This window comes from Micromonospora salmantinae (assembly GCF_022230905.1).
Taxonomy (GTDB): Bacteria; Actinomycetota; Actinomycetes; order Mycobacteriales; family Micromonosporaceae; genus Micromonospora; species Micromonospora salmantinae.
This window is the reverse complement of sequence record NZ_JAKKFG010000022.1, coordinates 54,494-100,963: the sequence shown is the minus strand read 5'-3', so window position 1 is coordinate 100,963 and position 46,470 is coordinate 54,494. Positions and strand designations below refer to the sequence as shown.

Annotated in this window: 39 protein-coding genes and 1 pseudogene (1 of these 40 running past the window's edge); 24 read left to right on the top strand and 16 right to left on the bottom strand. The window is 70.9% G+C overall.

The genetic code is table 11. The features are described from left to right. Together PSH03_RS18330 and PSH03_RS18325 are read right to left on the bottom strand one after the other, a co-directional pair. Positions 1 to 394: hypothetical protein (locus PSH03_RS18330; RefSeq protein ID WP_238689861.1), on the bottom strand; the 394-nt coding region annotated here is incomplete at its 3' end. Between the two features lie 718 nt (positions 395 to 1,112). After that, positions 1,113 to 1,496, bottom strand: a complete 384-nt coding sequence (locus tag PSH03_RS18325; protein ID WP_091406539.1) for a WhiB family transcriptional regulator — start codon at positions 1,494 to 1,496, stop codon at positions 1,113 to 1,115. A 253-nt stretch (positions 1,497 to 1,749) separates the two neighbouring features. Between PSH03_RS18325 and PSH03_RS18320 the strand changes: the two genes are divergently transcribed. Beyond that, a complete protein-coding gene (locus PSH03_RS18320) occupies positions 1,750 to 2,565 on the top strand; it encodes a helix-turn-helix transcriptional regulator (protein ID WP_210783334.1) in 816 nt (271 codons plus the stop codon). Positions 2,566 to 2,759: 194 nt separating this feature from the next. Here the strand turns inward: PSH03_RS18320 and PSH03_RS18315 are convergent, their stop codons facing one another. After that, positions 2,760 to 3,179: a DUF5319 domain-containing protein gene (locus PSH03_RS18315; RefSeq protein ID WP_030337860.1), complete on the bottom strand. Its 420-nt coding sequence runs from the start codon at positions 3,177 to 3,179 to the stop codon at positions 2,760 to 2,762. 186 nt (positions 3,180 to 3,365) lie between these two features. On the opposite strand from PSH03_RS18315, the gene guaB reads away from it, so the two are divergent. Both guaB and PSH03_RS18305 read left to right on the top strand, forming a co-directional pair. Then, positions 3,366 to 4,928, top strand: coding sequence for an IMP dehydrogenase (guaB, locus tag PSH03_RS18310; RefSeq protein WP_210783336.1), 1,563 nt, complete (start codon positions 3,366 to 3,368; stop codon positions 4,926 to 4,928). Between the two features lie 30 nt (positions 4,929 to 4,958). Then, a complete protein-coding gene (locus tag PSH03_RS18305; RefSeq protein ID WP_112589254.1) occupies positions 4,959 to 6,077 on the top strand; it encodes a GuaB3 family IMP dehydrogenase-related protein in 1,119 nt (372 codons plus the stop codon). A 71-nt stretch (positions 6,078 to 6,148) separates the two neighbouring features. Here PSH03_RS18305 and PSH03_RS18300 read toward each other — a convergent pair whose 3' ends face one another. Continuing rightward, positions 6,149 to 7,264: a sugar phosphate isomerase/epimerase family protein gene (locus PSH03_RS18300; RefSeq protein WP_210783338.1), complete on the bottom strand. Its 1,116-nt coding sequence runs from the start codon at positions 7,262 to 7,264 to the stop codon at positions 6,149 to 6,151. 209 nt (positions 7,265 to 7,473) lie between these two features. Between PSH03_RS18300 and PSH03_RS18295 the strand changes: the two genes are divergently transcribed. Both PSH03_RS18295 and PSH03_RS18290 read left to right on the top strand, forming a co-directional pair. Continuing rightward, positions 7,474 to 8,874, top strand: coding sequence for a M1 family metallopeptidase (locus tag PSH03_RS18295; RefSeq protein ID WP_372494797.1), 1,401 nt, complete (start codon positions 7,474 to 7,476; stop codon positions 8,872 to 8,874). 110 nt (positions 8,875 to 8,984) lie between these two features. Next, positions 8,985 to 10,442: a M1 family metallopeptidase gene (locus tag PSH03_RS18290; RefSeq protein ID WP_238689860.1), complete on the top strand. Its 1,458-nt coding sequence runs from the start codon at positions 8,985 to 8,987 to the stop codon at positions 10,440 to 10,442. 7 nt (positions 10,443 to 10,449) lie between these two features. On the opposite strand, the gene PSH03_RS18285 is transcribed toward PSH03_RS18290, so the two are convergent. Continuing rightward, entirely contained in the window at positions 10,450 to 11,568 is a 1,119-nt protein-coding gene (locus tag PSH03_RS18285) for an LCP family protein (protein WP_238689859.1), read from the bottom strand. 145 nt (positions 11,569 to 11,713) lie between these two features. Here PSH03_RS18285 and PSH03_RS18280 point away from each other — a divergent pair, with 145 nt between their 5' ends. Together PSH03_RS18280 and guaA are read left to right on the top strand one after the other, a co-directional pair. After that, positions 11,714 to 13,411, top strand: coding sequence for an FAD-dependent oxidoreductase (locus tag PSH03_RS18280; protein ID WP_238689858.1), 1,698 nt, complete (start codon positions 11,714 to 11,716; stop codon positions 13,409 to 13,411). A 66-nt stretch (positions 13,412 to 13,477) separates the two neighbouring features. Next, entirely contained in the window at positions 13,478 to 15,034 is a 1,557-nt protein-coding gene (guaA, locus tag PSH03_RS18275) for a glutamine-hydrolyzing GMP synthase (RefSeq protein ID WP_238689857.1), read from the top strand. 7 nt (positions 15,035 to 15,041) lie between these two features. Here guaA and PSH03_RS18270 read toward each other — a convergent pair whose 3' ends face one another. Further along, a complete protein-coding gene (locus tag PSH03_RS18270) occupies positions 15,042 to 15,410 on the bottom strand; it encodes a PspC domain-containing protein (RefSeq protein WP_210783348.1) in 369 nt (122 codons plus the stop codon). 143 nt (positions 15,411 to 15,553) lie between these two features. Here PSH03_RS18270 and PSH03_RS18265 point away from each other — a divergent pair, with 143 nt between their 5' ends. The 3 genes from PSH03_RS18265 (at position 15,554) to PSH03_RS18255 (ending at position 19,098) form a co-directional block, all read left to right on the top strand. Then, positions 15,554 to 16,504, top strand: a complete 951-nt coding sequence (locus PSH03_RS18265) for an NUDIX hydrolase (protein WP_210783350.1) — start codon at positions 15,554 to 15,556, stop codon at positions 16,502 to 16,504. A gap of 353 nt (positions 16,505 to 16,857) precedes the next feature. Further along, positions 16,858 to 17,808 carry an NUDIX hydrolase gene (locus tag PSH03_RS18260; protein ID WP_238689856.1) on the top strand — a complete coding sequence of 317 codons (951 nt, stop codon included), beginning with the start codon at positions 16,858 to 16,860 and terminating at the stop codon, positions 17,806 to 17,808. Between the two features lie 345 nt (positions 17,809 to 18,153). Continuing rightward, a complete protein-coding gene (locus PSH03_RS18255; RefSeq protein ID WP_210783354.1) occupies positions 18,154 to 19,098 on the top strand; it encodes a CDP-alcohol phosphatidyltransferase family protein in 945 nt (314 codons plus the stop codon). Between the two features lie 61 nt (positions 19,099 to 19,159). Here the strand turns inward: PSH03_RS18255 and PSH03_RS18250 are convergent, their stop codons facing one another. The 3 genes and pseudogenes from PSH03_RS18250 to PSH03_RS18240 form a co-directional block, all read right to left on the bottom strand. Further along, positions 19,160 to 20,410: a phosphatidylserine decarboxylase gene (locus tag PSH03_RS18250; protein WP_238689855.1), complete on the bottom strand. Its 1,251-nt coding sequence runs from the start codon at positions 20,408 to 20,410 to the stop codon at positions 19,160 to 19,162. 586 nt (positions 20,411 to 20,996) lie between these two features. After that, positions 20,997 to 21,236, bottom strand: a pseudogene (locus PSH03_RS32910) (hypothetical protein); the annotation flags it as partial. Beyond that, positions 21,233 to 23,005 (bottom strand): PspC domain-containing protein, encoded by a 1,773-nt coding sequence (locus PSH03_RS18240; protein WP_238689854.1) that lies wholly within the window; start codon positions 23,003 to 23,005, stop codon positions 21,233 to 21,235. The pseudogene PSH03_RS32910 and the gene PSH03_RS18240, both read right to left, overlap by 4 nt. Before the next feature lie 155 nt (positions 23,006 to 23,160). On the opposite strand from PSH03_RS18240, the gene PSH03_RS18235 reads away from it, so the two are divergent. The 7 genes from PSH03_RS18235 (at position 23,161) to PSH03_RS18205 (ending at position 31,429) form a co-directional block, all read left to right on the top strand. Beyond that, positions 23,161 to 24,426 carry an ATP-binding protein gene (locus tag PSH03_RS18235; RefSeq protein WP_091406533.1) on the top strand — a complete coding sequence of 422 codons (1,266 nt, stop codon included), beginning with the start codon at positions 23,161 to 23,163 and terminating at the stop codon, positions 24,424 to 24,426. 2 nt (positions 24,427 to 24,428) lie between these two features. After that, positions 24,429 to 25,115 carry a response regulator gene (locus tag PSH03_RS18230; RefSeq protein ID WP_030337843.1) on the top strand — a complete coding sequence of 229 codons (687 nt, stop codon included), beginning with the start codon at positions 24,429 to 24,431 and terminating at the stop codon, positions 25,113 to 25,115. Positions 25,116 to 25,695: 580 nt separating this feature from the next. Continuing rightward, the gene (locus tag PSH03_RS18225; RefSeq protein WP_210783358.1) at positions 25,696 to 27,333 is read left to right on the top strand and encodes a peptide ABC transporter substrate-binding protein; all 1,638 of its coding nucleotides are present in this window, start codon (positions 25,696 to 25,698) and stop codon (positions 27,331 to 27,333) included. Between the two features lie 148 nt (positions 27,334 to 27,481). After that, on the top strand, positions 27,482 to 28,408 hold the full coding sequence (locus tag PSH03_RS18220) for an ABC transporter permease (RefSeq protein ID WP_210783360.1): 927 nt from the start codon (positions 27,482 to 27,484) through the stop codon (positions 28,406 to 28,408). Beyond that, positions 28,401 to 29,369 carry an ABC transporter permease gene (locus tag PSH03_RS18215; protein ID WP_238689853.1) on the top strand — a complete coding sequence of 323 codons (969 nt, stop codon included), beginning with the start codon at positions 28,401 to 28,403 and terminating at the stop codon, positions 29,367 to 29,369. Before PSH03_RS18220 ends, PSH03_RS18215 begins: the two co-directional genes overlap by 8 nt. A 25-nt stretch (positions 29,370 to 29,394) precedes the next feature. Further along, the gene (locus PSH03_RS18210) at positions 29,395 to 30,423 is read left to right on the top strand and encodes an ABC transporter ATP-binding protein (RefSeq protein WP_210783397.1); all 1,029 of its coding nucleotides are present in this window, start codon (positions 29,395 to 29,397) and stop codon (positions 30,421 to 30,423) included. Beyond that, positions 30,416 to 31,429 carry an ABC transporter ATP-binding protein gene (locus PSH03_RS18205; protein ID WP_210783364.1) on the top strand — a complete coding sequence of 338 codons (1,014 nt, stop codon included), beginning with the start codon at positions 30,416 to 30,418 and terminating at the stop codon, positions 31,427 to 31,429. The genes PSH03_RS18210 and PSH03_RS18205 overlap by 8 nt, the downstream gene beginning before the upstream one ends. Positions 31,430 to 31,599: 170 nt before the next feature. Here PSH03_RS18205 and PSH03_RS18200 read toward each other — a convergent pair whose 3' ends face one another. Beyond that, positions 31,600 to 31,989 (bottom strand): chorismate mutase, encoded by a 390-nt coding sequence (locus tag PSH03_RS18200; RefSeq protein ID WP_238689852.1) that lies wholly within the window; start codon positions 31,987 to 31,989, stop codon positions 31,600 to 31,602. Between the two features lie 325 nt (positions 31,990 to 32,314). Between PSH03_RS18200 and pcrA the strand changes: the two genes are divergently transcribed. Beyond that, positions 32,315 to 34,720, top strand: coding sequence for a DNA helicase PcrA (gene pcrA, locus PSH03_RS18195; protein WP_112622576.1), 2,406 nt, complete (start codon positions 32,315 to 32,317; stop codon positions 34,718 to 34,720). A 96-nt stretch (positions 34,721 to 34,816) separates the two neighbouring features. Here the strand turns inward: pcrA and PSH03_RS18190 are convergent, their stop codons facing one another. Beyond that, positions 34,817 to 35,587 (bottom strand): M23 family metallopeptidase, encoded by a 771-nt coding sequence (locus PSH03_RS18190; protein WP_238689851.1) that lies wholly within the window; start codon positions 35,585 to 35,587, stop codon positions 34,817 to 34,819. 273 nt (positions 35,588 to 35,860) lie between these two features. Further along, positions 35,861 to 36,568, bottom strand: a complete 708-nt coding sequence (locus PSH03_RS18185) for a M23 family metallopeptidase (RefSeq protein ID WP_210783373.1) — start codon at positions 36,566 to 36,568, stop codon at positions 35,861 to 35,863. Positions 36,569 to 37,054: 486 nt separating this feature from the next. Here PSH03_RS18185 and icmB point away from each other — a divergent pair, with 486 nt between their 5' ends. From icmB to sucD, 3 genes are all read left to right on the top strand, one after another. Beyond that, a complete protein-coding gene (gene icmB, locus PSH03_RS18180) occupies positions 37,055 to 37,459 on the top strand; it encodes a coenzyme B12-dependent isobutyryl CoA mutase small subunit (protein WP_030491849.1) in 405 nt (134 codons plus the stop codon). Positions 37,460 to 37,890: 431 nt separating this feature from the next. After that, entirely contained in the window at positions 37,891 to 39,069 is a 1,179-nt protein-coding gene (gene sucC / locus PSH03_RS18175) for an ADP-forming succinate--CoA ligase subunit beta (RefSeq protein WP_210783377.1), read from the top strand. A 2-nt stretch (positions 39,070 to 39,071) separates the two neighbouring features. After that, positions 39,072 to 39,959 (top strand): succinate--CoA ligase subunit alpha, encoded by an 888-nt coding sequence (sucD, locus tag PSH03_RS18170; RefSeq protein WP_210783379.1) that lies wholly within the window; start codon positions 39,072 to 39,074, stop codon positions 39,957 to 39,959. Positions 39,960 to 40,019: 60 nt separating this feature from the next. Here sucD and PSH03_RS18165 read toward each other — a convergent pair whose 3' ends face one another. Next, positions 40,020 to 40,286 (bottom strand): DUF4190 domain-containing protein, encoded by a 267-nt coding sequence (locus tag PSH03_RS18165; RefSeq protein WP_196919730.1) that lies wholly within the window; start codon positions 40,284 to 40,286, stop codon positions 40,020 to 40,022. Positions 40,287 to 40,486: 200 nt separating this feature from the next. Between PSH03_RS18165 and PSH03_RS18160 the strand changes: the two genes are divergently transcribed. Further along, positions 40,487 to 41,776 (top strand): cell division protein PerM, encoded by a 1,290-nt coding sequence (locus PSH03_RS18160; protein ID WP_238689850.1) that lies wholly within the window; start codon positions 40,487 to 40,489, stop codon positions 41,774 to 41,776. A 98-nt stretch (positions 41,777 to 41,874) separates the two neighbouring features. On the opposite strand, the gene PSH03_RS18155 is transcribed toward PSH03_RS18160, so the two are convergent. Next, entirely contained in the window at positions 41,875 to 42,429 is a 555-nt protein-coding gene (locus tag PSH03_RS18155; RefSeq protein WP_238689849.1) for a DUF4190 domain-containing protein, read from the bottom strand. Between the two features lie 289 nt (positions 42,430 to 42,718). Here PSH03_RS18155 and purN point away from each other — a divergent pair, with 289 nt between their 5' ends. Beyond that, positions 42,719 to 43,339: a phosphoribosylglycinamide formyltransferase gene (gene purN, locus PSH03_RS18150; protein WP_091406347.1), complete on the top strand. Its 621-nt coding sequence runs from the start codon at positions 42,719 to 42,721 to the stop codon at positions 43,337 to 43,339. Continuing rightward, positions 43,336 to 44,907, top strand: a complete 1,572-nt coding sequence (gene purH / locus PSH03_RS18145; RefSeq protein WP_238689848.1) for a bifunctional phosphoribosylaminoimidazolecarboxamide formyltransferase/IMP cyclohydrolase — start codon at positions 43,336 to 43,338, stop codon at positions 44,905 to 44,907. Before purN ends, purH begins: the two co-directional genes overlap by 4 nt. A 117-nt stretch (positions 44,908 to 45,024) precedes the next feature. Here the strand turns inward: purH and PSH03_RS18140 are convergent, their stop codons facing one another. Together PSH03_RS18140 and PSH03_RS18135 are read right to left on the bottom strand one after the other, a co-directional pair. Continuing rightward, the gene (locus PSH03_RS18140) at positions 45,025 to 46,059 is read right to left on the bottom strand and encodes an ABC transporter ATP-binding protein (protein WP_210783387.1); all 1,035 of its coding nucleotides are present in this window, start codon (positions 46,057 to 46,059) and stop codon (positions 45,025 to 45,027) included. After that, positions 46,040 to 46,470, bottom strand: the end of a protein-coding gene (locus PSH03_RS18135) for an ABC transporter ATP-binding protein (protein ID WP_210783389.1). Its footprint extends 601 nt past the window's final position; 431 of the gene's 1,032 nt are visible here — the last part of the coding sequence; the start codon falls outside the window, past its right edge; it ends in the stop codon at positions 46,040 to 46,042. The genes PSH03_RS18140 and PSH03_RS18135 overlap by 20 nt, the downstream gene beginning before the upstream one ends.

Below are 46,470 nucleotides of genomic sequence, written 5' to 3'. Positions count from 1 at the left end.
CGGTGATCTGCTCCGGAGTACCCCAACCCGAGCTCGGGCGCTGCTGGAACAGGCCCAGCGAGTCGTGGTCGTTCCTGTCGCCCAGGTGACCCAGGTTCTCCAGCTTCGACTCCTGCAGGCTCGTCGCGATCGAGATGACCGCGGCCCGCTCCGGCAGACCGGCCTTCTTCGTGGCCGCGATGATCGCCTTCACGTTCGCGGTCTGCTCATCGTTGAGGGGGATCCGGGACTGCTCGCCCTGCGGCTTCGACGCCGCCGACTGCACGGCCACCGCAACCGGCTTGGCATCCACGGCCGGGGTAGCGGCGTGGGCGGCGATCGGGCCGGCGAACACACCACCGGCGAACGCGAGACCAGCAACAGACAGCACGCTCTTACGGAAGATCGTGTTCATGGGGGTAGCTCCTTCGGGGGTAGAACACCCGCACCGCCAAAGAGGGGAACGGCGGTGATGGGTGTGAGCACCTCGTCCGGCGCTGCACGTACCAAGGGGAAAGTCTTGGGGGTGACACCCTGTCGGGCGTCGGGGTCGGCGACCTGGCGAGCGGGGGGCTCGTGGCGCCGGGTCCCTGTGTAACGACCGGGGGGCCGGGGTCATTCCGGGGTCGGCCCATCTGCCGGCACCCTCGTCGTGGCGGTGCCCGGTGGTCGTTCGTGGGGACTGTAACGACCGGGTGGAGGCTGGCATTCCGGCCTGTGCGACCAGCCGTCAGGGGTCCGGGGGCCGGTCGGTGGTGCTGCGATCGTCAGGGTGTGTAACGACCCCGGCCCGGCCATGATTCCGGCCCACAAGTGCGCCCGATCACCGGACAAAGGTCGCGTACCTCGCAGCAGCCTAAGCCCTGCACCCGCCTGAATGCCCCCAGAACGAACAAACCTCCCAGGCGTTTACTCTGCCTGCCCCTCGGACCGGCCACTTGGCATGATCCACTCGGGTTCTTTGAAGTCGGGGGGTGTCCGGGCCGACGGGATGCCCCGACATCAAGGAAGCCGTGTTGATCAAGGCATTGGCGGCGGCGGGGTTCCTTGGTGGTGGGGGAACCGCATGAACGACACGAAACCGCGCCCCCAGGGTGAGGGCGCGGTTTCGTGGATGTTGGGGACGCGTCGGGTCAGGCGACGTTGCGTTGGGCCGGGACGGTCGACTTGTGCGGGCGGCCCAGTCGGGCCTCCAGCCGTGCGACGTCGACCCGGGCGTGCCGGCGGTCTGCCAGGTCCTCCCAGCCGACGGCGAGCAGTCGCAGGCGCTCCGACTCGCTGAAGCCGCCCCATACGCCGTAAGGCTCCCGTACCGACAGGGCGTGGGCGGCGCACTCGGCGCGAACCGGGCAGGCGCGGCAGACCGACTTGGCGGCGGACTCGCGACGCAGCCGGGAAGAACCACGCTCACCGTCGGGGTGGAAGAACTGGGCGCTGTCGCGCCCTCGGCAGGCACCGAGTCGCTGCCAGTCCCAGAGATCGACGATGGGTCCGGGCAGTCTACGTACGTTCGACATCAGCACCCCTCCTCCCGCGCGGCTCCGCGAGAATCCTTATGGCCGGCATCCGGGCGGCGGGCCGCGCAGGCGCACCGTTCCCGGCCTGGATCTCCCGGTACCCGGGCTGTCGTCAACTCACACGTCTGTGATCGAAAACGTCCGGGAAATTGCGGCTTTTGCCCCATCTGTCGGAAAAGTTCGAAGGATTGCCGGGAACCCCCTCCCCAGCCGACCGCGTCATGGTCTGCTCGTTGGCGGAGAGGAGACCACAGTGCGTACCGTTCTTGTGTGCGTTCGGACACCACTCGCGGCCCAGCACCTTACTTCTGCTGCCGCGCGGCTGGGGTTGTCCGCGATCGTTCGTACCGCCGTCTCTGATCCCGAGGTGATGCTGCGGCTGGCCGAGCGACCGGCCGACGTGGTCCTGGCCGACACGGCCCTGACCCGGCCGGACAGCGCCGGCTTCGTCCGCCGGGTGTTGGCGCGTGCGCCGCAGGCGGCGGTGCTGCTGCTCGGCACCGAGGAGTCCGAGGCCGCGGCGGCCACCATCAGCGCCGGCGCCCGGGGGCTCATCCAGAATGTCGACCATGACCTGACCAGCGCGGTGGCCAAGGCGCTCCTGCTGCTCACGGCGCCTGGCCGAGCCTCCCGGCAGCGGATCACCGATCCGGCCCGCGACGCGGCGGCGGTGGGTGGTTCCGGCCGTTCCGGGCCGTCGCCGCGCGGTTCCGGTGAGCCCGGCTGGGCGGCCGCAGCCGCCGACGGGCCGGCCGGGGTGGCGTCGGTGCCGGTGCAGCGGGGCGACGACGAGGCGGAGGCGGGGACCGGCGAGTCGCCGGCGCAGACCGACCCGGGCCGTCCCGCCCCGAACGCCCGGCCCAGTCGGGCGTCGATCGGCCTCACCGAGCGTGAGCTTCAGGTGCTCCTCGGCATGGCCGAGGGCAAGAGCAACGCGGAGATCGGCCGGGAGCTGTTCGTCTCGGAGGACACCGTCAAGACGCACGCCCGCCGGTTGTTCCGCAAGCTTGGCGCCCGGGACCGGGCCCACGCGGTGGCGGCGGGCTTCCGCGCCGGTCTGGTCGCCTGACATACGCACGCCGCGTGGCTGCAGGGCACCGGGCGCGACTGCAGGGCACGCCGCGCTACTGCAAGCGCCCGGGGCGCGCCGCAGCCGGGGTACGCCGCGGGGCAGCAGGGCACCTGGGGCGCGGCAGCGGGGGCACGCCGCGCGGCAACAGGGCACGCCCGCGCGGCAGCGGGGGCACCCGCCGCCCGGTGGCGTTACTTGGTGGCGGTCGGGGCGCCCGGCTCGTCCTCGGTGCCCTCGGACAGGGTGTCGTGCACCCCGTCCGCGTACCCCCGGGCGTAGTCCCAGGTCACGTAGTGGTCCGGGTCCGGGTCGTAGGCGGGCTCGTGCACCCGGGGTCGGCCCGAGTTGAGCAGGTGCCGCAGGTTGCCGCGGAGCAGGTCCCAGTCGAAGTAGTGCGGCTCGCGACAGTCCTCGCATTCGATCACCAGCCCGCGAACCCCGATCGGGGCCAGCAGAGCCTGGTAGATCTCCAGGTCAGCGAGGTCTTCCAGCACATCCTGCCGCTCGACGTCGGTCAGCGGATCCGGCGTCGCGTCATCGCCCGGGTCATCCAGACCCGCGGTCGGATCGGCCGGGTCGCCATTGAACGGGTCGATGGGCTCGTCGTGCACCCCCTCACCGTAGACCCAACGCGGCGCGAACGTCCGCCCCCCGGCCTCCGCGCCGGCCCGGCCTGCCACGGACGGGTCGCCCAGCTCACTGGGTACGATGAGGCGACGTGCCGGCATCGTGGCGCGCTCCGGTGCCCGCCCGCGCCACCTCGCTGAAGCCCATCCGAGCAGCTCAGGGGAGCAATCGTGGAAAATTCGCCCAGCACCGATCTTCCGGCCGGCGTCGAGCACGCCGACCTGGGCGGCCACCTGCCCGAGCTGCCGGCCGGCTCCGCCCGGGTGGTTCCGCTCGGCCTCACCTTCGACGACGTGCTGCTCCAGCCGGGCGAGTCGGACGTGGTGCCCAGCCGGGTCAACACCCGGACGAAGCTCACCCGCAACATCGAGTTGTCCATTCCGCTGCTGTCCAGCGCGATGGACACGGTGACCGAGGCCCGGATGGCGATCGCCATGGCCCGCCAGGGTGGCATCGGTGTGTTGCACCGCAACCTCTCCCTGGAGGACCAGGCCCTCCAGGTCGACCTGGTGAAGCGCTCCGAGTCCGGCATGATCACCAACCCGGTGACCGCCAGCCCGGACGACACGCTGCGGGAGGTCGACGAGCTGTGCGGCCGTTACCGCATCTCCGGCGTTCCGGTGGTGGACGGCGACGGCCAGCTGGTCGGCATCGTCACCAACCGGGACATGCGTTTCGTCTCCGAGCCGAACACTCCGGTTCGGGAGATCATGACCCACACCCCGCTGGTCACCGCGCGGGTCGGGGTGAGCAAGGACGACGCCCTGGCGCTGCTGCGTCAGCACAAGGTCGAGAAGCTGCCGATCGTCGACGAGTCGGGCCGGCTGCGTGGCCTGATCACCGTCAAGGACTTCACCAAGAGCGAGCAGTACCCGGACGCCAGCAAGGACGACGCCGGCCGGCTGCGTGTCGCCGCCGCCATCGGTGTGGGCGAGGACGCGTACAAGCGGGCCCGTGCCCTGGTCGACGCGGGCGTCGACGTGCTGATCGTGGACACCGCGCACGGTCACCAGCGGGCCGTGCTGGACATGGTCCGCCGGCTCAAGGCCGACGTGGCGGTCGACATCATGGGCGGCAACGTGGCCACGTACGCCGGCGCGAAGGCGCTCGTCGACGCCGGCGCCGACGGCGTCAAGGTGGGCGTGGGGCCGGGCGCGATCTGCACCACGCGGATCGTCGCCGGGGTCGGCGTGCCGCAGGTGACCGCGATCATGGAGGCGGCCCGGGCCGCCCGCCCGGCCGGCGTGCCGGTGATCGGCGACGGTGGCATCCAATACTCCGGCGACATCGCCAAGGCCCTGGTGGCCGGCGCCGACACGGTGATGCTCGGCAGCCTGCTGGCCGGTTGCGAGGAGAGCCCCGGCGAGCTGATCTTCGTCAACGGCAAGCAGTTCAAGACGTACCGCGGGATGGGGTCGCTCGGCGCGATGCAGTCCCGGGGTCAGGCCAAGTCGTACAGCAAGGACCGTTACTTCCAGCAGGACGTGCTCAGCGACGACAAGCTGGTCCCCGAGGGCGTGGAGGGTCAGGTGCCCTACCGGGGGCCGCTGTCCCGGGTCGCCCACCAGTTGGTCGGCGGGCTGCGGCTGGCCATGGGGTACGCCGGTGCGGAGAACATCCCCGATCTGCACCGCCGGGGCCAGCTCATCCGGATCACCGCGGCTGGTCTGAAGGAGAGCCACCCGCACGACATCCAGATGACCGTCGAGGCGCCCAACTACCACACCCGCTGACCCAACACCCCCAACCACCTGGAGTCCCCCATGCGTGACGTGGTCGAGATCGGGCTGGGCAAGACCGCGCAGCGCGGCTACCACCTGGACGACATCGCCATCGTGCCGAGCCGCCGTACCCGCGACGTCGACGACGTCTCGACGTCGTGGCAGCTCGACGCGTACCCATTCGGCATCCCGTGCGTCGGCCACCCCTCCGACGCCACCATGAGCCCGGCCTCGGCGGTGCGGCTCGGTCAGCTCGGCGGCCTCGGCGTGCTCAACGTCGAGGGGCTCTGGACCCGCTACGAGAACCCGACCAAGGTGCTGGACGAGCTGGCCGGCCTCGACGAGGAGGCCCGCGCCACCAAGCGGCTCCAGGAGGTGTACGCCGAGCCGATCCGCCCGGACCTGATCGCGGAGCGGGTCCGCGAGCTGCGCGCCGGTGGCAGCACGGTGGCGGTGCGGGTCTCCCCGCAGCACACCCTCGCGCTGGCGCCGGTGATCCTGGACGCCGGGGTGGACATCCTGGTCATCCAGGGCACCATCGTCTCGGCCGAGCACGTGTCGACCACCGATGAGCCGCTGAACCTCAAGGAGTTCATCGCCGACCTCGACCTGCCGGTGATCGTCGGTGGCTGCACCGACTACAAGACGGCGCTGCACCTGATGCGTACCGGCGCGGCCGGCGTGATCGTGGGTATCGGTGGCGACGAGTGGTCGACCACCGAGTCGGTGCTGGGCATCCGGGTGCCGATGGCCACCGCGATCGCCGACGCCGCGGCGGCCCGCCGTGACTACCTGGACGAGACCGGCGGTCGGTACGTGCACCTGATCGCCGACGGTGACATCCAGACCTCGGGCGACATCGCCAAGGCGCTCGGCTGCGGCGCGGACGCGGTGATGCTCGGTGAGCCGCTGTCGCTCTGCGACGAGGCCCCCGCCGGTGGTGCCTGGTGGCACTCGGCGGCGAGCCACCCGTCGCTGCCCCGGGGTGCCTTCGAGGTCTCCGGTGAGCCGCTCGGGTCGATGGAGCAGCTGCTCTTCGGGCCGGCGGACGAGGCCGACGGCCAGCTGAACCTGTTCGGTGGGCTGCGTCGGGCGATGGCCAAGTGCGGTTACCGCGACCTGAAGGAGTTCCAGAAGGTCGGTCTGGTCCTCGACCGCTGACCGATCCGTCAGACGCCGGAAGGCCGGCCCCGCCTGGTGCGGGGCCGGCCTTCGTCGCGTTCAGCGCGGAGTCACTTCTCCACGTAGATGGTCAGGTCGGACATGTTGCGGTAGCTGGTCGCCGCGAAGTCGAGCGATTGGCCCTTGTTGTCCACGCCGCCGGGGGCGGTGTCCATCTCCCAGTTGGCGTGGTGGAAGTTGCGTTCGCCGATGGTCTGGAAGAACTGCTGGAAGTTGAGGTCGCCGTCGCCCAGCGGGGTCATCTGGTACCCGTTGGGCACGCTGGTGTCCCGGTCGCCGTCCTTGGCGTGGAAGAGCGGGAACCGGGTGGTCCGGTCGGCCACGGTGAGGATCGGGTCGAACAGGTCGGTCACCTCCTGGCCGGCCGGGTTGACGTACTTCTGGTGCTTGTAACGGGCCACGTAGGCCCAGTAGATGTCCAGCTCGAAGAAGACGTACCGCGGGTCGGTGATCTCGAAGAAGTACTCCAGCCGGCGGATGCCGGAGGACCGGGTCTGCCGGCCCTGCGCGTCGCGCGGGCCCCGGTCGATGAGGAAGTTGTACGCGGCGTCGTGGTTGTGCGTGTAGAGCCGCATGCCCCGGGCCTTGGCCTGCCGGCCCAGCTCGTTCCAGATGTCCGCGGCGGCGTCCCACTCGGCCTTGTACGCGCTGCTGGTCGGGTCGCTGCCGGTGCCGATGTTCTTCATGCCGAGTTCCTCGGCGATGTCCAGCTGTTGCTGGAAGGTGGCCGGCTGGATCGAGGCGTGGGTGCCGTTGGCCACCAGGCCGTTGTCGTCGAGGATCTTGCGGATCTCGGCGGGGGTGATCTGCCGGCCCAGGATCTCGGTGCTCTGGGTGTAGCCGGCGAACTCGATTTCCTTGTAACCGATCTCGGCGAGTCGGGCGAGGACGCGCTCGAAGCCGTACGGCACCCCGCTGTCGTCGGGTGCGGCGGTGATCCGGTCGCGGACGCTGTAGAGGATGATGCCGCGGTTCCTGGCCGGGATCAGCGGCTCCACCCGCAGCTTGCTCGCGTTGCCGGGGTTGGCGAGCGCGGGGGTGCCGGTGGCGAGGACGGGTAGCCCGGCCGCGCCGATCGCGGCGGCGGCGCCGGCGGAGGCGGCGAGCAGGGATCGGCGGCTGAGCCGGCCGGTGGGGGTGGCGTCGGGGGCGGTGTGGTCTGGCATGGTTCCACCTTTCGCGACGGTGGTCGGAGACAGACACTAACGTCGGTCTAAGTCGAAAGAAAGGTTCGATCGACGGCAGCTTTTGTTCGATTCGACGAAAGTCACTGATGATCGTCGATACCGGCCGCTCGGCCCGCGATGCTGACTACGCTCGTCCTGACCGGAACGCCGCGAAAGGCCGGAACGCCGCAGGAGGGGTGCGCGTGGTCCTGATCAGACGGAGACTGAGCGTCGCCGCCGCGCTGACCTGCGCGATCGGGCTGGCCGCCGCCGGTTGTACCGGCGATGACCGCGACGGCTTCCGGCCCGGCGCGGCCGACGTCGGCGACCCGTACGTGCCGGGGCACGGCAACGGCGGCTACGACGTCGGGCACTACGGCCTCGACGTCCGCTACGACCCGTCGACCGACCGGCTGACCGGTCGAGCCGTCATCACGGCCACCGCCACCCAGGACCTGTCCCGGTTCAACCTGGACCTGGTCGGCCTGGAGGTTCGCGCGGTCAGCGTGGGTGACGCGGCGGCCGAGCACAGACGCGGCGACGGCGAGTTGGTGGTGACCCCCAGCGACGGACTGCCGCGCGGCCGGCAGTTCACAGTGACCGTCGAGTACGCGGGCGTCCCCACGGCCGTCGACGACGGGGCGTTGGGCAGCGGCGGCTTCCTGCACACCGCCGACGGCGCGGTGGCGCTCGGCCAACCCGAGTCGGCCGCCACCTGGTTCCCGGTCAACGACCACCCGTCGGACAAGGCCACCTACGACCTGGCGGTGACCGTCCCGGACGGCCTGGCCGCGCTGAGCAACGGCGTTCCCGGGCCGAAGAGCAGCGCCGACGGCTGGACCACCTGGCGCTGGTCGGAGCGCGCCCCGATGGCCAGCTACCTGAGCACGCTCGTGATCGGTGACTACCGGGTGGTGACCGGCACGCACGCCGGCCGGCCGATGGTCACGGCGGTGGCCGCGAGCCTGCCGGCGACCGGCGGCGCGGCCACCTCGCTGGCCCGCACCGGCGCGATCGTCGACTTCCTGGCCAGCCGCTTCGGCCCGTACCCGTTCGACTCGTACGGGGGCATCGTGATCGCCGACGACCGGATCGGCTACGCGCTGGAGACCCAGTCCCGGCCGGTGTACGGGCCCGGCTTCTTCGCTGACGACCGGCCGAACCCGAGCGTCGTCGCGCACGAACTGGCGCACCAGTGGTTCGGCGACAGCGTGTCGCTGACCAGGTGGAGCGACATGTGGCTCAACGAGGGCTTCGCCAGCTACGCCGAGTGGTTGTGGGAGGAGCACGACGGCGGCCGGACCGCCCAGCGCAACTTCGAGATCCAGTACGCGGCGACCGACTGGACGCAGCCGTCGGTCGAGCCGGGCCGGGAGCAGATGTTCGGCACCGCCGTCTACAAGCGCGGGGCGCTCGCCGTGCACGCGTTGCGCCGGACCGTCGGTGACGACCTCTTCTTCCGCATCCTGCGTACCTGGACCAGCGAGCGGGCGGCGGGCAACGCGACCACCGCGGACCTCGTCGCGCTGGCCGAGCGGGTCGCCGGGCGGCAACTGCGTCCGCTCTTCGACGCCTGGTTGGTGGGTGGGTCGGCCCCCACACTGCCGTGACCCGGCCCCGCTGCCCGGTCGATATGCTGCCGCCTGCGAACGGCGGGTGGGTGCCTGTTCGCGCGGGACGGCGGAGGCCGTGACCGGCCACCGTGCGGAAAGGGTGTGGGATGCGGGGGACGCGGCACAGACTGCGAGTGGCTGCCGGCCTGCTGGTGACCGGTGCGCTCGCACTGTCCGGATGCGACTCGGCGGGGCCGGAGACGGCCCTACCCCCGAGCGCGTCCCCCACGCCGGCGCGGACGTTCACAGCGGGCGCCGACGGGGTCGGCGACGCCTACTTCCCGACCTACGGCAACGGCGGCTACGACGTCGGGCGGTACACGGTGAAGGTGCGCTACGACCCGGCCAAGGACCAGTTGACGGGTACGACCACAGTGCGGGCCACCGCGACCGCTGACCTGTCGACGTTCAACCTCGACCTGGCCGGCCTGACCGTCGGCGCGGTCACCGTGGACGGCGCACCGGCGATCCACAGCCGCAAGCGGAACGAGCTGGTGATCAAGCCGGCTTCCGGTCTGATCAACGGCAACGGGTTCGTCGCCGAGGTCACCTACGCCGGCAAGCCGAAGCCGCTGAAGAACGAGGCGCTCGGTGACGGCGGTTTCCTGCACACCGCCGACGGTGCCATCGCGCTGGGTCAGCCCGAGTCGGCCAGCACCTGGTTCCCGGTCAACGACCACCCGTCGGACAAGGCTGCCTACGACTTCGAGGTCACCGTTCCGGACGGCCTGACCGCGATCAGCAACGGCGTTCCCGGCGGGAAGACCAGCACGGGCGGTTGGACCACCTGGAAGTGGTCGGAGAAGTCGCCGATGGCCAGCTATCTGAGCACGCTGGTGATCGGCAAGTTCCGGATCACCACCGGCGAGCACGAGGGCCGTCCGGTCTACAACGCGGTCACCACCACCGAGGCCAAGGGCAACGCGGACGCGTCGATCGCGCAGACCGTCGCTGTGGCCGACTACCTGGAGAGTGTGTTCGGGCCGTACCCGTTCGACGCGTACGGCGGGGTGGTGATCTCCGACAGCCGGATCTCCTACGCCCTGGAGACGCAGAGCCGACCGGTCTACGCGGCGAGCTTCTTCCGGCAGGGCGAGAACACCGAGGTCGTCGCCCACGAGCTGGCCCACCAGTGGTTCGGCGACAGCGTCGCGTTGGCCAAGTGGGAGGACATCTGGCTCAACGAGGGCTTCGCGACGTACGCGGAGTGGCTCTGGGCCGAGCACACCGGGGCGTACACCGCCAAGGAGGCGTTCGACAGTCGGTACGCCAGCATGTCCGCGCAGGTGTGGCAGACACCGCCGGGCAAGCCGGGCGTGGAGAAGCTGTTCAGCGAGTCGGTCTACCAGCGCGGCGGGATGACCCTGCACGCCCTGCGGGTGGCCGTCGGCGACAAGGCGTTCTTCGAGATCGTCAAGACCTGGGCGGCGGAGAAGCGCGACGGCACCGCCACCACTGGCGAGTTCGTGGCAGTGGCCGAGCGGATCTCCGGCAAGCAGCTCGACGCGATCTTCGACGCCTGGCTCTACGGCACCAGGAAGCCGGCCCTGCCGAAGCGGCTCTGAGCGGCGGTCAGTTCTTGACGACCAGTTTGGGGCTGGCGGCCAGGTAGGCGTCGGCGCGTCCGGCGCGGAGTTCGGTGAGGAACTTCCGGCCCTCGCTGGTCAGCTGTTCACCCCGGTAGGCGGTGCCCTTGCCGACGCCGGAACCGGGTAGCCCGACCAGCGTGAAACGGTTCTCCGGCAGGCCACTGAGGGCGTACGCGATGTCCACGATCCGGCGCCCGCCCACGTAGACCAGCGTGTCGCCCAGCGCGGAGACCACCTGGTCGACGCGCTCCGGTTGCCGGGCCAGGCCCTCGTCCAGGATCTTGCGGGTCATCGCCCGGATCAGCTGCTGCTGGTGACGCTGCCGGGCGTAGTCACCGCCGGTGATGTAGCGCTGCCGCGCGTAGTCGATCGCCTGCCAGCCGTTGAGGTGCCGGTCGCCCTTCTCGTAGACCTGCTGCGGCCCCTTGTAGCCGCCCGGCGCGCTCTCCCGGTGCTTGCCGTCCGGTCGGCGGTGCAGCGACTCGACCCGCTGGTCGACGTAGATGTCCACCCCACCCAGGGCGTCGACCAGCCGGTCGAACCCGTTGAAGGTGAGCACCGCGCCGGCGTCGATGCGCAGCCCGGTGTAACCGCTGACAGTGCTGCGCAGCAGCTCGTACCCCTGGGCGGTGCTGGGTTGTTTGGGTTTGCCCGGCACCCGGCTGCCGAAGCTCATCGCGTGCGTGAGTTTGGTCTTGCCGCCCTTGTAGCCGGCCTTCGGGAACGCCGGGATGTCCACCAGCAGGTCGCGGGGGAGCGAGAAGAGGTACGCCCGATCCAACCCCTTGGGTACGTGCAGCACCAGCACGGCGTCCGAGTGCGGCTCCCACCCGGGCACGCTGACCCGGGTGTCCACACCGACCAGCAGCAGGTTGAGCGGGCCGGTGATGTCCGCGCCCGGCGGTGGGCCGCTGGGGCTCGGCGTCGGCGTGCCGATGGGCGTCGGGGTCGGTGAGCCGGCCACCGGAGCGCCGCCCGGCTTGTTGTCGCCGGTCAGTCGGGTGATCACCACAGTGCCGGCCGCGATCAGCGCGACGACGGCCAGGGCCGCCAACCCCAGCAGCAGCCACCGTCGGCGCGGCGCCATCGACCCGAGAACCATGTTGGATTCCTTCCACCCGTCTGGTGAACAACGCTCCGACGGGTGCTCCGGGTTGCGGCCGGAAGACGCCGGGTCGGTCGGCCGGAGCATGATCGCGCGAAAAGTGCCGCTGGCGCGAGCGCTACTCGCGAGTAATGATGCGTCCATGCGGTACGACGTGGTCGTCATCGGGTCCGGCTTCGGTGGCAGCGTCACCGCGCTCCGACTGGCCGAGAAGGGCTACTCGGTAGCGGTGCTGGAAGCCGGCCGCCGCTTCGCCGACGACGAGTTCCCGCAGACGTCCTGGCGGGTCCGCCGGTTCCTCTGGGCACCGAAGCTGGGCTGCTACGGCATCCAACGGCTCACCCTGCTCCGCCCGGCCGACAGGCGATCCGGCGGCGGGGTGCTGGTGCTCTCCGGCGCCGGGGTGGGCGGCGGTTCGCTGGTCTACGCGAACACCCTCTACGAACCGCTGCCGGCCTTCTACAGCGACCCGCAGTGGCGGGACATCACCGACTGGCGCGACGAGTTGGCCCACCACTACGACCAGGCGAAACGAATGCTCGGCGTCACCACGTACCCGGTGCACACCGGCGCGGACCGCGCCATGCGCGCGGTGGCCGAGCGGATGGGGGTGGGGCACACCTTCCACGCCACCCCGGTGGGCGTGCACATCGGCCGGCCCGGCCAGCGGGTCGCCGACCCGTACTTCGGCGGTGCCGGCCCGGAACGCACCGGCTGCCTGCACTGCGGCTCGTGCATGACCGGCTGCCGGCACGGTGCGAAGAACACTCTGGTGAAGAACTACCTCTGGCTCGCCGAACGGCTCGGGGTCACGGTCCGTCAGTTGACCACTGTGACGGCCGTCCGGCCCGCCGACGGCGGCGGGTACGAGGTGCACACCGAACGCACCGGCGCCTGGCTGCGCAAGACTCGGCAGGTCATCCACGCCGACCAGGTGGTCTTCGCCGCAGGGGCGCTCGGCACCCAGCGGTTGCTGCACGGGATGCGGGCCGACGGTGCGCTGGCCGGGCTCTCGCCCCGCCTCGGTGAGCTGACCCGGACCAACTCGGAGGCGATCCTCGGCGCCTCGGTGCCACGGCAGCGGGCCCGGTCCGAGCGGTTGGACTACACCGAGGGGGTGGCCATCACCAGCTCGTTCCACCCCGACCCGCAGACGCACATCGAGCCGGTCCGCTACGGGCGGGGCTCCAACGCGATGGGGCTGCTCCAGTCGCTGCTGGTCGACGGCGGCCCGCACCGGGTACGCCGCTGGCTGGGCAGCATCGTGCGGCAGCCCCGGTTGGCGGCGCGGATGCTGTCGGTACGCGGCTGGTCGGAACGGACGGTGATCGCCCTGGTCATGCAGTCCGTGGACAACTCGCTGACCACCCGGTGGCGGCGTGGCCCGTTCGGCAGCAGGTTGGTCACCGGCCCGGGCCACGGCACGCCCAGCCCCACCTGGATCCCGGCCGGCAACACCGCCGCCCGAATGCTCGCCGACGAGATCGGCGGCACCCCCGGCGGCTCACTCACCGAACCCTTCGACATCCCGATGACCGCGCACATCCTGGGCGGGGCGGTCATCGGCGCCACCCCGGCCGACGGGGTCATCGATCCCTGGCACCGGGTGTACGGGCACGTCGGGCTGCACGTGGTCGACGGCGCGGCGGTCTCGGCCAACCTGGGTGTGAACCCGTCCCTGACGATCACCGCGCAGGCGGAACGGGCGATGTCGTTCTGGCCCAACAAGGGCGACAAGGACCCCCGCCCGGCGCTCGGCGCCCCGTACCGCCGCCTCACACCCGTACCCCCGCGCCACCCGGCCGTCCCGGCGGACGCCCCTGGTGCGCTGCGTTCCTGAACCCTGCCGGCCGCCACGGCGAGCCGGTGCCGGCTGCGGCCGTGACTGTCGGTAGGCTTCGTGCACATGAGCCTGCCTCGCCCCGTCCTCGTGGTGGACTTCGGAGCCCAGTACGCCCAGCTCATCGCCCGCCGGGTCCGTGAGGCGAAGGTCTACTCCGAGATCGTGCCGCACTCGATGCCGATCGCCGAGATGCTGGCGAAGAACCCCGCCGCGATCATCCTCTCCGGTGGTCCGGCCAGCGTCTACGCCCCGGACGCGCCGCAGATCGACGCGGGCGTGTTCAGCGCCGATGTGCCGGTCTTCGGCATCTGCTACGGCTTCCAGGCGATGGCCCAGGCGCTCGGCGGCACTGTCACCAGGACCGGCAACCGTGAGTACGGTGGCACTCCGCTGCGACCCCGCCTCCTCGACCCCGGTGTGCTGCTGCGTGACCTGCCGGCGGACCTGCCGGTCTGGATGAGCCACGGCGACTGCGTCACCGAGGCGCCCGAGGGCTTCACTGTGACCGCCGAGTCGGCGGGCGCGCCGGTCGCCGCCTTCGAGGACCTGACCGGTCGCCGGGCCGGCGTGCAGTTCCACCCGGAGGTCGGGCACACAGCGCACGGCCAGGAGATGCTGACCCGCTTCCTCTACGACATCGCCGGCATCGAGCCGACCTGGACTCCCGAGAACATCATCGACGAGCAGGTCGCCCGGATCCGCGCCCAGATCGGCGACAAGGAGGTCATCTGTGGCCTCTCCGGCGGGGTGGACTCGGCGGTCGCCGCGGCGCTCGTGCACAAGGCCGTCGGTGACCAGCTCACCTGTGTCTTCGTCGATCACGGCCTGCTGCGCGCCGGCGAGGCCGAGCAGGTGGAGAAGGACTACGTCAGCGCCACCGGCATCAAGCTGAAGGTGGTCGACGCCACCGACCGGTTCCTCGGCGCGCTCGCCGGGGTGACCGACCCGGAGCAGAAGCGCAAGATCATTGGTCGGGAGTTCATCCGGGTCTTCGAGGCCGCGGCCCGCGAGATCGCCGCACACGGCGACGTCGAGTTCCTCGTCCAGGGCACCCTCTACCCCGACGTGGTGGAGTCCGGCGGCGGCACCGGCACCGCCAACATCAAGAGCCACCACAACGTCGGCGGCCTCCCGGAGGACCTGAAGTTCGCGCTGGTCGAGCCGCTGCGCACTCTGTTCAAGGACGAGGTCCGGACGCTCGGCCTCCAACTGGGCCTGCCCGAGGCGATGGTCTGGCGGCACCCGTTCCCCGGCCCCGGTCTGGCCATCCGGATCATCGGCGCGGTCGACCAGGAGCGCCTCGACCTGCTCCGCCAGGCCGACCTGATCGCCCGCGAGGAGCTGACCGCCGCCGGCCTCGACCGGGGTGTCTGGCAGTTCCCGGTGGTGCTCCTCGCCGACGTGCGCAGCGTCGGTGTGCAGGGAGACGGGCGCAGCTACGGGCACCCCGTGGTGCTGCGCCCGGTCTCCAGCGAGGACGCGATGACCGCCGACTGGTCCCGGCTGCCCTACGACGTGGTGGCCCGGATCTCCACCCGGATCACCAACGAGGTCGCCGAGGTCAACCGGGTGGTCCTGGACGTCACCAGCAAGCCGCCGGGCACCATCGAGTGGGAGTGAGCGCCGCTCAGGCCGCCGGCGGCGGGCTGGACGGGGTCGTCGGCGGGTAGGGCGGCGTCGGGGCGTACCCCTGCGGTGGCCCGCCGGGCGCGGGCCCGGCGGTGGGCGGCGGGCCGTTCTGCGGCGCGACGCCCGCGGCGTGCGGCCAGGCCGGCGCGCCGGTGGGCTCCTCCGGCATCAGAAACCACATGATCGGGTACGCGAACAGCGCGAGCCCGCCGGTGAGCAGGCCGGTGACCGCGAAGATCACCCGGACCAGTGTGGGATCGACGGCGAAGTAGCGGCCGACGCCGCTGGCGACCCCGGCGACCATGCGGTCGGTGGTGGGTCGCCGAAGCTGCTTGTACGGGGCACGGGGAGCGGTGGTCGATGTCATACCCCCACGGTCCGCGCTGGCGCCCGGCCCGCCCTCGGTGACCGCCCGGATCCTTACCCTGACCAATCCCTGACCGGGAACAGATAGTCAGGAATCCGACTCTTTTCCGTTCCGGTAACCCGGCCCGGGGAGAATTTGCTTCCGTGACCACCTTGCTCAAGCCGCTCCGCAGGATCGCGGCATACGCAGTTTGTGCTGATTCAAGCGGCCGAGTCTTGCTGGTCCGCGCATCGGAGCGCTCCGGCACCCCCGGCGCGTGGTCGCTGCCCGGCGGGGCGGTCGACCACGGCGAGGACCCGAACCACACAGTCGTTCGCGAGACCGCCGCCGAAACCGGCCTCTCCGTCGCCGTCTCCGGCCTGGCCGACGTGCTCGCCGACATGCGGGCACTCCCCGACCGCGGCATCACCATCCACACCGACCGGCTGATCTACCGGGTGGCCGTGCGCGGTGGCACCCTCGCCGACCGGGTCGGCGAGCGCCCCACCGACCTGGCCCGGTGGTACACCCTCGACGAGGCGCGCGAGCTGCCGCTGCGCTCGTTCACCGCACGCGCCCTCGGGCTGCCCGCCTCCTCGGCCGACGTGGTCCCCGACGAGGCACCCGAGTTCCCCTCCTTCTACGCCGTGCCCGGCCCCGACGGGCTGCACCGGGCCCAGCGCTTCGCCGCGTACGCGGTCTGCACCGACCCCGCCGGCCGAGTTTTGCTCACCCGCATCTCCGACGGCTACCCCGGCGCCGGCTGCTGGCACCTGCCCGGTGGCGGCACCGACTACGGCGAACAGCCCGGCGCGGCACTCATCCGGGAGCTGATCGAGGAAACCGGCCAGGCCGGCCGCCTCGTCGAGCTGCTCGGCGTCGCCAGCCACCGCGACGCCGCCTCACTCGGCCCCGAGGGCTACCCGATCGACTGGCACGGCGTACGCGCCTTCTACCGGGTCGTCGTCGACCAGCCCAACCCACTGACCGTGGCCGACGTGGGCGGCTCCACCTGCGAGGCCCGCTGGTTCGGCCGCGAGGAGCTGGGCGCCCTCCCCACCGACCGCCTCACCGAGGTGACCGCCGAAGCAGTCCAAGCCGCCCAACTCACCTGACCCCGACCAGTCCGCGAGGGGTCAGCGCGTACCACGCCGCCGGCCGTGCCTTGCCCCACGCTGCCTCCAGCCTGTGATCAGCGCTGGACTCGACCTGCCGTGACGCGAATGGACTCCACAATGAGGGTTGATGGGGTGAAGCGGGCCGGTCGCGAAACGGGCTGAAGGGCGCTGAACGAGGCTTGTCGGTTGTCGTCAAGGGCCGGCTACCTTGGCCCGAACGCGCCGGCTCGCCAAGCTCCGCGGGTTCCCCGTGCACCGTCTCGCGTTGATCATGAAGTTATTGTCGGAACGCGAGATGGACGGCGATAACTTGATCAACAAGTGTGGGTGCGAAGCGGGGGCGAGCAAAGGTGCAATTCACGCGTCGAGTCGGGGCCTACGGGCTCTTGCGGGACTCGGGTCGGGTCTTTGTGGTTCGGGACGGGGCGCAGGGTGAGTTTCCCGGCGTCTGGCGGTTGCCGGGCGGTGCCGTCGGGCATGCCGAGGACCCGGAGCGTGCCGTGGTCCGCGAGGTCGCCGAGCAGGCCGGGCTGACGGTCGCGGTGACGCGACTACTCGCGGTGGTCGCCGATGTGACCACCTTTCCGGAGGACAAGGCCGCGCTGCACACCGACCGGCTGTTGTTCGAGCTCAGCACTCCCCACGGCGCACCGTCCGACGGTTCGGGGCCTGAGAGCGCGCGGCTCGGGGGCGGGTTGCCGGGCGTCGAGGCTGGGCTGGTTGATCACGCTTGCTGGCTTTCGCCGGCGGAGGTGGCGCAGTTGCCGCTGACCCCGTTCACCGCCGAGGCGCTCGGCCTGCCGGTCACCCCACTGCCGCCGCCGGCGCACCGGTCGCGGGACCTGTTCCCGCCGCAGCACCCCGACCGCCGGCTGCGCTTCGGGGCGTACGGGCTGGTCACCGACCCCGCTGGGCGGATCCTGCTCACCCAGATCGCAGCGGGCTACCCGGGGGCCGGGCTGTGGCATCTGCCCGGCGGTGGCACCGACCACGGCGAGCAGCCGGCCACCGGGTTGTTGCGGGAGTTGGTCGAGGAGGGCGGGCAGGTGGGCCGGGTCGTGGAGCTTCTCGGCGTCAACAATCTGCACAATCCGGCCGCGCTGGGCCCGGAGGGCCGACCTCTGGACTGGCACGGCGTACGGGTGATCTATCGGGTGCTGGTGGACGTACCCACCGACGCGGTGGTCACCGAGTCCGCCGGAGGGTCGACGGCGCGGGCGGGGTGGTTCACCCGGGACGAGGCGATTGACCTGCCGTTGAGCGACATCGCTGTCGTGGCAATCGGACAGAGTGGCCGATAGCACCCCGCTCGGTGAGCCGACTTGGTGACCCTCCGGTACAGTCAAAGGCGGGAATGATGGAGGAAACGGGCGATGACGCCCGGGATGGGAACAAGCGAGCGGTTCGAGCGGTTTAAGCCAGATATAAGTACCGCCGGCAGCTATCGCCAAGCCATGTTCCCCTATGCGATGGTGTACTCCGCAAAACGGCTGCCGGGCCATGCAAGGTCCGGCACGAGACAGCCGGACACCCGCCACTCGGCGGTCAGCAGATCCGGTGATGGAGGAAACGTGCCGAGAGCCCCATGGCGCCGGCGTCGTACTACTGACAGTCCGCGCCCAGCAGGGCGTCGCTGGGCGGGCCGGTTGCGCCGCAGCAGCACGTTCGCCCGCCAGGTGCTCTTGGTCCGGGTCGGTCGCCGCGACGGCGACCTGCACCCGACCGACCTGGCCCCGACCGAGCACCGGTACGCCGATCGGCAGCGCCGTCGCTACGGCCTGGACCGGCTCAGCCGGCCGACACTGGGCGTGGACCCGACACTGGGCCTGGACCGAGCCGACGCGGTCATGCCGGTCAGCCCGGCGATGCCGCCGATGACGCAGACCGACGAGGCCCACTCGATCCCACTGCTCCCCGGCGAGCGCACCATCGCGCGCCGGATGAAGTTCGGCCTGGTCAACGCCTGCACGCTGGCCAGCCTGATGCTCGGCATGCTGGCCATCTTCCTGGCCATGCAGGGCGAGGTGCGCATGGCGGCGCTCTGCCTGATCGCGTGCGTCGGCTTCGACGGTCTGGACGGCGCGCTGGCCCGACGGCTCGGGGTGGCCAGCCCGTTCGGCGCGCAGATGGACTCCCTGGCCGACATGTGCTCGTTCGGTCTCGCCGCGCCGGTAGTGGTCTATGCCTCGCTCGCCGGCTCCGTCTCCACGGCGGCGGCGGCGGTGGCGTGCGCCCTGGTCGCGGCGTGTGCCGCGATTCGACTGGCCCGCTTCAACGTCTCGCCGAAGGACGGCAGGTTCTTCTGCGGGGTGCCCACCACCATGGCGGCCGCGGTGCTCGCCGTGACGGTGGCGATCGGCCTGCCGGTGCCCGGCGCCGTGCTGGTCGCCGGGGTGGCGCTGCTGGCCTTCGCGATGGTTTCGAGCTTCCCGTACGCCAAGCTGGCCCGCCTGGTGAAGCTGCCGCCGTGGCTCTGGCTGGCCCCGGTGATCGGCGCGCTGGTCGACATCCGGCTCACGTTCGCCCTGATCGTGGTGGGCTACCTGGTCAGCGGGCCGGTTCTCTGGCTGCGGCAACGTCGTACCGCTTGATCTGAGCAGACAGAAAGAACGGGGCGCCGCGGACAGCGGCGCCCCGTTCCTTGTTTGCGGGTCAGCGCCAGCGGGCGATGACAGTTGACCCGCCGACCACCTTGTCGCCCGGCCCGACCAGCGGGTCCGCGGCAGCGGGCAGGTAGACGTCGGTCCGGGAACCGAACCGGATCAGCCCGAAGCGCTCGCCCTTGGCCAGCAGCGCGCCGATCGGCGCGCGCTGCACGATCCGGCGGGCGATCAGCCCGGTCCGCTGCGCGACCACCACAGTGCCGCGAGCGGTGTCCAGCACTGTGTACGCGGCGACGTTGTGCTCGGCGTCCGGCTTCATCGCGTTGACGAAGCCGCCATCGGCGACGAAGTAGTCCACCACCTTGCCGGCGACCGGGGCGCGGTTGACGTGCACGTCCAGCACCGACAGGAACACCGCGATCCGCAGCCACTCGCCGTCGCCGAAGCGCTCGTCGTGCAGCCGCTGCACCGACAGAACCTTCCCGTCCGCGCTGGCGACCACGGCGCTCGGGTCCTCCGGCACGTCCCGTTCGGGATCCCGGAAGAACGCGGCGACCGGCCCGGCGGCCAGGGCCGGCAGCAGCCACAGCTTGGACGACGGGCGCGCCACCCGGGCCAGCGCAGCGAGGCCCAGCGCGATGCCCGCCGCCGCCACGCCGTTGGAGTCGATGTGCATGCCCCTGGTCACCGGCACGCTCGACGGCCGGTACGCGGGGGCCAGGCTGTCGGCCGTGGCCGGGCTGGCCGGGGTGAACCGCAGTCGGTAGACCCGCACCGGTGGGGAGTTACGCAGCACCAGGTCGGCGCCGACGCCGTAGAGGGCGTCCTGTCGGGCCAGCTCGGCGGCGGCACCCTCGGTCCGGCCGGGGGTGGCGACGGTCGCCACGCTCAGCACCGCCCCGTCGGTCAGGTACTTGGCCAACCCCTCGACGCCGCTGCGGGTGGCCTCGGCGGTGCCGGTGAACGCCTCACCGGCGACGACGACAGCGGCGGCCTCGGCTTCGGCCAGTGAGTCGACGACGCTCACCCGGTCGGCGACCCAACGGCCCTGGGATGTGACGTGCTCGCGGAGCGCCGCGGCGCCGAACGGCTCGGCGGGCACCACGGTGAGCCGGTCACCGGGGAGCAGCGCGTCGACCGCCGCGGCCAGCACGGCGGAGTCCGGGGTCACCCCTACCAGCAGGGCGGCCTTGGGGTCGTTGATCCGGGCCAGCTCGGCGACGAGGGTACGGGCGGCTCGCTCGCCGATGCGGACCGGACCGGACCGGCCGGTGGTACGCACGGCGGGGGACTGGGTCATGTCGGGCGGGCTCCTGACGGGGGTAGAGACGGGAATCGCGGCGGGACCGCCATGGGCGGGACGGGCCGGCCGGCGGAGGCGAGATCTCCACCAGCCAGCATATGCGTCCGTCCGCGCCGGCCGCACCGCCGTGGGGATGCGGTGCACCGACGCGGACAGCCGCCCGAGGTCAGGCTTCCCTGCGCGGACCCTCCCGGTCGTCACCCGCCTGGTCGCCGACGGCCTCGACCGGTTGGTCGGGCCGGGTCGGCTCGTCCCCCTCCGACGAGGCCGGTCGGGCGAGGCTCCCGACGGTCGGCTCGTCGTCTCCGTCGCCGGGTTGGGCGGGGATGGGCTCGGTCGGCGGCTCCGACGGCGGGTGTGCCAGCCAGGCCGGGTGGATCACGTCGGTGGCCGGCGCATCCTGCGCCCGCACCTCGGCGGTCGGCGTCTCCAAGGTCCGGTCCGAGACGAGCGTCGGGTCCGAGGAGGGCGGGTCCCAGGTGGACCGTTCGGCTTCCCAGACCGGCAGGGCCGTGCCGGACGTCGACGTGGCGGCACCGGAGACCGGTACGGGAGCACCGGAGACCGGTGCGCCGGAGACGGACGTGCCGGAGACGGGCGCGACGGCCCCGGCCTCGGCAATCGGCTCCGACTGGTTCGGTCGACCCGAGCGCAGCGCGCCGACCAGCCCGAAGACCCCGATCAGGATGAGTGCGCCGGCCAGGAACCAGCCGACCGGCGGCAGCGCGAGCCCGAGCAGTTGGGCGAGCAGCCACCAGGCGGACAGCGCCAGGAACACGAGCCCGAAGGCGAACGACACCAGATCCGTGCGGTGAGCCTTCACCGGGTCACCTCCAGGTTGCCGGCATTGACATGGATGTAGAGGCGCAGGGTTCCGCCGCCGGGCCCGTCCGCTCCGACGTCGGTGGATTCCCGCAGGCGGCCGTCCAGCCCGCCGGAGCGGTTGCCGAAGATGGTGGCGTCACCCGCGTTGACGTCGGCCACTGTGGTGACGTCCACGTTCGGCGGCACGACCACAGTCGCCTGGCCGAAGTTGACGGCCACTGTCACCTGGCTGTCCCGTTTCGCGAAGTCGATCCCGCGCAGGTCGAGCACGGCGTCACCGAAGCTGTTCTCGTACCGGTCCGCCAGGTCGCGGTAGTCGGTGGGCGCCCAGGTCACTGCGCCGTCGACCCCCCGGATCCGGTCGTAGGACTCGGCGACGGTCGCCGTGCCCAGCGCCGCGGCGGTCACCAGACCGAGCGCGATGAGCCAGCGCGCCCGCCCGAACCACGTGCCGACCAGCAGGCCCAGCGCGATCGTGGCCAGCGCGGCCGCGAAGTACGCCGAGGCGCTGATGGCGAAGACGTCCAGCAGGTCGAGCAGGGCGACCAGACCGAGCACCAGGAAGATCAGCGAGAAGGTCACCGCGCCGAGCGGCGACCGCTCCTTGGGGCGCTTCGGCGGCTTCGGTGGCTTCGGCGGAGGAGGCGCGGCCGGGGTCGGCGAAGCGTACGGGCCGTGTGGCGCGAACGGGGGGCGGTAACCGGAGGGCGGCGGGGCGGTCGGATAGCCGGCCGGGGCCGCGGGTGTGTTCACCGGTGCCGACGGCCAGCCGGCGCTGGGCATGGCGGTGCTCGGCCAACCGGGCTGGGCGGCCGTCGTGCCGGCCGGTTGCCCGGACACCGGGCCGACCCCCGACACCGGCTGCGTCGCGCTGGTCGGCGGCGCGTCGTACGCCGGGATGGTGACGGTGGGCGTCGCCCCCGTCGTCGCGGTGGGGTACCCCGGACCGGTGCTGAACATCGGCGGCGTCGCCGCCGGGCCGGTCGACGGCGCCACGCCGTACGACGGCCAGGTCACCGGTGGGACGACCGCGCCGGACGGTGCGGCGGGCGGCGGACCACCCGGGGTGCCGGGTCGTGGGTTGCGGCCGTCCCGGTTGAGCAGGAGCGCGCCGGCGACCAGGATGGCCGCGCCGAGCAGCACCGCGCGGAAGGCGTCGGTGACGATGTACGCGAAGCTGGCCGCGACCAGGATGCCCAGGACGATCACCGTCACCGGGGACATGCTGGAGCGACCGCGACCGAGCATTGACTCGACGGGGGACGCGGTGTCGCCCTCGTTCGGGATGATCAGCCAGGCGGCGACGTACACCAGAATGCCGATGCCCCCGAAGAACCCGAGCACCGCGAGCAGCACCCGCCAGAGCACCGGATCGGTGTTGGTGGCCCGTCCGATCGCCGCGCAGACACCGGCCAGATACCGCCCCTCGCGCGGCCGGACCAGCCCGTACCGCGAGGTGAAGCCGGTGCCGCCCAGCGGCGGTGGCGGCGAGGACGGACCGGGACCGCCCGGCCCGGTTGGCGTGCCGCCCGGGCCGTAGCCGGTGCCCGCCGCGAACCCCGGGCCTGGGCCGTAGCCGGCCGTGGGCGGCGCGTGACCGCCGGCCGGCTCGCCGGGCGCGGTGCCGGCGGTCGCGTCGGTGCCGGAGTGCGGACCGAACGTGCTGGGCTCGGTCCATTCGGTGGGCGTGGTGGTGGGCGGGGGCGGTGCTGAACCGCCCGGCTGTGCCGACCCCGGTCGGGGCGGCGGGGCAGCTTCCTCGGTCATGCCTCGATCCTGCTGCCCGGTCCACCCGAACGACCTCAGGACCCGACCCTGACCCCACCCTGAGATCCGGCGGCCGGAATGTCGGGGGCGTCCCCGTGGTCGCGGACGCCGCAGCGTGTGACGATCGAGTCACCGACCTCGACCTGTCCGCCACCGTGACCAGGGAGCCTCCGATCAGCACCGTGACCCCGCCCCCGCGCCTGTACCGCGCCCCGGAGCACCGGATGGCCGCCGGCGTCGCCGCCGGTATCGCCGACCATCTCGGCATCTCGGTGCTGCGGGTGCGCGTCGCGTTCATGGTCCTGCTCGGGCTGAGCGGGCTCGGCCTGCTGCTCTACGCGGCCTTCTGGGCGGTGGTGCCGCTGCGTCCCGGTGACACAGCGGTGCCGCCCCGGCGGGACGTCGCCCAACTCCTGCCGTTCGTGGGGATCGGGCTCGGTGTCCTGTTGATCCAGGTGATGGTCTTCGACTCGGTCGGTGCGGCGGGCACCGCCGGGTGGTTGGTGGCCATCATCGCGGTCGGCGCCGGGGTCATCTGGCACCAGTCCGCGCCCGAGCGGCGGCGGCAGTGGGGCGACGCGATGCCGGTGCCCTGGCTCGGCGCGGTCGTCGAGGAGAGCGACCGGCGGGCCTTCGTGCTGCGGTTCATCGGCGGGGGAGTGCTGGTCGCGGTCGGCATCATCGGCGTCGCGGCCGTCTACTCACCGGCACAGAACTTCGACGCGGTGATCAATGGCGTGATCTTCGCGTTGGTCGGGCTGGCGGGTGTCGGAGTGGTCGCCGCGCCGGTGCTCTGGCGGACGTACAGCCAGCTCCGCTCGGAGCGCGAGGGGCGCATCCGCGAGCAGGAGCGGGCCGAGTTGGCCGCGATGGTGCACGACCAGGTGCTGCACACGTTGGCCCTGATCCAGCGCAACGCCGGCGACGTCAAGACGGTGCAGCGGCTGGCCCGAGGGCAGGAGCGTTCGCTGCGCAACTGGCTCTACAAGCCGACCGCTTCGCCGAGCGAGCGCTTCGCCGCCGCTCTGGAGCAGGCCGCGGCCGAGGTCGAGGACACGTTCGCGATCAGCGTGGAGACGGTGGTGGTGGGGGACCGGGAGACCGACGAGAAGGTCGGGGCGCTGGTCGCGGCCGCGCGGGAGGCGTTGGTGAACGCCGCCCGGCACGCCGGCGTGCAGACCGTGTCGCTCTACGCCGAGGTGGAACCGGATCAGGTCAGTGTCTTCGTCCGGGACCGGGGGAAGGGCTTCGATCCGGATACCGTGGAGGACCACCGGCACGGCGTACGCGGCTCGATCATCGGGCGGATGAAGCGGCACGGCGGACGGGCCGAAATACGGTCCGGCCCGGGGGAGGGGACCGAGGTCCGGCTGATCCTGCCGATCTCCCGGGACTCGTCCGCAGCGGAGAGGAACAGATGACCATGGCCGAGCAGTCGACCGAGCACCTCGACCCGGCGGATGCCCGCCCCGAGCGGCTGCGGGTGTTCCTGGTGGACGACCACGCCATGTTCCGAGCCGGGGTGCGCGCGGAGTTGGGCGCCCACGTCGAGGTGGTGGGCGAGGCGAGCACCGTGGCCGAGGCGGTCACCCGGATCGCCGCCGTCGGCCCGGACGTGGTGCTGCTCGACGTGCACATGCCCGACGGCGGCGGTCGCGCGGTGCTGGAGGCGATGCGGCGTACGCACCCGCAGGTCAAGTTCCTCGCGTTGAGCGTCTCCGACGCGGCGGAGGACGTGATCGGGCTGATCCGTGCCGGCGCCCGCGGGTACGTCACCAAGACCATCTCCCCGGACGAGTTGGCTGCCGCGATCCGTCGCGTGGCCGACGGGGACGCGGTGTTCAGCCCACGGCTGGCCGGGTTCGTGCTGGACGCCTTCGCGGCCCGGCCGGACGCGCCGGTGGCCGACCCGGAGCTGGACCAGCTCACCAACCGTGAGCGTGAGGTGCTGCGGCTGCTGGCCCGGGGGTACGCGTACAAGGAGATCGCCAAGGAGCTCTTCATCTCCATCAAGACGGTGGAGACGCACGTGTCGAACGTGTTGCGCAAGCTTCAGATGTCCAACCGCTACGAGCTCTCCCGTTGGGCGGCGGATCGCCGCCTCGTGTGACGGCGCGTCGGCACCGACGAGGATCAGAGAAACGTCCGGCGCGCCCTCGTACACCCAGCCGATGATCGTGTCCGGGTAGCCGTGGGGGCCCTCATCCGGATGGGTCGAAACATGAGTGGTGACGGACGTCCCACCGGGCTCGGGTGACCTCGGGGCTCGTGCGGGGGCCGAGGCCGACTGTTCGGGTGGCGCAACGTATTTCCTGCTCAGTGCCGCCCGCGTCGGGCGTTTTATGATCATTTTTCAAGTATCGGCAACGTGGCGGGCAACTAACGGCTTGATAACGGCACCTTCACGGAAGAGGCCAGTGGGTGTCACAGTGGCAGCACCTCACCATCGGTGTGTGGCACTCCGTACGCCCCACGACCACGATTTCGCCGATCTCGGCGGCCCGTGGCTGTGTCGATTGCGTCGTGCCAAGCCTCGTTGGTGGGGGAGCCCGGCGGATCGGAACATCAGGGGTGTCCCCAACTTCCCTGTGGTCCCGGCGACCCGCGCCCCGGGGTGGTCGGGCGGTGTCACCCCCAAACGTGCGTGAAACCCACGACGGAACCTGGTTAGAAAGAGGAGGCCCCTCGGAATGAGAGTCTCGAAGCGGGCGACGAGCGCCATCGCGCTCAGCGCGGCTGCCGCGCTTGTCGCGAGCGGTTGCTCGAGCGGCGGCGACGGCGACACTGCCGCCAGCACGGATGGCTCGATCGTTGTTCACGGCGTCCAGCCGGAGAACCCGCTGGTCCCGTCGAACACCACGGAGACCGGTGGCGGCAAGATCATCGACTGGATGTGGACCGGCCTGGTCGAGTACCCGAACGACGGTGGGGCCCCGCGCAACGCGCTGGCGGAGTCCATCAACACCACGGACTCCAAGGTCTTCACGATCAAGATCAAGGCCGGTACCAAGTTCCACGACGGTACCGAGGTCAAGGCGAAGAACTTCGTCGACGCCTGGAACTGGGCCGCCTACTCGCCGAACGGCGCGCAGAACGGCACCTTCTTCGCGGACATCGCGGGCTTCGACCAGACCTACACCACGGACCCGGATGGCGCGGACGGCCCGAAGAAGGCCCCGACGCCGACGACCGACAAGATGTCCGGCCTGAAGGTCATCGACGACCAGACCTTCGAGGTCACCCTGGCGGCGCCGACCGCGGTCTTCCCGACCAAGCTCGGCTACAGCGCCTTCATGCCGCTGCCGGACGTGTTCTTCACCATGAAGCCGGAAGAGTTCGGCCGCAAGCCGATCGCCAACGGCCCGGTGAAGTTCGTGTCCTGGGAGGACAACGCCCTCATCAAGCTGACGCGCTTCGACGACTACAACCTTCGCGACAAGATGAAGGTCAAGGACGTCGACGTCAAGCTGTACCAGGACGACAACGCCGCCTACGCCGATCTGCTGGCCAACAACCTCGACTTCATGGAGGTTGTTCCCACCTCGGCGCTCGCCGGTGACAAGTGGAAGACCGACCTCGGTGACCGGGGCCGCTCGACCGTCACGCCGTCGACCGCGTTCATCGCGTTCCCGATCTACGACAAGCGCTTCCAGAACCCGAAGCTGCGTCGTGCCGTGTCGCTGGCGGTCAACCGGCAGGAGATCTCGGACAAGATCTTCTTCGGCACCCGCAAGCCGGCCGACAGCTGGGCGAACCCGCTGACCCCTGGCGCCAAGCCGGGCAACTGCACCGCCTGCAAGTTCGACCCGGCCACGGCCAAGACGCTGCTCGCCGAGGCCGGTGGCTTCACCGGTGAGATGGTCTTCTACTACAACGCGGACTCCGCCCACAAGGACTGGATGGACGCCGTCGCGCAGCAGGTCAAGACCAACCTCAACATCAACGCTCGGGCCGAGGGTGTGCCGACCTTCGCGGTGTTCCGCCAGAACATCAACGCCCACAAGATGACCGGCCCGTACCGTGCTGCCTGGCAGCAGGACTACCCGGACGTCGAGAACTGGGTCAACCCGCTGTTCGTCACCAACGGCTCCTCGAACGACGGCCTCTACAGCAACACCGAGGTCGACGCCCTTGCCAAGCAGGCCAGCGGCGCTCCGAGCCTGGAGGCCTCGCACGAGGCGTTCGCCAAGGCGGTCGAGAAGGTCGACCAGGACGTCCCGAGCATCCCGGTCTACTTCTACGGTCAGCAGTCCGGCCACTCGGAGAAGATCAAGAAGCTCGAGCTGAACAACGTCGGCGAGATCGACATCACCTCGGTCGAGCTCTGATCCGAACGGTCTGACCCCGGGTCGGGCTCGCCACATCCGGTGAGCCCGACCCGGGGCCGTTCCGCGATTGGGTGTTACAACACTCCACTCGCACGTTGTCACCACCGTGTCGGCCGTCCGACGCGCCCCCTGTCTGGAGGACCACCCCATGGGCCGTTATCTGTTGAGACGGCTGCTCCAACTCGTGCCGGTCTTCATCGGTACGACGTTCCTGATCTACTGGCTCGTCTGGGCCGTTCCGGGCGATCCGTTCGCCGGCAAGTGCGGCGAGCGTCGCTGCCCGGACCAGTACATCGCCTTCATGACCGAGAAGTACCACCTCGACCAGAACGTCTTCGTGCAGTACGGCAACTACATGAAGAACCTGCTCCAGGGCGACTTCGGTCAGACGTTCCAGCAACGCGAGATCAGCGACATCATCCTGACTGCGTACCCGAACACCCTGAAGCTGGCCCTCGTGGCGCTCGCCATCGAGGCGATCATCGGCCTCGGCGCCGGCGTGCTGTCCGGTCTTCGGCGTAACGGCTTCCTGGACAACCTGGTCCTGGTCTCCACCCTCTTCCTGATCGCGCTGCCGGTCTTCGTGGTCGGCTTCGTGCTGCAGTGGCTGCTGGGCGTGCAGTGGGGCATCATCAAGCCGACCGTCTCCTCCGAGATGCGGTGGTCCGAGCTGATCGTGCCGGGCTTCGTGCTGGGCAGCGCGTCAGTGGCGTACATCGCCCGGGTGGCGCGAACGAGCATCGCCGAGAACCGTCGCGCGGACTACGTGCGCACCGCCATCGCCAAGGGCCTGCCGATGCGCCGGGTGGTCGGTGTGCACCTGCTGCGCAACTCGCTCATCCCGGTGGTGACCCTGCTCGGCACCGACCTCGGTGCCCTGATGGGTGGCGCGATCGTCACCGAGGGAATCTTCGGCATCAACGGAATCGGCCGCCAGGTCTTCCGGGCGATCATCACCAAGGAAAGCGCCACGGTGGTAGGAATCGTGGTCGTCCTGGTGCTGGTCTATCTCGTGATGAACCTGCTGGTTGACCTGCTCTACGCCGCCCTGGACCCGAGGATCCGTTATGAGTGACCCGAGTACCGCATCGATCGTCAGCACCCCTGGCGCACACCCGACCGACTCCGCCGCCCCCGCCACCGCGGGCCAGCCGCAGAGCAACGAGAAGCCGCGCGGCCTGCTCGGCGACGCCTGGCGGGACCTGCGGCGCAAGCCGCTGTTCTGGATCTCGGCCACGCTGATCGTGATCTTCCTGCTGATGGCCACCTTCCCGGCGCTGTTCGCCCCGGGCGACGCGGTCAACGGCTCGCTGTCCCGCAGCCTCGACAAGCCGTCCGCAAATGGCTGGTTCGGCTACGACGTGCAGGGCCGCGACGTGTACGCCCGGGTCATCTACGGCGCACGGGCCTCCATCGTGGTCGCCGTGCTCTCCGTGCTGGGCACCCTGCTCATCGGCGGAACCATGGGCATCATCTCCGGTTACCGCGGTGGTTGGGTGGACGGGCTGCTCAGCCGGATCGCCGACGTCTTCTTCGGTCTGCCGTTCGTGCTCGGCGCGATCGTCATCCTGACCACGTTCAACGGGTCGGGCGCCGGCAACAGCAAGGCCCAGATCATGGGCCTGGTGATCGCGTCACTGATCGTGCTGAGCTGGCCGGTCGTGATGCGGCTGATGCGCTCCTCGGTGCTCGCCACCAAGGAGGCCGACTACATCGTGGCGGCCCGCGCGCTGGGCGCCGGCACCGGCCGGATCATCCTCAAGCACCTGCTGCCGAACTGCCTGGCCCCGCTGCTGGTCTACGGCACGATCATGGTCGGCTCGTTCATCGGCGCCGAGGCCACCCTGTCGTTCCTGGGCGTCGGTCTGAAGTCGCCGGTGGTGTCCTGGGGCATCATGATCAGTGACGGGCAGAATTTCGTCCGGGTCGCGCCAGGGCTGGTGTTCTTCCCCGCCGCGTTCCTCGTCACCGCAGTGCTGAGCTTCGTGATGCTCGGTGAATCGGTCCGCGAGGCCCTCGATCCGAAACTCCGCTAGGGGAGATCCAGTGTCCGACATTCTCGTGTCCGAGCAGTCCGCGCCGGGACCCGGCGGGTCCGGGCGTCCCTCCGGCCGCCTGCTCGAGGTCGAAGACCTGCGGGTGGAGTTCCGTACCCGGGACGGCGTCGCAAAGGTCATCAACGGGGTCACGTACCACGTCGACGCGGGGGAGACCCTCGCCGTGCTCGGCGAGTCCGGCTCCGGTAAGAGCGTCACCGCACAGACCATCATGGGCATCCTCGACACGCCGCCCGGCTTCGTGACCGGTGGGCAGGTCCGCTTCCACGGCAAGGACATGCTCCGCATGGCCGACGAGGAGCGCCGCCGCATCCGCGGTGAGGGCATCGCGATGATCTTCCAGGACGCGCTCTCCGCGCTGAACCCCGTCTTCACCGTCGGGTTCCAGATCGCCGAGCAGTTCCGCGTCCGGCGGGGCATGGGCCGCGCCGAGGCCAAGAAGCGCGCGATCGACATGCTCGACCAGGTCAAGATCCCGAACGCCAAGGGCCGGTTCAACAACTACCCGCACCAGTTCTCCGGCGGCATGCGGCAGCGCGCGATGATCGCGATGTCGCTGGCGCTCGACCCCGAGGTGCTGATCGCGGACGAGCCGACCACCGCCCTCGACGTGACAGTGCAGGCCCAGATCATGGACCTGCTGGCCGAGCTTCAGCGCGAGCGGCAGATGGGCATGATCCTGATCACCCACGACCTCGGTGTGGTCGCCGACGTCGCGGACCGGATCGCGGTCATGTACGCGGGCCGGATCGTCGAGGAAGCCAACGTGTACGACCTGTACGCCAAGCCGGCGCACCCGTACACGCTGGGTCTGATCGACTCGATCCCGCGCATGGACGAGAAGGGGCAGCAGCTCCGGACGATCAAGGGCCTCCCGCCGAACCTGATGAACATCCCGCCGGGCTGCCCGTTCAACCCGCGGTGCCCGATGGCTCAGCCGGTGTGCCGGGAGAAGGTCCCGCCGCTGCTGCAGGTCGGCCCCGCCCGGGCCAGCGCCTGCCACTTCGCCGAGGAGCTGGTGAACCGTGTCTGAGAACATCCTCGAGGTCAATGACCTGGTCAAGCACTACCCCGTCACGCAGGGTGTGGTGTTCAAGAAGACCGTCGGTCAGGTCAAGGCGGTCGACGGGGTCTCGTTCGGTCTGCGCGCCGGTGAGACGCTCGGTGTGGTCGGCGAGTCCGGCTGCGGCAAGTCGACGCTCGCCCGGGTGCTGATGAACCTGGAGAAGCCGACCGCCGGCAACGTGGTCTACAAGGGCCAGGACATCTCCAAGCTGTCCGGTGGGGCGCTGCGGCGCCTGCGCCGGCAGATCCAGCTGGTCATGCAGGACCCGTACACCTCGCTGAACCCGCGGATGACCGTCGGTGACCTGCTCGGTGAGCCGTTCGAGATCCACCCCGAGGTGGCCCCGAAGGGCAGCCGCCGGGCCAAGGTTCGCGAGCTGCTCGACCTGGTCGGGCTCAACCCGGAGCACATCAACCGGTACCCGCACCAGTTCTCCGGCGGTCAGCGTCAGCGCATCGGCATCGCCCGCGCGCTCGCGCTGCGGCCCGAGATCATCGTCTGCGACGAGCCGGTGTCGGCGCTGGACGTCTCCATCCAGGCCCAGGTCATGAACCTGCTGGAGCAGTTGCAGGGCGAGTTCGGCCTCTCGTACGTCTTCATCGCGCACGACCTGTCGGTGGTCCGCCACCTGTCGGACCGGGTCGCGGTGATGTACCTCGGCAAGATCGTCGAGATCGGCACCGAGGACGAGATCTACGAGCGACCGACCCACCCGTACACCCAGGCGCTGCTCTCCGCGGTGCCGGTGCCGGACCCGACCCAGCGGCACAACAAGACGATCATCCGGCTCACGGGTGACGTGCCGTCGCCGATCAGCCCGCCGTCGGGCTGCCGGTTCCGGACCCGCTGCTGGAAGGCGCAGGACGTCTGCGCCGAGCAGGTCCCGCTGCTGGAGATCCGTCGGGACTCGGACCACCCGAGCGCCTGCCACTTCGCGGAGAAGCGCGAGATCGTCGCCAGCCACGAGGTGTGAGTCACCGAAACCGCCTGCCGCCGTCGCCACGACGACGGCAGGCGGTTTCGTCTGTCCGTGACCCGCATCGGCCGCGCGGCACCCGGCCGCCCACGCGGCGTCAGCAAGCACGACGGGCGGTGCGGCTCACCAGGTGGCCGTGGCCCGGTTCAGCGCGGGCTGGGGGCGGCTCACAGCGGGCCGCGGCCCGCGCGGAGCAACAGCAACGCCAGTTGCGTGCCGTCGGCGCCGAGCGCAACCCGGAAACGCTCCAGGATCTCCCGTTCCCGGGAGAGCACCAGGCGGGTCCCACCGGACGCGATCCGGGTCACCCCGACCTCCTGGGACAACGCGGCCCGCTCCTGCCAGAGCGTGATCAATGCGTGGTCGATCTCGTCGATCCGTTCCCTGATCTGCACGATCCGCGCCGAGGCGGACGGCTCCTGGGTGCCGGTCTGCTGCTCGGCCGGCTCGGCGTCCGCACCCGTCGGTGGTGTGGCCACCGCCGACTCAGCCCCCTGCACGACGGGCTGCCCCGGTCGGATCGGGCTGCCGCTCTGCTCCATCACGTCTGTCATCATCGGGTACCTCTCGCACTGTGGTGCCCGGTGCCCGGAACCTGGGACGGAAAAAGCCCCGGACTCCAGGAGCCCGGGGCTTTATCAGGTCTGAATCGATCAGGCGCGACCTACGGCAGCCGGACTCCCGGTGCCATAGTAAAAGTAGAAGCGCGCAGCGATCACGCCGTCGAGTATGCCCACGTCGTTGCCGGGTGCGCAAGCATTCGGCGTCGTGAAGGGCACTTCCCGGCGGTTGGGCGTCCCGAATGGTGGTGCGCGCCGTCGGGCACGAGCTGCTGAGCGCCAGCGGCGCAGTGTCCGGCCCGCGGCATAGACTTGTCGGGCGATGCATCCTCTCTTCGACATCCCCGCGTCCCCGCCTGCGCCGGAGTCCGCGCCGGCCCGCCCGCACCGACCCGGGGCGGCCGCCGCGCGCCTCGATCCGCAGCAGCTGCTCGCCGGTCTGAACGGGCCGCAGCGCGACGCCGTCAGCCATGCCGGCTCGCCGCTGCTGATCGTGGCCGGCGCCGGGTCCGGCAAGACCCGGGTGCTCACGCACCGGATCGCCTATCTGCTCGCCGCTCGGGACGTGCACCCCGGTGAGATCATCGCGATCACCTTCACCAACAAGGCCGCCGGCGAGATGAAGGAGCGCGTCGCCGCGCTGGTGGGCCCCCGGGCCCGCCTGATGTGGGTGTCGACGTTCCACTCGGCCTGCGTGCGGATCCTGCGTGCCGAGCACGAGCACGCCGGCCTCAAGTCGACGTTCTCGATCTACGACGCGGACGACTCCCGCCGGTTGATGCAGTTGGTCACCCGCGAGCTGGATCTCGACCCGAAGCGCTACCCGGCGCGTGGGCTGGCCGCCCAGGTGTCCAACCTCAAGAACGAGCTGGTCGACCCGGAGCAGTTCGCGGCGCGGGCCACCGGGCCCAACGAGCGGGCGCTGGCCGAGGCGTACACGCTCTACCAGCGTCGGCTGCGTGAGGCACACGCCCTGGACTTCGACGATCTGATCATGACCACGGTGCACCTGCTCCAGTCCCACCCGCATGTCGCGGAGAGCTACCGCCGACGGTTCCGGCACGTGTTGGTGGACGAGTACCAGGACACCAACCACGCCCAGTACGTCCTGATCAAGGAGCTGGTCTCCGGCACCGACGGGCTGGAGCCCGCCGAGCTGTGCGTGGTCGGCGACGCCGACCAGTCGATCTACGCGTTCCGGGGTGCGACGATCCGCAACATCCTGGAGTTCGAACGGGACTTCACCGACGCGCGGACGATCCTGCTGGAGCAGAACTACCGCTCCACCCAGACCATCCTCAACGCGGCCAACGCGGTGATCGACCGCAACACCTCCCGCAAACCGAAGCGGCTGTGGAGCGAGGCCGGCGCCGGCGAGCAGATCGTCGGCTACGTGGCCGACACCGAGCACGCCGAGGCCGACTGGGTGGCCCGGGAGATCGACCGGCTGGTCGACGCCGACGAGACCCGCCCCGGCGACGTCGCCGTCTTCTACCGCACCAATGCGCAGTCCCGCGTCTTCGAGGAGGTGTTCATCCGGGTCGGCCTGCCCTACAAGGTGGTCGGCGGGGTGCGCTTCTACGAGCGCAAGGAGGTCCGCGACGCCTTGGCGTACCTGCGTTCGGTGGTCAACGACGACGACACGGTGAGCCTGCGGCGAGTGCTCAACACCCCGCGCCGGGGCATCGGCGACCGCGCCGAGGCTTGTGTCGAGGCGCTCTCCAGCCGCGACCGGATCTCCTTCGGCGCGGCGCTGCGCCGGGCCCGGGAGGCGCCGGGCATCTCCAGTCGGGCGGCCAACGGCATAGCCGATTTCGTGGCGCTGCTCGACGGCGCTCGCGAGCTGGCCGAGACCGGGACCCCGGAGGAGGTGCTGGAGGCGCTGCTGACCCGCTCCGGCTACCTCACCGAGCTGGAGGAGAGCCTCGACCCGCAGGACGCCGGCCGGGTGGACAACCTCCAGGAGCTGGTCAGCGTCGCCCGCGAGTACACCGAGCGGATCGAGGCGCTGGGCGAGGAGGGCGAGCGGGCCACCCTGGCCGGCTTCCTGGAGCAGGTGGCGCTGGTCGCCGACGCCGACCAGATCCCCTCCGACGACCCCGACCACCAGGGCGTGGTCACCCTGATGACGCTGCACACCGCCAAGGGACTGGAATTCCCGGTGGTCTTCCTGACCGGGCTCGAGGACGGCGTCTTCCCGCACCTGCGCTCGCTCGGCGACACCCGCGAGTTGGAGGAGGAGCGCCGCCTGGCGTACGTCGGCATCACCCGTGCCCGGCAGCGGCTCTACATGTCCCGGGCGGTGACCCGCTCGGCCTGGGGGCAGCCGTCCTACAACCCGCCGTCGCGCTTCCTGGAGGAGCTGCCGACCGAGTTGGTGCACTGGGAGCGCACCGAGGGGTCGTACACCTCGTGGGCTGGCGGGGGCGGCGGCGTCGGTGGTCGCGCGGACCGCGCGCCCGGCGTGCGCGGCAACTTCACCGGAGGCACACCGAAGGCGGCGCAGCTGGCCCAGCGGCTCGGCGTGGACGCCAGCCGGCTGACCACGGCCAGCGAGCTGCCGCAGGGGCCGAAGGTGTCAGCGGGCGACCGGGTCAACCATCAGCGGTACGGGTTGGGGCGGGTGCTCGCCGTCGAGGGGCACGGCCCGGGTGCCCGCGCGCAGATCGACTTCGGCGACCAGACCATGTGGCTGGTGCTCCGGCACGCCCCGGTCGACAAGCTCTGACCCCGTCGCGCCCGCACCATCGCACTGAAGCAGGGAAGGAGTGGCCTCACGCCACTCCTTCCCTGCTGTTGCGCGTGGACCGAGGGGGATGCCGCCTCAGCAGCCCAGGTCGACGCCACGGGCCCGCATGAACGGGGCCGGGTCGATCTGGTTCCACATGCCGTGGTGCACCTCGAAGTGCAGGTGCGGACCGGTGGAATCGCCGGTGGCGCCCTCGTAGCCGATGACCTGGCCGGCCTTGACCTTCTGGCCGACGGTGACAGCGATGCGGCTCTGGTGGGCGTAGTGGGTCAGGTACCCGTTGCCGTGGTCGATGAAGACGGAGTTGCCGTACCCGTCGGAGGCGTCGCCGGCCTGGGTCACGGTGCCGGCGGCCGCTGCGTGGATCGGCGTGCCGGAGGGCAGCGCCAGGTCGATACCGGCGTGCAGGGTGCCCCAACGCTGCCCGTAGCAGGACGTGACGGCTGCGCCCGGCATCGGGTCGACCCAGGCGGGTGTGGGCCTGGTGGTCTTCTTCGGCTTCGGCTTGGCCTTCGCGGCGGCTTTCTTCGCGGGGGTCGGGCTGGCGCTGACCGCCGACGGGCTGAGCGTCGGGCTGAGCGAGGGGGCGACCGGGGTGCTCGACTCACGGACCGAGCGGTCGGCCCGGCTCGCGGCCTCGGCCCGGGCCTGGGCGTCGAGGGAGACGGCGGCGGGTGCCGGGTGGTCGCCGCCTGTGGTGGCGACGGCGACGCCACCGAGGCCGAGGGCCACCAGGGCGGCGGCGCTGAGCACGACGAGGCGGTTCCGCCGGCCGGCGCGCTGCGGCTGCTCGGTGTGGGGGGTGTCGGGGGTGTTCTCGTTCTGGACGGGGCTGTCTTCCTGCACGGCGGACCTTCAGAGTCGAGGGGCACTTGACCTCGAAATACTGGTGTCGGGCCGAGCCGGGGTGGGCGCGGGGACCGGGTGACCGCGCGGCGGGCGAAGTGATGGCTGCCCGGATATGACCCGCTCTACGGCGCTCTATCCGGAAAAGTGATCATGCTGTGTGGTGTCGCCGATCACAATCGCCGGTGTGACCCGGGATACATCCACCCGGCCGAGGCAACGAAAAACCGCCCGGATCGACAGATCCGGGCGGTCAACGGTCGTTACACAACGTCAGCCGGCGGCTACCTCGCTGTAGATTGCCTCGACTTGCAGCTTGATGTCCACTCCGCGTTCCTGGAGGAACGGCACCGGGTCGATCGGCTGCCCCTTGACATGGATCTCCAGGTGCAGGTGGGTGCCGTACGCGTGGCCGGTCTGACCCACGAGGCCGAGCTGGTCGCCCGCCTTGATCTGCTGGCCTTCCTTGACGCTCACCGCGGAGGAGTGGCCGTAGATGGCCTCGCTGCCGTCGGCGTGCTGGACGATCACCGCGTTGCCGTACCCGCCGAACCAGCCGGCCTTGGTGACCAACCCGTCGTGGATCGCCACGTAGGGCGTGCCCTCGCCGGCGACCAGGTCCACGCCGGTGTGCATCTTGCCCCAGCGGACGCCGTACGGGGAGTTGAAGTCGTAGCCCTGCAGCGGCAGCAGCCAGACCTCGCGCTCGACGCTGTCCTTGCTGCGGCTGTCCCGGGAGGCGCGGTCGGCGTTGTCCGCACGGGCCGCGGCGTCCTGGCTGGTGACCGACGCCTGCTTGAGCTCGTCGAGGACCGTCGGGCTGACGTCCTTGGCGTCCGGCAGGGCGCTCGCGCCGAGGGCCACGATGCCGGCACCGACGAACGCGGTGGTGACGACAGCGGCGTAACGGCTGCGGGGTGGGGTGGGTACGCGGCGGCGACCGCGATATCGATCGGGCTCAGACGACAGGCGCTGGCGCACGCACACCCTCCGTTGTCGGGGTTCCGAAGCGGCCGGTGGGCGTCCCCTGAAGGTCCAGTGAGACGTCCGCTGACCGCGTCGTCACCCGTCCATGGACCTGATGACAACCGTGGACACGTTAGCCAACCGCCAGGCGAGTCACAAGCTAGACGGAAAAATTGGCGTGTCGATCTGTCCGTTTGCGTCCGTGATTGTCATGCATCGCGACGCCGAACGGTGCCCCCGTCGCTGCCCGTTCGTCGCCGAGCGTGACCGTTCCGGCGGAGTCGTCCGGCTTGACTCCGGGCAGTGTCGGGATGGTGTCCCCGGCCCTGCCGGCGGCGCGGTGGCGACGAAGCGGTGACGGCGCCAGGCCGGACCTCTCCGGGTTGCGCGGTGGGCACGCCGGGTAACGGCCGGTGACGGAGCCCGGATTTCCCGGGCCGGGCCCGCCGGGTTACCGTTCGTTAAGGTGAAGGCGGTCAAGCCGGTGAAAGGTGTGCGCTGATGAGCTCTCGGATTCGGGTCGTCGTCGCGAAGCCTGGCCTGGACGGCCACGACCGGGGCGCGAAGGTCGTCGCGCGCGCCCTGCGGGATGCCGGGATGGAGGTCGTCTACACCGGCCTGCACCAGACTCCTGAGCAGATCGTGGAGACCGCCATCCAGGAGGACGCCGACGCGGTCGGCCTGTCAGTGCTCTCCGGGGCGCACATGACGCTCTTCCGGCGGGTGCTGGAACTGCTCGGTGAGCGGGACGCCCGCGACATCGTCGTGTTCGGTGGCGGCATCATTCCGAACGGCGACATTCCCGAGTTGGAGAAGCTGGGCGTCGCGAAGATCTTCACGCCTGGCGCCACCACTCAAGCGATTGTCGAGTGGGTCCGACAGAACGTGGCCCAGCCGGTTTCCTGAGGCACGCCGATCTGCTGCGCCACCGATTTTGGGCACGGGGGAGGGGCCGGACGCACCCCTCACACGTCCGGCCCCTCTATGCACGATGCCCCGCCGCCACCCCTCGACCGACAGGGCATCGGCCGTATCCCGTCTTTGCGCTGTTCAGCGCTCCGACATCTGACTCAACGACGCCCCCACGGCAGGGTTACGCAAGCCGGACAACATCGCCCGGACGGTGGATGCCACCCGAGTCATGGCCGGAAACCGGCCACAACTGATGTCCGGTTGTGCATTACCGCACACCGTGCACCCGCTCGGTTGCCGGTGGTGCCGACCTCGCTAGGCTGCGGCCAATGGCCTGTTTCAACTGATGACAGGCGTCAAACTGTTTTCTGAACGCTGGTGGCGGCGCGACGGCGCGCCGCGGAGACGGGACGGGACGCGCAATCGTGGACCTGTACGAGTACCAGGGGCGGGACCTGTTCGAGCGGCACGGCTTGCCCGTGCTGGCCGGCGGCGTCGCCACTACCCCGGAAGAGGCCCGCGCGATCGCCGAACGCCTTGGCGGCCGTGTGGTCGTCAAGGCGCAGGTAAAGGTCGGCGGCCGAGGTAAGGCCGGCGGCGTCAAACTGGCCGAGGGCCCGGATGAGGCGGTGGCCCGGGCCACCGACATCCTCGGCATGGACATCAAGGGTCACACCGTCCACAAGGTCATGATCACGGTGACCGCGGACGTGGCCGAGGAGTACTACTTCTCGTACCTGCTCGACCGGGCGAACCGCACCTTCCTCTGCATCGCCAGCGTCGCCGGCGGCATGGACATCGAGCAGGTCGCCGCCGAGACCCCCGACAAGGTCGTGAAGGCCCCGATCGACGCCGTGAAGGGCGTGGACGAGGCCAAGGCCCGCGAGATCGTGACCGCTGCCGGCTTCCCGGCCGAGGTCGCCGACCAGGTGGTCGAGATCGCCGTCGGCCTGTGGCAGGCGTTCGTCGCCGAGGACGCCACCCTGGTCGAGGTCAACCCGCTCGCCAAGAACGGCGACGGCCGGATGCTGCTGCTCGACGCCAAGATCAGCCTGGACGAGAACGCGGGGTTCCGGCACCCGGACCACGAGGCGCTCGTCGACCAGGCCGCTGTGGACCCGCTGGAGCAGGCCGCCAAGGCCAAGGACCTCAACTACGTCAAGCTCGACGGCGAGGTCGGCATCATCGGCAACGGCGCGGGTCTGGTCATGTCGACCCTCGACGTGGTCGCGTACGCCGGTGAGCGGCACGGCAACGTCAAGCCGGCCAACTTCCTCGACATCGGCGGCGGCGCGAGCGCCGCGGTGATGGCGAACGGGCTGGAGATCGTGCTGTCCGACCCGGCCGTGAAGAGCGTCTTCGTCAACGTCTTCGGCGGCATCACCGCCTGCGACGAGGTCGCCAACGGCATCATCCAGGCGCTGGCCCTGCTCGAGCAGCGCGGCGAGCAGGTCACCAAGCCGCTCGTCGTCCGTCTCGACGGCAACAACGCCGAAGCTGGCCGGGCGATCCTGGACAGCGCGAACAACCCGCTCGTGCAGCGGGTGGACACCATGGACGGTGCGGCCGAGCGGGCCGCCGAGCTGGCAGCTGCGGGGGTCTGATCATGGCTATCTGGCTGACCAAGGACTCGAAGGTCATCGTCCAGGGGATGACCGGTTCCGAGGGTTCCAAGCACACCCGGCGGATGCTGGCCGCCGGCACCAACGTGGTGGGTGGCGTCAACCCGCGCAAGGCGGGCCAGACTGTCGACTTCGACGGCACCGAGCTGCCGGTCTTCGCGTCCGTCGCGGACGCGATGGCCGAGACCGGGGCCGACGTCACAGTCATCTTCGTGCCGCCGCAGTTCACCAAGGCCGCCGTGGTCGAGGCGATCGACGCCGCGATCCCGCTGGCCGTGGTGATCACCGAGGGCGTCCCGGTGCACGACACCGCGTCGTTCTGGGCGTACAACGTGGCGCAGGGCGAGCAGACCCGGATCATCGGGCCGAACTGCCCGGGCATCGCCTCGCCGGGCGCGTCCAACGCCGGCATCATCCCGGCCGACATCACCGGCTCCGGCCGGATCGGCCTGGTCAGCAAGAGCGGCACGCTGACCTACCAGATGATGTACGAGCTGCGCGACATCGGTTTCTCCACCTGCGTCGGCATCGGCGGTGACCCGATCATCGGGACCACCCACATCGACGCCCTCGCGGCGTTCGAGGCCGACCCGGAGACCGACGCCATCGTCATGATCGGTGAGATCGGTGGCGACGCCGAGGAGCGGGCCGCCGAGTTCATCAAGGCCAACGTCACCAAGCCGGTGGTCGGCTACATCGCCGGCTTCACCGCTCCGCCCGGCAAGACCATGGGTCACGCCGGTGCGATCATCTCCGGCTCCGCCGGTACCGCCGAGGCGAAGCAGGCGGCGCTGGAGGCCGTCGGCGTCAAGGTCGGCAAGACGCCGACCGAGACCGCGAAGCTGATGCGGGAGATCATGTCCGGCAACTGAGCCGGTCAGGCATGACAAAGGGGGTCGACCGGTCACGGTCGACCCCCTTCTGCGTACGCGTCAGTCGTTGTTCCAGAACGGGTAGTTGCCGGTCGAGCGCAGGATCGCCCCGCCGATGATGTTGATCACGCCGAACGCGATGGCGAGGTAACCGAGCAGCGGGGACTGCCCGTACCGCCGGGCGTCGCGGATGGACAGGTAGCCGAAGACGATGCCGAAGATGCCGCAGCAGATCAGCCCCAGCACGATGCCCAGCACGCCCCAGAGGGTGGTCCGGTCGCGTCCTCGGGCCGGTGGTGGTGGGGGAGGCGGGTATGGCGTCGTCACAGCGTCCTCCGAGCGGTCATGGGCGACGTGCCGGCCCGGACCGCGACCGGCGGGCCCGTCCCGGGTGGCGGCGACGCGCGCCCCCTCAGGGCCGAGGCTAGACCGGCCCGGGTGGGCAGGACGTCGGTTCGGTGAACTCGCCGACCTTAGGAGGGGTTAACGGACTGCCACCGCCCGCGCGACGTGCCAGAGTAGAGCGGATGTCCCCCGTCACCCCTGATCGTCCCAGCCGTCCCGGCGGTGTGAGCGCCGACGACCGGCCGGTCGACCGCGCCGCACTGGCCCGGCGGGTGCCCGCGCCTCGCGCGGGTGGGTCGCCGCGCGGGCGGGCGCCGTTGCCCGTCGCCGCCGGGGTGGCCGCCTGCTGGGCCGCCCTCACCTCCTACCTGCCGGTCGCCGTCGTGCTCGGCCTGGTGCAGCTCGGCGCGGACTCCACCACAGTGACCGGCACCCTGCGCACCGCGCTGGCCGGCTGGCTGCTCGGGCACGGCGTGCCCCTGCACACCGAGACCGGGCCACTCGGGCTCGTCCCGCTGGCGCTGACAGTGCTCGCGCTCTGGCGGCTGACCCGCGCCGGCGTGCACGTCAGCCGCGCGATCGGTGCTCGCGACACCCGCTCACCGCGCCGGGCACTGCTCGCCGCGGTAGCGGTCGGCATCGCGTACGCGCTGCTCGGCGCGCTCGCGGCGGTGCTGGTCGGCACGGGTGGGCCGAATGTGTCGCTGATCCGGGCGGGCGCCACGTTCGCGGCGGTCGGCACACTCGCCGCGCTGGTCGGCGCGGTCCGGATCACCGCCGTGACCCGGCTGCTCGTCACCCGGCTTCCGGGCCCGGTGCGCGACGGGGTTCGCACCGGCCTGGTGGCCGGGCTGCTGCTGCTCGGCGCGGGCGCGGGCGCAGCCGGCCTGGCGGTGGCCACCGGCGGCGGCGACGCGGCCGACATGATCGGGGCGTACCGGACCGGAGTCGCCGGGCAGGCCGGCATCACACTGGTCAGCGTCGCGTACGCGCCCAACGCGGCGGTCTGGTCGACCAGTTACCTGCTCGGGCCGGGGTTCGCCGTCGGGACCGACACCGCGGTCCGTACCAGCGAGGTGTCGGTCGGCGCGCTGCCGGCCGTGCCGCTGCTCGCTGGCCTGCCGCGTGGCCCGGTGGACGGCTTCGGCACCCTGCTGCTCGCGGTGCCGGTGCTCGCCGGGATGGTCGCCGGTTGGCTGCTCGCCCGGCGGGTGGCTCGACTCGCCGTGCCGGAGCGGGCCGCGCAGCGCTGGGCCGAGTTGCTGGCGCCGGCGGTGCTGGCCGGGCCGGTGGCCGGGGTGGTGCTCGGCGCGGCCGCGGCGGCCTCCGGCGGGCCGCTCGGCGTCGGTCGGCTGTCCCAGGTCGGGCCGGTGGGTTGGCAGGTCGGGGCGGTGGCGGCCGGTGTCATAGCGGTCGGCGCGCTGCTCGGCGCCGCCGCCACCCGGGCGCTGAGCCGCGGTCCCGCGCAGTAGAGCCGCCACCGGGGGACGCTGACCCGTGGTCCCGTCCAGTAGACGAGCGCGGGGCGCCCCGGGGTGAGACCCGGAGCGCCCCGTCGAATCCGAGCCCGTCAGGGCTGGGTGGGCAGGTTGACCTGCGCCACGACGCTCAGGATGAGCAGCAGGATGCCCAGCCCGACGCCAACCGCGCCGCAGATCAGACCGGCCTTGGCCTGGCCGGCGTTGTTGGCCTGGCCCTGGGCCACCTTCTGCTTGGCGAGGTAGCCGGTCACGATGCCCGCGATGCCGACCGGGATGCCCAGGTAGAGGCAGCAGATCAGCGGGATCGACGCGATACCGAGGATCATCGACACCAGACCGAGGGTGTTGTTCTGCCCCTGTGCCTGCGGGTACCCGGCGTTCGGGTAGGTCGGGCCGGCGCCGTACGGGGGCTGCTGCTGCGCGTACGGGTCCTGGTACGGCGGCTGCTGACCGTACGGCTGCCCCGAGGTGGGCTGCTGACCGTATGGGGCCTGCGGCGCGGCGTACGGGTCCTGCGGCTGCTGACCGTACGGCTGGCCGGAGGTGGGCTGCTGGCCGTACGGGGCGGCCGGCGGGTGGGGAGCGGTCGGGTCCTGGTTGGGCTGCTGGCCGTACGGGTCCTGACCGGGGTTACCGGGCTGCATTCGAAAAGCTCCTTGGACTGGTTCCGTCAGTTGGTGCTCTTTGTTTCCATCCATGATCGCGGTCAGTCCTCCCAAAGCCCAGTACAGCAACAGGACGACATGTCTCCCAAAGCAGGCAAAAGGCCCTTGTCGACCGCTTGGTGTGCCGGATCAGGGGCGGTGTGTGGGCCGGCGCGGCGTTCGGCCCGAGCGAGCGGCAGCGTACCGGGTCGACGCACGTCGGCACTGCCGAAGATCGGCGTGCCGCCCAGTCGAAGGGTGTCCCTGACCTGCCCGATAGGGTGGCCCGGTGACCGAGCCCGCGCCTGTCGCCCGCATCGTCGTCCTCATCTCCGGCTCCGGGAGCAACCTTCAGTCGCTGCTGGATGCCGCCGCCGACCCCGCGTACGGCGCACAGGTCGTCGCGGTCGGCGCGGACCGCGACGGCATCGCGGGCCTGGACCGGGCCGACGCGGCGGGGGTGCCGACCTTCGTCGAGCGGGTCCGCGACCACGACACCCGGGAAGACTGGGACCGCGCGCTCACCGCGCACGTCGCGAAGCACCAACCCGACCTGGTCATCTCCGCCGGTTTCCTCAAGCTGGTCGGCCCGCACTTCCTCGCCGCCTTCGGTGACCGCTACCTGAACACCCACAACACGCTGCTGCCGGCGTTTCCCGGCATCCACGGCCCGCGTGACGCCCTCGCCTACGGCGTGAAGCTCACCGGAGCCACCCTCTTCTTCGTCGACGCCGGCATGGACACCGGGCCGATCGTTGCGCAGGTCGCGGTGCCGGTGCTGGACGACGACGACGTCGACACGCTCACCGAGCGCATCAAGGAAGCCGAGCGACGCCAGCTCGTCGAGCAGGTCGGTCGGCTGGTCCGCGAAGGCTGGACCATCACCGGAAGGAAGGTCACGGTTCCGTGAGTCCCACTCAGGACGGGCGCCGCCCGATCAGGCGGGCGCTGGTCAGCGTCTACGACAAGACCGGGCTGGTCGAGCTGGCTCAGGCCCTGCACGCCGCCGGTGTGGAGATCGTGTCCACCGGCAGCACGGCGGGCACCATCGCCGCCGCCGGGGTTCCGGTGACGCCCGTGGAGACGGTGACCGGGTTCCCCGAGGTGCTCGACGGCCGGGTGAAGACCCTGCACCCGAAGGTGCACGCGGGCCTCCTCGCGGACCTGCGCAAGGACACGCACGTGGCGCAGCTCGACGAGTTGGGCGTGGCGGCGTTCGACCTGCTGGTCTCCAACCTCTACCCCTTCCAGGCGACCGTCGCCTCCGGCGCCGACGTCGAGGAGTGCGTGGAGCAGATCGACATCGGTGGTCCGGCCATGGTGCGGGCCGCCGCCAAGAACCACGCCTCGGTCGCCGTGCTCACCGACCCGGCCGGTTATCCGGCGTTGCTCGGCGCGCTCAGCGAGGGTGGCTTCACAATGGCCCAGCGTCGTGCGCTGGCCGCCCGGGCGTTCGCCGACATCGCCGAGTACGACGTCGCGGTGGCCCAGTGGTGCGCCCAGGAGTTGGCCCCGGCCGACGACTCCTGGCCGGCGTTCGCCGGGCTGGCGCTGCGCAAGTCGACGGCGCTGCGCTACGGCGAGAACCCGCACCAGCCCGCCGCGCTCTACACCGACCCGGACGCCCCGGCCGGGCTGGCCCAGGCCGAGCAGCTGCACGGCAAGGAGATGTCGTACAACAACTACGTCGACGCCGACGCCGCCTGGCGGGCCGCGAACGACTTCGCCGACCAGCCGGCGGTGGCGATCATCAAGCACGCCAACCCGTGCGGCATCGCGGTCGGCGCGGACGTCGCCGAGGCGCACCGCCGGGCGCACGCCTGCGACCCGGTGTCGGCGTACGGCGGTGTCATCGCTGTCAACCGGTCGGTCTCGGTCGAGTTGGCCCGGCAGGTCGCCGAGATCTTCACCGAGGTGGTGGTCGCCCCCGGCTTCGACGAGGGCGCGGTCGAGGTGTTGCAGGGCAAGAAGAACATCCGGCTGTTGCGGGCACCGGCCTGGAAGCCGGCGCTGGTGGAGTTGCGGCCGGTGACCGGTGGTGTGCTGGCCCAGGTCGCCGACCGGGTGAACGCCCCCGGCGACGACCCGGCGAGTTGGCAGTTGGCGACCGGCGAGGCCGCCGACGAGGAGCTGCTGCGGGACCTCGCGTTCGCCTGGCGGGCGGTCCGCGCGGTGAAGAGCAACGCGATCCTGCTCGCCAAGGACGGCGCCACCGTCGGCGTGGGCATGGGTCAGGTCAACCGGGTCGACTCGGCGCAGCTCGCGGTCAGCCGCGCCGGCGCCGACCGGGCCCGCGGCTCGGTCGCCGCCTCGGACGCGTTCTTCCCGTTCGCCGACGGCCCGCAGATCCTCATCGACGCCGGTGTCCGCGCCATCGTGCAGCCCGGCGGCTCCATCCGCGACGAAGAAGTCATCGAAGCGGCCAAGAAGGCCAACGTAACCATGTACCTAACCGGCACCCGCCACTTCTACCACTAACCCCACCCCGGCTCCCCGTCCCACCGACGCTCGACCCCGGCGATCATGAAGTTGTTGCCCTGCACGTCGGCGTGTCTGGGCAACAACTTCATGATCAACCGCAGGGGTCCGGCGTGGTCAGGCCGGGGTGGGGCGGAGTTCGGCGAAGTGGCAGGCGGAGGGGTGGGGGTCGGCTGCCCGCGGGACCGTCGCCGGGTCTTCGACGGCACAGATGTCCTGGGCCTTCCAGCAGCGGGTCCGGAAGTGGCACCCGCTCGGCGGGTCGGCCGGGCTGGGCACGTCGCCGACCAGCCGGATCATGTTGCGCTGGTCGCGGGCCTCCGGGTCCGGCACCGGCACGGCAGAGAGCAGAGCCTGGGTGTACGGGTGGGTGGCCCGCTCGTAGATCTCGTCCTCGGTGCCGATCTCGACGATCCGGCCGAGGTACATCACCGCGACGCGGTCGGCGATGTGCCGCACCACCGACAGGTCGTGCGCGATGAAGATGTACGAGAGCCCCAGCTCGCCCTGCAACTGCTTGAGCAGGTTGATCACCTGGGCCTGGATGGAGACGTCGAGCGCCGACACCGGCTCGTCGCAGACGATCACCTCGGGCTTCAGCGCGAGGGCGCGGGCGATGCCGATGCGCTGACGCTGACCGCCGGAGAACTGGTGTGGGTACCGGTTGATGTGCTCCGGGTTGAGCCCGACCAGGTCCAACAGCTCCTGGACCCGCTTGGCCTTGCTGCCCTTCGGCGCGGCATCCGGGTGGATCTCGAACGGCTCGCCGATGATGTCGCCGACGGTCATCCGCGGGTTCAGCGAGGTGTACGGGTCCTGCATCACCATCTGCATGTTGCGGCGCAGCCGGCGCAGCTCAGCCCCGGAAGCCTTGAACAGGTCCTTGCCCTCCAGGGTGGCGCGTCCGGAGGTGGGCGTCTCCAACCGCATCAGCAGCCGGGCGAGGGTGGACTTGCCGCAGCCGGACTCGCCGACCACGCCGAGCGTCTCACCCCGACGCAGCTCGAAGCTCACCCCGTCGACGGCCTTCACCGCCCCGATCTGCCGCTGGAACAGCACGCCCTGAGTGATCGGGAAGTGCTTCACCAGGTTGTCGACGGAGAGGATGGTCTCGCCGCGGACCTTGGTGGGGTTAGCGGGCGACGCTGTCATCACGGACCTCCTGCGCGAAGTGGCAAGCGCTGGTCCGGCCGTCGCCGAGGACCAGGTCGTGCGGCACCTCGTCCACGCAGACCTGCTGGACGTACGGGCACCGGGGGTGGAACGGGCAGCCGGACGGGATGCGCATCAGGTTCGGCGGCAACCCCTTGATCGTCGACAGTTCCTGGCCGCGAACGTCCAGGCGCGGGATCGACTCCAACAACCCCTTGGTGTACGGGTGGGCGGGCGCCTTGTAGAGCGAGCGGACGTCGGCGTGCTCGACGATCCGGCCGGCGTACATGACAGCGATCCGGTCCGCGACACCGGCGACCACACCCAGGTCGTGGGTGATCAGGATCATCGCCATGTTGAGTTCCCGGCGCAGGTCGGCCAGCAGGTCCATGATCTGGGCCTGCACTGTCA

Bases quoted from the DNA above. Each gene is read 5' to 3' on its own strand.
- PSH03_RS18325 (WP_091406539.1), bottom strand. From the start codon at position 1,496: ATGTCGAACGTACGTAGACTGCCCGGACCCATCGTCGATCTCTGGGAC.
- PSH03_RS18305 (WP_112589254.1), top strand. From the start codon at position 4,959: ATGCGTGACGTGGTCGAGATCGGGCTGGGCAAGACCGCGCAGCGCGGC.
- PSH03_RS18300 (WP_210783338.1), bottom strand. From the start codon at position 7,264: ATGCCAGACCACACCGCCCCCGACGCCACCCCCACCGGCCGGCTCAGC.
- PSH03_RS18290 (WP_238689860.1), top strand. From the start codon at position 8,985: ATGCGGGGGACGCGGCACAGACTGCGAGTGGCTGCCGGCCTGCTGGTG.
- PSH03_RS18285 (WP_238689859.1), bottom strand. From the start codon at position 11,568: ATGGTTCTCGGGTCGATGGCGCCGCGCCGACGGTGGCTGCTGCTGGGG.
- PSH03_RS18280 (WP_238689858.1), top strand. From the start codon at position 11,714: ATGCGGTACGACGTGGTCGTCATCGGGTCCGGCTTCGGTGGCAGCGTC.
- guaA (WP_238689857.1), top strand. From the start codon at position 13,478: ATGAGCCTGCCTCGCCCCGTCCTCGTGGTGGACTTCGGAGCCCAGTAC.
- PSH03_RS18270 (WP_210783348.1), bottom strand. From the start codon at position 15,410: ATGACATCGACCACCGCTCCCCGTGCCCCGTACAAGCAGCTTCGGCGA.
- PSH03_RS18250 (WP_238689855.1), bottom strand. From the start codon at position 20,410: ATGACCCAGTCCCCCGCCGTGCGTACCACCGGCCGGTCCGGTCCGGTC.
- PSH03_RS18240 (WP_238689854.1), bottom strand. From the start codon at position 23,005: ATGACCGAGGAAGCTGCCCCGCCGCCCCGACCGGGGTCGGCACAGCCG.
- PSH03_RS18230 (WP_030337843.1), top strand. From the start codon at position 24,429: ATGGCCGAGCAGTCGACCGAGCACCTCGACCCGGCGGATGCCCGCCCC.
- PSH03_RS18225 (WP_210783358.1), top strand. From the start codon at position 25,696: ATGAGAGTCTCGAAGCGGGCGACGAGCGCCATCGCGCTCAGCGCGGCT.
- PSH03_RS18220 (WP_210783360.1), top strand. From the start codon at position 27,482: ATGGGCCGTTATCTGTTGAGACGGCTGCTCCAACTCGTGCCGGTCTTC.
- PSH03_RS18215 (WP_238689853.1), top strand. From the start codon at position 28,401: ATGAGTGACCCGAGTACCGCATCGATCGTCAGCACCCCTGGCGCACAC.
- PSH03_RS18200 (WP_238689852.1), bottom strand. From the start codon at position 31,989: ATGATGACAGACGTGATGGAGCAGAGCGGCAGCCCGATCCGACCGGGG.
- pcrA (WP_112622576.1), top strand. From the start codon at position 32,315: ATGCATCCTCTCTTCGACATCCCCGCGTCCCCGCCTGCGCCGGAGTCC.
- icmB (WP_030491849.1), top strand. From the start codon at position 37,055: ATGAGCTCTCGGATTCGGGTCGTCGTCGCGAAGCCTGGCCTGGACGGC.
- sucD (WP_210783379.1), top strand. From the start codon at position 39,072: ATGGCTATCTGGCTGACCAAGGACTCGAAGGTCATCGTCCAGGGGATG.
- PSH03_RS18160 (WP_238689850.1), top strand. From the start codon at position 40,487: ATGTCCCCCGTCACCCCTGATCGTCCCAGCCGTCCCGGCGGTGTGAGC.
- PSH03_RS18155 (WP_238689849.1), bottom strand. From the start codon at position 42,429: ATGCAGCCCGGTAACCCCGGTCAGGACCCGTACGGCCAGCAGCCCAAC.
- PSH03_RS18140 (WP_210783387.1), bottom strand. From the start codon at position 46,059: ATGACAGCGTCGCCCGCTAACCCCACCAAGGTCCGCGGCGAGACCATC.